The sequence below is a fragment of the Duganella sp. CF517 genome, from assembly GCF_900110275.1.
Lineage (GTDB): Bacteria > Pseudomonadota > Gammaproteobacteria > Burkholderiales > Burkholderiaceae_D > Rugamonas.
This window is the reverse complement of sequence record NZ_FODC01000001.1, coordinates 115,343-173,013: the sequence shown is the minus strand read 5'-3', so window position 1 is coordinate 173,013 and position 57,671 is coordinate 115,343. Positions and strand designations below refer to the sequence as shown.

The window sequence follows — 57,671 nt, the reverse complement described above, 5'->3', positions numbered from 1 at the left end:
ATCGCGGTAGCAGCGCAGGTATTCGGCGAAGGCCTCCGGCCCGGTGGCGCCAGGCGTCTTGTTCTGGCCGTCGATGTGCGTGCGCAGGAAGAACTCGGGATCGGCATCGATCAGCCGCTCAGGCAGCGGATACGGCTGGATCAGGAAGAACCACCAGAAATAGCGGGTGGCGAAGGCCTTGTCGGTGCGCGCGTACATGGTGGCGGTGGGGGCGATGTCGAACAGCGCCAGATGGGTCACGGCCTCTGGGTAGTCGAGCGCCAGCCGGTGGCCGACCCGGCCGCCCCGGTCGTGGCCGACGAGCGCGAACCGTTCCAGGCCGAGCGCGGTCATCAGCGCGACCAGGTCGGCGGCCATCGCCCGCTTGGAATAGTTGACATGGCGCTCGCCGCCATCGGGCTTGCCGCTGTCGCCGTAGCCGCGCAGGTCCGGCGCGACGACCGTGTGGCGCCGCGCCAGCGCCGGCGCCACCTTGCGCCAGGTGACATGGGTTTGCGGATGGCCGTGCACCAGCAATAGCGCCGGGCCGGTGCCGGCGACGGCGAAGCGGATCGTCACGCCGGACGGGGCGGCGAAGTCGTAGAGTGCGTGGTCTTCGAGGAAGGGTGACGGGCCACGCGGCGTGAACGCCGCCGACGTTGGAGAAGCCATGGATGTGCCTTGAAATGTCTGGTTTGGCGAGCGGCGGTTATCTTCGATCCACCCGGTCGGCGGTAACGCGGTCAGTCGGGATGCGCTGCAATTCTAACCAAATTCCATCGACACCGCGCGCCGCGCCTGCAGGCGCGGAGGGTATTCAGCCTTTCGATCAGGGCAACCGCGAAATTCTCTTAAATAGTTCTAGACGACCGGTCTAATCGATGATAAAGTTCTTCACATGGACGGATCGGATGGCAAGCAAACAAAGCCCCGGCCCTGTTTCTTCGAATTGCCAATAGACGACCGGTCTATTAATAAACTTTACATTGACGCAAATTTTTACTTACCTGGAGAATGACATGAAAAAAGTACTGATGGTTCTGACTTCCCACGACACCCTGGGCAACACCGGCCGCAAGACCGGATTCTGGCTCGAAGAGCTGGCCGCGCCATACTACACGTTCAGGGATGCCGGCGTCGAAGTCGTGCTGGCCTCGCCCTTGGGCGGCCAGCCGCCGCTGGACCCGAAGAGCAACGAGCCATCGTTCCAGACCGAGCAGACGCACCGCTTCGAAGCCGACGCCGCCGCGACGGCCCAACTTGCCGCCACCGTGCGCCTCGACAGCGTCAACCAGGCCGATTTCGACACCGTCTTTTATCCAGGCGGCCACGGCCCGCTGTGGGACCTGGCGGAAGACCGCAACTCGATCGCGCTGATCGAATCGTTCCTGGCAGCCAACAAGCCCGTCGCGCTGGTCTGCCATGCGCCCGGCGTGCTGCGCCATGTCAAAACGCCGGCCGGCCGCCCGCTGGTCGAAGGCAAGCAAGTGACCGGCTTCACCAATACCGAGGAAGAGGGCGTTGGCCTGACCAACGTGGTGCCGTTCCTGGTCGAGGATGAGCTGGTCGCCAAGGGTGGCGTGTATTCGAAGGGCCCGGACTGGGGTTCGTACGTGGTCCGCGACGGTCTGCTGATCACCGGCCAGAATCCGGCCTCGTCGGCGGAGGCGGCGGCCCTGTTGCTCACGCAGATCGCCTAAGCGGCATTGCGGGCGCGCCGGCCAGCCGGCCGCGCGCCGGCAATGTGCGGCCACCACATCCATTCGAACGCCATGATCGCCCGCCAGGGTATGCGGCCTGGCGTGATGCACTCAATAAAGCGTGGTGCGCTGGCGGGCCGGCAGCTCGGCGTCGTACTTGCCGCCGTCGATGGCGTTGTCGCTGAGGGCGGCAAGGATGACGCCGGGACTCGGCAGCGCGGTGTCGCGCACGGCCGCCGCCGCATCCCACAGGCGCGAGCGCAACACCGCGCGGGCGCATTGAAAGAACACCGACTCCACCTTGATAACGAGCACGCACTTGGGCGGATTGCCGTCGACCGCGAACCGCTCCAGCAAGGCGGGCGCGACGACGATGCTCGCCCGGCCCTGAACGCGCAACGTTTCGCCGTGCCCGGGAATGAGGAACAGCAGCGCGACGCGCGGATCGACGACCAGGTTGCGCAGGCTGTCGATGCGGTTGTTGCCGCGCCGTTCGGGCAGCAGCAGCGTCGTATCGTCCTCCACGATGACGAAACCGGGGGCGTCGCCGCGCGGCGACGCATCAAGCCCGTCCGGGCCGCTGGTCGCCAGCACCGCGAACGGCGAGGCGGCGATCAATGCGCCGTAGTGGGGATGGATGGAACCGCTTTCCTTGGCGATCGATGGCGCCGCCGGCGGCGCGAACAAGGCCTCGAGGCCGGCGATGGTGGTGATGGCGTGATCTGGCGGGTGGTCTGGCATGGGTTGTCCGGTCAGTGGGGAGGCAGCAGTCCCCATGGTCTCACAACAGCGCAGCCGGCCGCAATTTTCGTCGATGCCGCGATCGGCGCGCGGTTCAAAGGAATAACGCCACGACGCTGCCGGGGGCCTCGGGCCCGAAAAAGCGTTGATGGTTGCGCGCCGTTTGCGCGGCCACCGCTGCGCTGCGCGGGAACAGCGCCAGTTCGTAGCGTGCGAGCGCGGCCTCCATATCGTCGGGATGGGCGCAGATCGCTTTGCCCAACTCGGCGCCGTCGTAGATCGCCAGGTTGGCGCCTTCGCCGGCGAAGGGCGACATCAGGTGGGCGGCATCGCCCAACAGCGTGACGCCGGCGACATGCGACCATCGGTGGGCGACGGGCAGGGCGTGGATCGGCCTGACAACCGGCGCGGTGTCGCCGTCGGTGATCAGCGCCCGCAGCGGCGCGGCCCAGTCCTTGAACTCTTCGGCGATGCGTGCCAGCCCTGCGCAGGGGTCACTAAAATCGATTGCGTCGATCCACGCCTCCGGCCTGTTCAGCGCGATATAGGCATGCAAGGTGCCGTTGGCGTAACGGTGCGCCAGAATGCCCTGGCCGGGCGCCACCGCCATCAGCGTTCCCCGGCCGATCGCCTCGGCGCTGGCCGCGTGCCGCGTATCGCCGTCCACCAGCCTGGTCTCGATGAATGTGGTGCCGGTGTACGCGGGCAGGGCCGCCGACAGCAGCGGGCGCACCCGCGACCACGCGCCGTCGGCCCCCACGACCAGGTCGCAGGTCGCCGCCGATCCATCGGCGAACAGCAGCGTCGTTGCCGCGCCACCCGGACGCGCGGTGCCGGCGAGTTTGCGGCCCCACCGAATGGTATCGGGCGGCAGCGACCCGATCAGCAGGCGGCGCAGCTCGCCCCGGTCCACCTCGGGCCTGGCCAGGCCGCCCGGCCCGGGTCTGTCGAGCAGGATGTTGCCGTGTTGGTCGACCACCCGCTTGGCGTCTTCGCCCGGCAGCACGATGCCAAGAAATTCCTTGTAAAGGCCGGCGTCCCTGAGCCCTTGCTGGCCGTTGTACTCGTGGATGTCGAGCAGGCCGCCCTGGGCGCGGGCGCCGGGGGAGGCCTCGGCTTCGTAGATGGTCGCGGCGATGCCGTTGCGGTGCAAAACCCGGGCGAGCGTCAAGCCACCCAGGCCGGCGCCGACGATGGCGATGCGGGCGTGCGAACGGGACTTCGATGTGGCGGGAGATGTGTTCATGGCGCGTTCCAATAAATACGGACAGTCCCGGGAGGGCCTGTTCGCAATACATTCCGACGGATGTCGGGGAAACGCTGGCCGGTCCGGCAGGATTGCCGGTCGGCGTGTGCGCGGCCGCCTGTCCAGCGGCGCTTGGCCACTCGATTCGGACGGCCGTTTTTCGCGGTCTTCGAATCGCGATTATGGCACAGCTCGAGGCGATGGCATAGCCGGGCGTGGCCGTGCCAAGAGTGCGGGCGGCTTGCCAATCCGGTCATAATGTTGTCACATTTAGTTGCTACTATGCATCTTTACTTGATTCGGATGAACTGTGGAATTCGACGCCTCCCGCCAGCATCTGCCGCGCTTCCGTCAATCGACGGCGGGTGACCTGTGCCGCGAGACGGCGGCGGTGGCCGCCGATGCCTGCAACGCAGAAGTGCAGCAACTGTTCACCGACCGCCGCGACCTGATGAGCCTGCCGGTGCTGGACGGCGCCCGCCCGATCGGACTGATCAGCCGCAACATCTTCATGTCGCAGATGTCCAAGCCGTTTTACCAGGAGTTGTACGGCAAGAAAAGCTGCATCGCCTTCATGGACAAGGAACCGCTGATCGTCGAGGCGTCGCTGAGCATCGAGGAGCTGACCTTCCGCGCCGTGGCCTCGGGCGAGAAGGCGCTGGCCGACGGCTTCATCATCACGCGCGAAGGCGAGCTGGCCGGCGTCGGCTTCGGCCTGCAGCTGATGAACGTGGTCGCCACCATGCAGGCCGAGCGCAACCGCCAGATCATGCACAGCATCGAATACGCCAGCGTCATCCAGCGCGCCGTGCTGCGGCCGTCGCGCGACGCGCTGGCCGGCATGGCCGACGCCCACCTCGAATGGCAGCCGCGCGACATCGTCGGCGGCGACTTTTACCTGGTCGAGCGCCACGCCGACGGTTGGTTCGCCGGCATCGGCGACTGCACCGGCCACGGCGTGCCGGGCGCCTTCATGACATTGATCGCCTCGCAGGTGCTCAACCAGGCGTTGCCGCGCGTGGGCGCGCGCGACCCCGGCCGCCTGCTGCGGGAAGTCAGCGTCGGCGTCAAGGCCTTGCTGGGCCAGACCCACACCGGCCAGCGGCGCGCGGTGGCCGAATCGGACGACGGCCTCGACGCCGCCTTCCTGTGGTTCGAGCCGGACAGCCGCCGGCTGCACTTCGCCGGCGCCCGCATCGCGCTGCACGTGCTGGCGCCGGGCGAGCCGCTGCGGGTGGTCGAGGGCGAACGGGCCGGCCTCGGCTACGTCGACACCGACCCGTGCCAGCAATGGCCGACCCACGTGCTGACGCTCGCCCCGGACAGCCTGCTGTTCGTCGCCAGCGACGGCCTGACCGACCAGATCGGCGGCGCCAAGGCGATCGCCTTCGGCAAGCGGCGCGTGCGCGACTTGCTCGCGGAGCACGCGGGCGAACCCGCGCCGCGCCTGGCCGCGCTGTTGCTGGAGGCGTTCGTGGCGTGGCAGGGCGGGCAGCCGCGCCGCGACGACCTGACTTTCTTTTGTTGCCGTCCATGAGGAGCACTGCCGTGTTGTACGAGGAGTTCGATGAGTTGTGGCAGGTGGCGCAAAAGCGCCACGTGATCTTTTTCTATGCCGGGTATTTTTCGCAGCCGGTGGTGGCGGCCGTGTCGGAGACGATCCGCGCGCGCCTCGACAGCGCCGGCGCGGCCGGGCCCACCAGCCGCCGCATCTTTTCCGCCTTTGTCGAGATGGCGCAGAACATCATGCACTATTCGTCCGAGGCGCTGACCCCGGCCGACCAGCGCGACCGCCAGATGCGGCGCGGCTCGTTTTGCATCGGCACCAGCGGCGACCAGTTTTTCCTGTTGTGCGCCAATCCGGTCATGCGCGAGCAGGCGCTGGCGATCCGGGCGCGGCTCGAACCGCTGCGCACCATGACGGTCGAGCAGCTCAAGGCTGCCTACAAGCAGGCGCTGCGCGCCGAGGCGCCGGCCGACAGCAAAGGCGCGGGACTGGGCTTTCTGACGATGGCGCGCGAGGCGAGCGAACCGCTCGAATTCGAGTTCGTGCAGGCCGCGAACGATCCCGACACGACCATTTTTTGTATCAAAGCCATCATTTGAGCGCCATGGACCCCTTATTTATCGCCGCCACGCCCACCTCGCCCGAAGTCGACTTCCGCTTCGCTGGGCACACCCTGTCGCTGAAAGGCGAGTCCTATCCGGAAAACGCGGCCGCCTTCTACGCCCCGGTGATCGAACGCCTGCGCCACTACCTGGCCGAGTGCGACGGCTGCTCCATCACCGTGCACGTCTCGCTGGCCTACTTCAACAGCTCGTCGACCAAGATGTTGTTCGCGCTGTTCGAGGCGCTCAACGACGCCGCGCTGGCCGGCAACGAGGTGCTGCTGAACTGGTACCGCGACCCGGAGGACGACACCATCCTCGAATTCGGCGAGGAACTGCGCGACGATTTCGCCGCGCTGCGCTTCCGCGATTGTCCGATATGATCAGCGCGCCCACGGCGGCGGCCGACCCCGCGCCCGACCTGTTCGGCGCTGAGCAGCGCGCGCTCGACGCGGCGCGGCGCGCCTGCCACAGCCCCGGCGGTCATCTGCCGGCGCTGGGCGAGCTGGCGGCGCATTACGAGCGGCTGCTGCGCGAGAGCCGCCGCCTGGTGCAGCGCAGCGACCGCGCCGAGCGGCACCTGACCCAGCTCAACGCCCGCCTGCAGGAGATGGCCAGCCAGCTCGAATACCGCGCCAGCCACGATCCGCTGACCGGCGCGCTCAATCGCGGCGCCGTGATCGAGCAGGCGCGCCGCTGCCTGGCGCAGCACGACATCGTGCTGATCGTGCTCGACATCGATTTTTTCAAGCAGGTCAACGACACCTACGGCCATCCGGCCGGCGATACGGTGATTCAAACGGTGGTGCGTTGCCTGAAGGGGCTGGCCGACGGCCAGGCGGTCATCGGCCGCGTCGGCGGCGAGGAGTTCTCGGTCGTGTGGCCGGGACTGACGCCGGTGCAGGGCCTGGCGCTGGGCGAGCGGCTGCGCCAGGCCATCGAGGCCACCGCCTGGCCGGCGCCGATCGAGCTGGCCGTGACGGCCAGCGTCGGCGTCAGCTGGAACGCGCGCGGCGGCACCTTCGAGCAGGCCTACAGCCGCGCCGACCAGGCGCTGTACCGCGCCAAGCGCCAGGGCCGCAATTGCGTGCGCATGGCCGATTGAAAAGGTGGAGGCCCGATGGCGTTACAGCCAGCCGACGCGCTTCAAGCGGCGGTAGAGCAGGAGGACGATAAGCGTGATCGCACCCATCGCCATCGGGTAGCCGGCTTTCCACTTCAGTTCCGGCATGAACTCGAAGTTCATGCCGTACAGGCTGAACACCATCGTCGGGACCGCCAAAATAGCGCCCCAGCCCGCCAGTCTTTTGACCACGTCGTTCTGGCGTATCGTGATTTGCGCCAGCGACACCTGCATGGCGGCGTTGATCATCTCCCGCATCCGGTCCGCCGCGTGCGTGACCCGGGCCACGTGGTCGAGGATGTCGCGGTAATACACGCGGTTTTCCTTCGGGATGATGTCGCTGTGAAACCTGAGCAATTGGGTGCAGATTTCAACCAGCGGCATGGCGGCCGATTGCAGCGTCAGCAGTTCATTTTTGAGGTTGTAGAAATCCTCCAGATTGTCCGACGTCGAGTCGGGCATGAACAGCTGCTCCTCGAGCCGCCGGAACCGCTCCTGCAATTTATCGATGCACGGCTGGTATTGGTCGACGATGAAATCGATGATCGAGTACAGCACGTAGCCGGGACCGAGCGCGAGCCGGTCGGGCATCGATTCGGTCCGTTCCCGCACCTTGGTGTAGCCGGACGACTCGCCGTGGCGCACCGTCACCACGAAGCGGGGAGCGATGAAGATATGGGTTTCCCCGTAGTGGATTTCGTCGCCGACCAACGTCGCCGTGCGCAACACGACAAACAGCGTTTCGCCGTATTCCTCCAGCTTCGGGCGCTGGTGCGCCGTTTGCGCGTCCTCGACGGCCAGTTCGTGCAGGCCGAACTCCGCCTGGACTTTCGCCATCAGTTCCATGTCCGGCTCGAACAATCCCACCCAGACGAACGTTTCCGCCTCCATCAGCACATCGCTGACCGCCTCCAGCGACGTGTCGCCCAGTTTGTGGCCGTCGCGGTAGGACGAGCAATTTATTACTGCGATTCCATCATTCATGTATTCGATCTGTTCGGTTGGACGGCCGGCCCGGCAACTTGCGCGGGCCGCGGCGCGATTTCCGAAGTGTACTATGTGGCAGCGGTATGAGGCTTTCGACTCGCGCTTGTCACGCGATGTTCAGGCGGTAACCTTGGCTTGCGATGGAGAACCGCTTCGCCTGCCTCCCTCGAGGCGGTCAGATACCCTACAATCGCGTCTTTCCCCTCTTTCCACGAAGTCCGCTTGAACCAAGGTGCCGAACCCGGAAGACAGAACAAGGCGCTCTCCGGCTTAGCGCTGCACCTCATACTGCAAGCGAAAAATCGGGCGCTGGTCGTCCAGGGAAAGGCGGGTGCTTGCATACCGGCCGTCGTCATAGCGCTGGCCGGCGTTGCGCGTCGATTGCAGCAGGTTGGCCACCGTCAGGCGCCAGCGGCCGCCGATGGCCGGCCAGGTCGCGTAGGTTTCCAGCTCCCGGACCACGCCGGTCTCCTGGAGCAGCGATTGCGCCGTGCGCGCCCGCCAGCCGCCGACAAAGCGGAAATTCGCGCCGGCGCCGCGCCCCTGCGGCATACGCAGGTCCATGCCCAGGTTGGCGGTCAGCGGCGCCTGGTTGCCAAGGCGGTTGTCGGGACCGGCCACCCCGTCGACGCGCGACCAGTTGCGGCTCAAGTTGGTCCGCAACTCGATCGTGGCGCCGCCGGCCGACGCCAGCTTGAACGGCACCCGCGCATCGAGCTCCACGCCGTGCACATTGGCGACGCCGCCGTTGGCCGGGCTGCTGACCCAAACGCGGTTCTCTTGCCAAAGCCTGAGCTGGACCACGTCCCGTATGCGCCGCACATAGGCCGACACACTGACCATCGCATCCCGCGCGAAATACGATTCCAGCGCGGCGTCCAGGCCCCAGGCCAGTTCCGGGCGCAGCGATGGATTGCCCTGGTAGTCCGGCTGCGTCGGTCCGTTGTCGTTGTTGATCGTGTAGCGGCGCGGCACCAGGTCGCGCGGCTGCGGCGCCTTGTAGGTGCGCGCCAGCGCAAGGCGCAGCTGGTCGCGCGCGCTGTCGGGTAGCTTCCACAGCAACTGGGCCACCGGACTCCAGACGCGCGACGCGGTGGCGGCGTCGCCCGGCCCCCATGTGCGCGTCTCCAGTCCTTCCCAGCGCAAGCCGAGATACGCTTGCAGGCGCGGCGTGACGCTCCACTCGTCCTGGGCGAACAGCGCCACTTGTTCGACGCTGGCGTTGTAGTCCTGGTCCAGGCTGTACGAGGGGGCGGCGTCCGGCTGCTGCGGCGTGGTGTCGCGCTGGTGGCGGCTCTCCGTGCGCCGCACCTGGGACGCGTCCCAGCCGATCCCGATGTCATGGCCGGCGGCCAGCGGTGTCAGGTACTTTCCGCTGCTGGCGGCGCGGCGCTGGTAGGCGCGCGACAGGACCGCGCGGTTCAGCCAGGGCGTGCCGGCCGCGTCGATGCCGTGGAAGAGGTAGTCGCCGTCGCGGTTGCTCGCCTCGACGCCAGCCTTGAGGGTGAGGCTGCCGGCGTCGAAGCGCCGGGTCCAGGCCAGGTCCGACTTCACCAGCCAGTTTTTGAACAGACTTCGCCAGTCCGAGTCGGGCGACGCCGTGGGCGCGCCTTGCAGCGTGGTCTCGGACTGGGTTCCGCGCGCATCGACGTGCGACACATCGACCAGCCCCTGCCAGGTCAACATGTTGCCGCCGTCGAGCTTGACGTCGGCGCGCGGCGCGGCGCTCAGTCGGCGCGTGCGGGTATATGCCTCATCCGCCAGGCGGCGCACGGCGGTGCCGTCGCCGTCGCTGGCCCGCTCGCCGGTGGCGATCCGGTCGCGCCGCCGCGTCTCGCTGGCGGTCGCGGTCAGCCCGTAGCCGACCGCGCCGCTGCGTGCTATCCATTGGGCGGTCGCGCTGGGGCTGGTGGCGCCGGCCTGCCGCTCGGCGCCGATTTTCGCGGTGCGCCGCGGCGCCCCCGCCGCCTTGCGCAACACGATGTTGAGCGACCCGGCCACCGATTGCGCGCTGGCGTCCACTTGCGCGCTGCGCTGGATCTCGACGCGCTCGATCAGTTCCGGCGACAAGGTGGCGATGTCGAAGTTGGCGGGCGCGGGCTGGCCGTCGATGAGGATCTGGGTGTAGCCGCCGCCGAGGCCGCGCATGCGTATCTCGCCGCCGACGACGCTGAGGCCGGGCTGCCGCTTCAGCGCGTCCGACAACGTCGTCTCGCCGTAGCGTTGCAGGTCGTCGCGGCCAATCACGATGCGCCCGACGGCGTCGTCGCGGCGCAGCTGGCTGCCGCCCGGAGCGCGCACCTCGACTTGCTGCACCGGGGGCGTGTCGTCGCTGGCCGCCGCGGCGAAACTCAAGACCAGCAGCGGGAGTGGTCGGAATAGGGAAAGACGCATGGTGGTATCGGTTGAAAGTTGGAGAGCGGCCAGCGTAGCCCAAGGCCGTGCGCCGCCCCAGCGGGGTGTGACGAACGCCCGTACCTGTGGGACGAACGGGCCCGGAGCGGGCCGGGGCGGCTGTTATACTTTGCCGATCAGATCAACAATATTTGCTGCCCATGTCCGCTCACTCGCGCGCCTTCCTGATTAACTTCGGTCTCTGGACACTGCTGTGTGCGGTGGCGGGAATCAGCACCTACGGCGATGCGGCGCATCATCTCGACGTCCGTAGTTACTGGATGATGACACTGGGTTGGTGGTGCGGCTACGCGGTGATGATGGTGCAGAGCTATGTGCTCTACCTGGTCTACCAGCGCCATCCCGACTGGCTGGCCACGCGCCGGCGCATCGTGCGCGGGTACCTGTCGTACCTGGCGCTGTGCTGGCCGGTCGCGATGCTGGGCCTGGCCTATCGGCGCTGCTTCAAGGTCGACCTGGTCCCGAACCTGGCCAACGCCTGGCATTACTGGCTGTCGATGGGTAAATTCGAATGGTTCGTCGTGTTCGTGCTGTTGACCCTGGCGTTCGGCATCGTCGTCGCGGGCCTGCTGTGGCAGCAGCGGCAACAGCAGACACGCGAACTGGCCGACATGCGGTTGGCGCTGGAGCGGCAACGGCTGGCCGCGCTGCGCGGGCAGCTGGAGCCGCACTTCGTCTTCAACACGCTCAGTGCGATCGGCGCCATGGTGCGCACCGACGACAAGTCCCTCGCGCTGGAAGGACTGTCGCGCTTCGGCGACTTGCTGCAATACGCCCTGTCAAGCAGTGAGCGCGACTGGGTCAGCCTGAAACAGGAACTCCAATTCGTGCGTGACTACCTGGAGCTGCAACATCTGCGTTTCGGTCCGCGCTTGCAAGTGCGCATCGAGGGCGAGCATCTGCTGGACGAGGACGTGGAGTGTCCGCCGATGCTGCTGCAACCATTGGTCGAAAACGCGCTGCGGCATGACCTGGAATGTCACGCGGACAGCAGCGACATCCGCGTGACGTTCGCGCGCGAGGACGGGTTCCTGCTGGTCCGGGTGAGTAACCCGGTGTTCCCGCAGGCGGCGCCGGCGGCCGGGCTGGGGATCGGCCTGCGCGGGATCCGGGCCCGCCTGGCGCTCGCCTACGGCAGCCTGGCGTCGCTGGATGTGGCGCGGACCGACGGCCGGTTTGTGGCCGCACTGCGGCTTCCCTGGCAAGTGATGGACTGAGATGGCTTTTACGGTATTGATCGTCGACGACGAGGCGCATGCGCGCATCAATTTGAGGCTGGCGCTGGCGCCGCTCGGCGATTGGGCGGTGGCGGCCGAATGTCCCAGCGCGGCCAGCGCGCGCGGCTTCCTGCAAACCAACCCGGTGGACTTGGTGCTGCTCGACGTTCAGATGCCGCAGGAGTCCGGGCTGGAGATGGCCCGTTTCCTGAGCCGGCTCGAGCAACCGCCGCTCATTGTGTTCGCCACCGCGCACCGGGGCCATGCGCTCGAAGCGTTCGACGCCCACGCGCTGGACTACATCGTCAAGCCGGTCGACGAGCGGCGCCTGCACCAGGCGATGGCGCGCGCCCAGGTGTTGCTGGAGCAGCGCGCGTTGTACACCCGCGCGCTGCGCCAGTTCACCGATCCGGCGCCCGGGTTCTGGCGCGAACTGATCGTCCGGTCGGTCGGCCGGATGGACAAGGTCGCGTTGAACGATGTGCTGTGGATCGAGACCGCCGGCAATTACGTCGAGTTGCACCTGGCGCAGCGCACGCTGTTGCACCGGACCACGCTGACGGAACTGGTGCAATACCTGGACCCGGACGAATTCCTGCGCGTCCACCGCCGCATACTGGTCCGGCGCGACGCGGTGCTGGGACTGCGCCAGATGCCGGAGGACGGCTACGTCGTCGCGCTGCGCGGCGGCCGGTCGCTGCCGGTCAGCGAGCGCTACTGGGCGGCCGTCAAAGCCGCGCTGGAGGGATGCGCGCCAGCAGTGCGGTGATGTTGTCGCGGCTGCCGTGCCGCTTGGCCAGCGCGATCAACGATTCGCATGCCCGTGCCAGCGGCACGTCGCGCTGTGCGAGCGTCTCCGCCAGCTCCGCGTGCGGTACCCAGCCGTGCAAGCCGTCGCTGCACAGTAACAACAGGTCGCCGTCCCGGCAGTCGAACAGCGCGAGGTCCGGCGTGACGGCCGGGGCCGGCCCCACCGCCTGCAACAGCAGGTTCGGCGGCGGCAGCGCGCCCGGCGCACCGGATTCCAGCGCGAGCTGATAGGCCGTCTGGTCGCGCGTCAACAACTCGAGCGTGTGGTCGCGATAGCGATAGAGCCGGCTGTCGCCGACGTGGAAGGCGACCAGGGACAGCGTTTCCGGCAGCAGCAGGAAGCCGGTCAGCGTGCTGCCCATGCCGGCGCCATCCGCGTGGCCCCGGGCCTGGTTCGCCGCGTACAGCGTCGCATTGGCGCGCTCGACCGCCTGCATCACCACGGCCGTGTGGCGCCAGCGCTGGTTGACGGTGGTGGCGTCGGGGTCCGGTCCCGGGCCGTCCTGCGTGGCGTCGCGCGGCGACAGGGCGCCCGACAGGCAGGCTTGCAGCGCGGCCAGCGCGCCGGCGCTGGCGATTTCGCCGGACAGGTGGCCGCCCATGCCATCGGCGACCGCCGCCAGCCCAAGCGCCGCATCGATCAGGAAGCTGTCTTCGTTGTGGCGGCGGACGTCGCCGATGTCGCTCAGTGCGTGGAATTCCGTCGCTGCGGGCGGGGAGCGGCCAGCGGTGGCCTCCGCTGCGTCCTGGTGGGTAATCAATCTTGCTCCTTGCGTCGGTTGGCGCCGTCGAACGGACGGCATAACGCTAGTTACGCCGCAAGCGGCCATCTGGATGCAGGCCCGCAGAAAAAGAAAGGCAGGCCGATGGCTGGCGCGCGGGCGGCGTCGCCGCGGCCAGCCGGTGGGAAGGCGCGCGGCCTACCAGAACTTGACGCAGTGCCCCAGCAGCACGAACGGCGTGCCGGGCTGCTTGGCGGCCGGGTCGGTCTCGAAGGTCACGCCCAGCCTGGATACCTTGGCGAAAATGTCTTCGGCGGGCGCGTCGAGGTCGACGATGACAGCGCCGCTGGCCGGCACATTGGCGATGGCGACCGGCGCGCCATCGTTGGGCAGGGCCCACAGGCGGGCGACGCTGCCGGCCGGTATGGCGAGCGGCTTCAGCAGTTTTATCTTGATGGTCTTGCCGCGCCGGTGCGAGCCGGCGCTCAGCACGGCTTCGCCCTGGTCGTTGGCGAGGATGCCGAAATAGCTGGCCGGCAGCGCCGCGTCCATATGGTGCATGCCGAGCACATGGGCGTTCTGCGACACCAGGCCGGCGGTCAGCACCACGCCCAGGGCGAAGGCCACCGCCGCGCGGCCCCAGCCATCAAGTGCGGCGCCCAGCCGCGACCATATGCCGCGCGGGGACGTGGCGGCCGGCGCTGCGGCCTTGGCCGCGCCCGGCTCGGTCTTGGCGGCGATCAGGTCCCAGACCTGGGAAGGCGGCTGGATCGGCGGCACCGTTGCGTACAATGGCGCCAGCTGATTGTTCCACTCGGCGACCGCGCGCTGCGCCTGGGGCGATTCCGCCAGCAGCCGTGCGAAGCGCGGACGCGCGCGCGCCGCCATGGTGCCCAGCACATAGGCGCCAGCCAGTTTCTTTAACAGTTCCGGTTGTTCGTAATTCATCACTTGCCTTGTGGCGCCAACGACGCCTGTTCCAAACATTTCTTCAACCGATCCAGCCCGCGCCGTATCCATGCCTTCGCGGTGCCCAACGGAACCTGCAACTGCTCGGCCAACTCCGAATGCGACAGACCATTGTAATAGGCCAGCGCCAGCGATTGCCGCTGCGGCGCATCCAGCTGCGATAGACAGCGGGTCACTTCGATCTTCTCCGTGGCGGCGGCAAACAGGTCGTGCGGGTCCGCATGCTCCATCACCTCTTCCTGATACTGGTCGGGACTATTGTCTTCGAAGGAAGAGGTATTGTCGGATTCTAACTTGCCCTTGCGCAAGCGGTCCAGCGACTTGTTGCGCACGATGGTGATCAGCCACGTCATCGGCGTCGACAGCGTGGCCGCGTAGCTTCCCGCCTGCTGCCAGACATTGATGAACGCGTCCTGCAAGATTTCGTCGGCCAGTTCACGCTGGCGCACGAAGCGCATGGCGACGCCGTACAAGTGGGCACTGGTCAAATCGTACAGCTGCTTGAAGGCGGCGTGGTCCTGCAGCGATACGCGCTGGAGCAGGTCGACCAGCCGTTGATTTTCCGGTGTATGGGTAAGCATAGTTGTGTGTTCAGGCAGGTGGGTGGTGTCATGAAGTGCTGGCCGCGGCACCGGATCGCGGTGGCCGGGCGAGCCCGATTATATGCCGGTCGCTCGAAACAAACTGTTACTTATGGTAACTGCGGCCGTCACTCCGCGCGTCCGCGCACGCGAAAAAAATACTTAAATATTTTTTCAATCCGCCGCGTCCAGTTCGCGCCGCCGCGCGTAAGTCCTCATGCAAAGGAACTGGAACCACCATGATTGATGACACTGATATGACAGCGATCGACCTCGCGGCGCTGTGCGCGCCATTGGACGCCGCCGCGCCGTGCGGCGACAACCTTGAATACGATCCGCTGTTCCTGGCGCTGGACGACGCCGCGCGCGGCAAGCCGGAAGTCCAATACGGCAGCACGATCACGCCGGCCACGCCGCCCGACTGGCAGGCGATGCGCTCTCTGGCGTTGCAGTTGATGGAGCGCAGCCGCGACCTGCGGCTGGCGGTGGCGTTGACACGCGCCCAGCTCGGGCTCGGCGGCATGCCCGGACTGGCCGCCGGCCTGGCGCTGCTGACGGCGTTGCTGGAGCAGTACTGGCAAGAGGTGCATCCACAACTTGATCCGGACGACGACAACGATCCGATGTTGCGCGTCAACGTGCTGGCGGCCTTGTGCCAGCAGGATGAATTGCTGCGCGAACTGCGCGAGGCGCCGCTGGTGCGGGTGCGCGGCCTCGGCAGCTTCAGTTTGCGCGATATCGAACTGGCCGCCAGCGACGCGGCGCCGTTGCCGGGACAGCAGAAGGTCTCGATGGCCGTCATCGACGCGGCGTTCGCCGAAGCGGAGCAGGCCGCGCTGGCTGCCACCTTCGATTCGCTGCAGGCGGCGGCGGCGAGCACGCGGGCGATCGAGCAATGCTTGACGGCGAAGGTGGGGGCCGCCCGCGCGCTCGACCTGGCGCCGCTGTCGACGCTGCTGCGCCGCGCGGGCGCCGCGTTGCAACCGCATCTGCGCGACGCCGGCGCGGACCCGCAACGGCCGGACGACGACGCGCCCTCGACGCCCGGCGCGCCGGCGGCCGGGCAGGGCGGCGCGGCGCCGCGCGCCGACCAGATCACCAGCCGCGCGGACGTCGCCCGCACGCTGGAAAAACTGTGCGCCTACTACGCGGCGCACGAACCGTCCAGTCCGGTGCCGCTGCTATTGCGGCGTGCGTGCAAGCTGGTCGACATGGGTTTCGCCGACCTGATGCGCGAGTTGGCGCCGGAAGGGCTGGCGCAGCTGGCGCAAGTCAGCGGTATTGGCCATGGCAACGAGGAATAAACCAATTGTTTCAAACCGCTCCAGCGGACCCGGCGGCAGTCGCCGTGCCGCCGGAACTATCTACACACATCAACGGAGGTTAGTCGTGGCACAAGAAAGCAGTCAAAAATTTATCGCCCGCAATCGCGCACCGCGCGTGCAGATCGAGTACGACGTCGAAGTCTACGGCGCCGAGAAAACCGTGCAGCTGCCGTTCGTCATGGGCGTTTTCTCGGACCTGTCCGGCAAGCCGGCCGAGCCGTTGCCGCCGGTGGCCGAACGCAAGTTCCTCGAGATCGACGTCGACAATTTCGACGAGCGGCTGAAGTCGATGAAGCCGCGCGTGGCGCTCGACGTGCCCAACACGCTGACCGACCAGGGCAAGCTGGCCGTCGACATCACCTTCGAGAGCATGGAAGATTTCACGCCCGGCGCCATCGCGCGCAAGGTCGAACCGCTGCGCAAGCTGCTCGAGGCGCGCAGCCAGCTGTCGAACTTGCTGACCTATATGGACGGCAAAACCGGCGCCGAGGAATTGATCGCCCGCTTGCTGCAGGACCCGGCGTTGATGCAGGCGCTCGGTTCGGCGCCGAAGCCGGCCGACACCGGCGCCGCCAGCGCCGCCGCCGACTAAGCCGACCAGGGCACAACGACTACCACCATCACCCACAAGGATACAAACATGTCCACAGCCACCATCGAATCGGCCGCGCTATCGGCCGAGGCCGCAACAGTCGACCACGGCGATTTCGCCGCGTTGCTGCGCCAGCAATTCAAACCCAAGACCGACAAGGCGCGCGACGCCGTCGAAGACGCCGTGCGCACCCTCGCCGAGCAGGCGCTGCAAGGGGCAGCCCTGATCTCCGGCGACGTGCTGGGCACGGTCGAAGGCCTGATCGCCGAGCTCGACAGAAAACTGTCGGCGCAGATCAACCACATCCTGCACCACGAGCAGTTCCAGGCGGTCGAAAGCGCCTGGCGCGGCCTGCACTACCTGGTCACCAACACCGAATCGGACGAGTCGCTGAAGATCCGCGTGATGAACATCTCGAAGAGCGAAGTGCACCGCACCTTGCGCAAGTTCAAGGGCGTCGCGTGGGACCAGAGCCCGATCTTCAAGAAACTGTACGAAGAGGAATACGGCCAATTCGGCGGCGAGCCTTACGGCGCCTTCGTGGCCGACTACTACTTCAACAACAGCGCGCCCGATGTCGAGCTGTTGACCCAGATGGCCCAAGTCAGTGCCGCCGCCCACGCGCCGCTGATCGCGGCCGCCGATCCCAGCGTGATGCTGATGGAGTCATGGCAGGAGCTCGCCAATCCGCGCGACCTGACCAAGATTTTCCAAACGCCCGAGCACGCGGCGTGGCGCTCGTTCCGCAATTCCGAGGACGCGCGCTATGTGGGCCTGGCGATGCCGCGCTTCCTGGGCCGCGCGCCGTACGGCGCCAAGAGCAACCCGGTCGAGGAGTTCGACTTCGAAGAGACCACCGATACGCCCGGGAGCAAGGACTTCACGTGGTCCAACGCCGCCTACGCGATGGCGGTCAACATCAACCGCTCGTTCAAGAACTACGGCTGGTGCTCGCAGATCCGCGGCATCGAGTCCGGCGGCGCGGTCGAGGGCTTGCCGGTGCATACCTTCCCGACCGACGACGGCGGCGTCGATATGACGTGCCCGACCGAGATCGCCATCAGCGACCGCCGCGAGGCCGAGCTGGCCAAGAACGGCTTCATGCCGCTGGTGCACAAGAAAAACAGCGACTTCGCCGCCTTCATCGGCGCGCAGTCGATGCACAAGCCGGCCGAGTACGACGATCCGGACGCCACCGCCAACGCCAACCTGGGCGCGCGCCTGCCGTACCTGTTCGCCACCTGCCGCTTCGCGCACTACCTGAAGTGCATCGTGCGCGACAAGATCGGCTCGTTCAAGGAGCGCAGCGACATGCAGGTGTGGCTCAACAACTGGATTGGCCGCTACGTCGAGCACAACCCGGCCACCGCCACCGAGGCGGACAAGGCGCGCAAGCCGCTGGCCGGCGCCGAGGTCATCGTCGAAGAGGTCGAGGGCAATCCGGGCTACTACAGTTCCAAGTTCTTCCTGCGTCCGCACTACCAGCTCGAAGGGCTGACGGTGTCGTTGCGACTGGTATCGAAACTGCCGTCGGCCAAGGCATAAGCCACGGCGCCACAGCGGGCGGCGCCGCCGCCCGTCTTCTCTATTTTTTATATTGTAAAGGTCCATCATGATCCTGCTGAAATTCACCACCCAAATCAAAGGCACGTCCACCGTCACCGGCCACAAGGACTGGATCACCATCGACTCGCTGCAAATGGGCGTCGGCCGCGCGATCTCGGTCAGCGGCGGCGGCAGCGACCGCGACACCAGCAATCCGTCGTTCTCCGAGCTGTCGCTGTCGAAGGCCACCGACATCGCCTCCGCCGACCTGTTCATGCAGGCGGTGTGCGGCAAGAGCCTGGGCAAGGCCGAGATCCATTTCATCCAGACCGGCGGCGCCGACAAAAAAGAGCAGGTGTTCCTGACCATCGAGCTGGAAGAGCCGATCATCAGCTCCTACTCGGCCAGCAGCGGCGGCGAGCGTCCGAGCGAAACGTTCTCGATCAACTTCACCAGGATCAGCTACAAGTACGACTCGTTCACCGGCGACAAAGTGGTGACCGGCACGGCCAAGAAGTGGGATCTGGAAACCAACGCCACCTATTAAGCGACCATGAGCCACCGCCACCACGCCCCCGGGAAGGAGCGCCATCATGGCTGAGCTGCTCAGCAAGGAGCGCTTGCAGCCATCGTTGCTGGACCGCCTGAGCGACGACGACAGCGCGGCGACGCTGGAGTCGCGCGACCAGCGCGTGCTGTCGATGCGCGGCCTGCGCAAGGCCGTGCTGCGCGACCTCGGCTGGTTGCTCAACACCACCGGCCTTGGCGCGGTGCGCTCGCTGGACGCGCACCCGCTGGCGGCGGGCTCGGCGCTCAATTTCGGGCTGCCCGACCTGGCCGGCAAGACCGCGTCCGGACTCGACCGGCTGGAGCTGGCGCGCCGCATCCGCCAGGCGATCTGGGATTTCGAACCGCGCATCCTGCGCGACAGCGTGCAGGTGGTGGCGTTGGCGCCGGGCCGGCAAGGCATGGCGCCGAACCAGGTGGCGTTCGAGATCCGTGGCGAGCTGTGGGGCCAGCCGCTGCCCGAGCGGCTGTATCTGAAAACCGAACTGGATCTGGAGATCGGTGAAATCCGCCTGATCGACCTGGATGCCGGAGCATCGCAATGAACCCGAAACTGTTGCGCTATTACGAGAGCGAATTGCAGCACCTGCGGGAAATGGGCGGCGAGTTCGCGCGCGACTTTCCCAAGATCGCCGGCCGCCTGGGCCTGGAAACCCAGGCCTGCGCCGATCCGTATGTCGAGCGGCTGCTCGAAGGCTTCAGCTTCCTGGCGGCGCGGGTGCGACTCAAGGTCGATGCCGAGTTTCCGCGTTTTACCAATCACTTGCTGGAGCTGGTCTATCCGCAGTATCTGGCGCCGACGCCGGCCATGGCGATCGTGCAGCTGCAGCCCGACATGGGCGAGGGCAGCCTGGCGCAAGGTTTCAAGGTGGCGCGCGGCAGCGCCTTGCACAGCATGCTGGGCAAGGGCGACCAGACCGCGTGCGAGTTCCGCACCGCCCATGACGTGACGTTGTGGCCGGTCGAACTGGCCGAGGCGCGCTACTTCGCCTGCGGCAACCAGCTCAACGGCATCGAGCTGGGCCGGCTGGGCGGCGTCAAGGCGGCGCTGCGGCTGCGCCTGCGCGTGGGCGCCGGTCTGTCGTTTGGCGAGCTTGCGCTGGACAATCTCCCTATCCATCTGCGCGGCAGCGACGTCGTGCCGGCCCGTTTGCTGGAACAGTTGCTGGCGCAGGCGGCCGGTTTGCTGGTCATGCCGGCGCCCGCCGGGCAGTCGGCGCCCGCGTGGCACGAGTTCATCTCCCTCAAGCGGCTGCGCGCGCTCGGCACCAGCGACGGCGAGGCGCTGCTGCCGGCCGGGCCGCGCTCGTTCCAGGGCTACCGCCTGTTGCAGGAATATTTCGCGCTGCCGCAACGCTTCATGTTTGTCGATATCGGCGGCATCGGACCGGCGGTGCGCCGTTGCGCCGGCGCCGAACTCGATATCGTGGTGCTGTTCAAGCACCTCGAGTCGTCGCTGGAAGCGCAGATCGGCGCCGCCAACATCGGCCTGTATTGCACGCCGGCGATCAACCTGTTTCCCAAGCGCGGCGACCGGGTGCATCTGTCGGACCAGCAGTCCGACTACCACGTGGTGCCGGACCGCACGCGGCCGATGGATTACGAGATCTACCAGATCCTCGGGGTGACCGGCTACGGCAGCGGGGCGGAGGCGGTGCAAACCTTCGAGTCGTTCTACCGCGCCAACGACCTGCGCGCCGGAGACCCCGGCGCCTATTACCAGGTGCGGCGCGACACCCGCCTGCTGTCGGAGCGTCAGCGGCGGCAGGGGCCGCGTTCGAGCTACGTCGGCAGCGAGATCTTCCTGTCGCTGGTGGACGCGGCCGAGGCGCCGCACCGCAGCGGCTTGCGCCAATTGGGTGTCGACACGCTGTGCACCAACCGCGACCTGGTGCTGAGCATGCCGCTTGGCAGCGGCAAGACCGATTTCACGATCGGCGCCGGCGCGCCGGTCGGCGCGGTGCGCTGCGTGGCCGGGCCGACCATGCCGGCGCCGTCGCACGCCGAGGGCGAGACGGCGTGGCGACTGGTCAGCCACCTGTCGCTGAACTACCTGTCGCTGATGGACCAGGACCCCAAGTCCGGCGCTGCGGCCTTGCGCGACCTGCTGCGGCTGTATTGCGGCAGCGCCGATTCGGCCGCCCACAAGCAGGTCGACGGCGTGCGCTCGGTGCGGGCGGAAAGCATCGTGCGGCGCCTGCCTTTGCCCGGTCCGATCACCTATGGACGCGGCCTGCAGGTCGTCGTCACCTTGGACGAAGAGGCGTTCGCCGGCAGCGGCGTGTTCGTGCTGGGCATGGTCCTGGAACAATTTTTCGCCAAGTACGTCGGCTTGAACAGCTTTACGGAGACGGTGGTCAGGACCGGCCGCGGCGCCGTGATGGCGTGGCCGGCGAGGGTGGGACGATGCGAGATCCTGTAGAACTGCTCGATCGGCTCGAGGGCGCGCCGGCGGCCTTCGATTTCTACGCCGCGTTGCGCCAGCTTGAGTGCGCGTATCCGGAATTGCCGCGCATCGGCCAGGCCAGGCGGCCGCGCGACGAGGCGGTGCGCTTCGGCCAGCAGCCGTCGCTCGGATTCGAGCCGGCGATGCTGGCCGGCTTGCGGCGCGGGGAAGGCGCCGCCGGCGGGGATGGGCCGCCCGCGCCGCGGCTGCTGGTCAACTTCTTCGGCTTGCTGGGCGCCAACGGCCCGATGCCGGTGCACCTGACCGAGTACATCCGCGATCGCCTGCGCAACGTCAACGATCCGACCCTGGCGCGCTTTCTGGACATGTTCCATCACCGCATGACCAGCCTGTGCTACCGGGCCTGGTCGAGCGCCCAGCCGGCGGTCAGCCTGGACCGGCCCGGCGAGGACCGCTTCGCCGGCTATGTCGGCGCGCTGGTCGGCATCGGCATGGCGTCGCTGCGCGCGCGCGACACGGTGCCCGATTTCGCCAAGCTGCATTACGCCGGCCGGCTGGCGCCGCAGGGCGGCAGCGCCGCCGGCCTGGAAGCCATCCTGGGCGATTTCTTCCGGGCCCCGGTGCAGGTCCAGCAATTCGTCGGCCACTGGATGCGGCTGCCCGACGATGGCGTGTTTCGCTTGCGCAGCGGCGCGCTGGCCGGCGCGCTGGGCGAAACCACGGTGCTGGGCAAACAGGTGTGGAACGCGCAGCACAAATTCAGGCTGGAGATCGGCCCGCTGGACATGGCGCAGGCGCGCGAGTTGCTGCCCGACGGCGCCGGCATGCGCCGGCTGGCCGACTGGGTGCGCCTATACGTTGGCCTGACGCAGGAATGGGACGTGCGCCTGATCGTCGAAAAACAATCGCTGCCCCGTCTGCAACTGGGCGGCACGGCGCGACTGGGATGGACCAGTTGGCTCAGCAGCAAACCACCGGAGCACGACGACCGCCAGCTACGCCTGACGCCGCCGCGCCACCGCCCCAACTTATCAGAAGGAGCAGTCCATGGCTGAAATCAGTCGCGTCGCCTTGTTTGGAAAATTGAACAGCCTGTGCTACCGGGCCATCGAAAGCAGCACCGTGTTTTGCAAACTGCGCGGCAACCCGTACGTCGAGCTGGTGCACTGGTTGCACCAGATCCTGCAGGGGCAGGACAGCGACCTGCAGCGCATATTGCGCCACTACGACATCGACGCCGCCGTGCTGGCGCGCGACCTGACGGCGGCGCTGGACCGCCTGCCGCGCGGCGCCACGGCCGTCACCGACCTGTCGCCGCAGCTGGAGGAAGGCGTCGAACGCGCGTGGGTCTACGCCACGTTGATGTTCGGCGAATCGCAGGTGCGCTCGGGCCATCTGGTGATCGGCCTGCTCAAGACCACCGGCTTGCGCAACGCGCTGTACGGCCTGTCGAAGGAATTCTCCCGGATCAAGCTGGACGACCTCGGCGAGCGTTTCGCGCAGTTTTTGAAGGAGTCGCCGGAGGCCGGCATGCGCGCCAGCGACGGCTTCCAGGGCGGACAGCCCGGCGAACCCGGCGAATCCTCGGGCGCCATCGCCCCGGCCGCGCTGGGCAAGCAGGAAGCGCTGAAGCAGTTCACCAGCGACCTGACAGCGCAGGCGCGCGAAGGCAAGATGGACCCGATCGTCGGCCGCGACGAGGAGATCCGCCAGGTGATCGATATCCTGATGCGGCGCCGCCAGAACAATCCGCTGCTGGTCGGCGAGGCCGGCGTCGGCAAGACCGCCGTGGTCGAGGGACTGGCCCAGCGCATCGCGCGCGGCGATGTGCCGCCGTCGTTGCAAGCGGTGCGGCTGCTGGTGCTCGACGTCGGCCTGCTGCAGGCCGGCGCCAGCATGAAGGGCGAGTTCGAACAGCGCCTGCGTTCGGTCATTGATGAAGTCCAGGCCAGCGAATCGCCGATCATCCTGTTCGTCGACGAGACGCATACGCTGGTCGGCGCCGGCGGCGCGGCCGGCACCGGCGACGCCGCCAACCTGCTCAAGCCGGCGCTGGCGCGCGGCACCTTGCGCACGGTGGGCGCGACCACGTTCGCCGAATACAAAAAGCACATCGAGAAAGACCCGGCGCTGACGCGCCGCTTCCAGACGGTGCAAGTCGACCAGCCGGACGAGGCGCGCGCGCTGCTGATGATGCGCGGCATCGCCTCGACCATGGAAAGCCATCACCAGGTGCAAATCCTCGACGAGGCGCTGGAAGCGGCGGTGCGGCTGTCTCACCGGTATATTGCGGCGCGCCAGCTGCCGGACAAGTCGGTCAGCCTGCTCGACACCGCCTGCGCGCGGGTGGCGATCAGCCTGCACGCCACGCCTGCCGAGGTGGACGACAGCCGTCGCCGCATCGAGGCGCTGGAGACGGAACTGGCCATCATCGGCCGCGAGAGCAGGCTCGGCGTCGACACGGCCGAGCGCAGAAGCGCGACCGAGCGGCGCCTGGTCGACGAACGCCTGCGCCTCGGCGAAAAGGAACAACGCTGGGCGGCCGAGAAGGAACTGGTCGACCGCATCCTGGCGCTGCGCGCCCGCCTGCGCGAGGCCGACAGCGCCGACGATACCGCGCTGGCCCAGCTGCGGACACTGCAGGCGGAGCTGGCCGAACGGCAGGGCGAAACCCCGCTGATGCTGCCGACCGTCGACCGGCAGGCGGTGGCGGCCGTGGTGCAGGACTGGACCGGCATTCCGGTCGGCCGCATGGTCAAGAATGAAATCGACAACGTGCTCAAGCTGGCCGACACGCTGTCGAAGCGCATCATCGGCCAGCGCCACGCGCTGGAGATGATCGCGCGCCGCATCCAGACCGCGCGCGCCGGTCTCGACAATCCCGGCAAGCCGGTGGGCGTGTTCCTGCTGGCCGGCACGTCCGGCGTCGGCAAGACCGAGACCGCGCTGGCCTTGGCCGAGTCCTTGTACGGCGGCGAGCAAAACATCATCACCATCAACATGAGCGAATACCAGGAGGCGCACACGGTCTCCACGCTCAAGGGCGCGCCGCCCGGCTATGTCGGCTACGGCGAGGGCGGCGTGTTGACCGAGGCGGTGCGCCGCAGGCCGTATTCGGTGGTGCTGCTCGACGAGGTCGAAAAGGCCCATCCGGACGTGCACGAATTGTTTTTCCAAGTCTTCGACAAGGGCTGGATGGAGGACGGCGAGGGCCGCGTGATCGACTTCAAGAACACGCTGATCCTGCTGACCACCAACGCCGGCACCGACTTGATCACGCGCCTGTGCGCCGACCGCGGCGCCATGCCGGCGCCGGACGACATCGCCGCCGCGTTGCGCGCGCCGCTGCTGCAGGTGTTCCCGCCGGCGCTGCTGGGCCGGGTGGTGACGATTCCTTACTACCCGCTCAGCGACGAGATGCTGCACGCCATCATCCGCCTGCAGCTGGGCCGCATCGAACGGCGCATCGCCGACGGCCACAAGATCCCGTTCACCTACAGCGAAGCGGTGGTGGCGCTGATCGCCAGCCGCTGCACCGAGCTCGAGAGCGGCGGCCGCATGATCGACGCCATCCTGACCAACACGCTGCTGCCGGCCATCAGCGCCGAGTTCCTCATACGTATGCTGGAAGGGCGGGCGGCGCGGGCGGTGGACGTGGACGTGCACGAAGGCGAATTGAGCTACAAGTTTGACTAAGCGTATCAACATCACATTTTAGAATTGGAGAATTGCTATGGGCGTAGAGATGACCGGCGTTGGCGGCAAGCCGTCATGGGTGTATGACCCGAACCAGGGTTCGGTGGGCGAATCGCAAATGACGGGCGGCGCGGCGGTCGGCACGTGGCTGGCCACCGCAGGTGGGCTGTCCGGCACCACCGGTTTGCTGACGGTCGAGAAGGACGCCAACGGCAAGGTGGTGCGCAGCGTCGACGGTCGCGTCGCCACGACCACCTTGCTGACCGCCGGCGCCGGCGTCGCCGCCGGCATGGCCAATTTTTCCCAGCTGGCGGGGCCGGCCGGCGCGGTCGCCGGCACCGTGCTGGGGGTGGTCGCCACGGCGGTCACCGGCGGCTTGAAAGCCTATGACGCGAGCAAAACGATCGCCAAGCTGGAGAGCATCCAGACCAAGCTAAATGGCCAGCCCGTACCGTTAAGCCCGGATCTGCTGTTGGTGCAGGACGCCATCACCTACTGCCTCGCCAAGCAGAATGTGAAGTTCAAGAAAGGCGTCGCCAACGCCGCGCTGGTGGGCCAGCCGGTGGTGCCGCTGGTACGCGCCGGCAAGGCGGTGTCGAAGTTCGTGCAAGGCACCAAGGGCGTGCATCGCCGCAACTGCGCAGGCAACCTGGTCGAGCTGTCGGAAAAGGGCACCGGCGTGGCATCCGCGCTGGCCAAGGAGATCATCGTCGCCATCATCAGCATGAACTACGAGAGCATCATGACCAACGCCCTCGCCGACGCGATGAAATCGGACTGATCCCCATGGTTAAGGATAGTAGGTAGACATGGCAACCACCCAGAATCAGCGTGAAATATCGATCGACTGCGTGCTTGGCGCGAATGTCCTGCTGCTGCGCCGCATGCGCGCCGGCGAGGGCCTGTCGCAGCTGAGCGAATACGAGCTGGAACTGTACAGCGAACGCGCCGACCTCCAGCTCGATCAGTTGCTGGCGACCCTGGTCACGGTCAAGGTCGACCTGCCCAAGGGCGGCCAGCGCTACTTCAATGGCTTCATTACGCGGTTCGCGCTGACCGGGCGCCAGGGACGCTTCCTGACCTACCAGGCGACGGTGCGGCCATGGCTGTGGTTCCTCACACGCTCGTCGGACTGCCGGATTTTTCAGGAAAAGAGCGTGCCCGACATCATCAAGGCCGTGTTCGCGCCTTATGCGATCGCCGACTTCGACACGGCCGGCCTCAGCGCCGCCTACAAGCCGGTGCCGTATTGCGTGCAGTATCGCGAGACCGACTTCAACTTCGTCAGCCGGCTGATGGAGCGCGAAGGCATTTATTACTATTTCAAGAGCGTGGCGGGACGCCACACGATGGTGCTGGCCGATTCGTACGCGGCGCACCGGCCGGCGCCGGGCTACGCCTCGCTGCTGTTCATGCCGGCGGCCGACCACGCGATGCGCGAAAGCGAAGTGGTCTACGAATGGCACATGGGCGGCGGGATCGAGAGCGGCGTGCAGAGCCTGCAGGACTTCGACTTCGAGAAGCCGTCGGCCAACCTGCTGGTCAAGTCGTCGATGGCGCGCGGCTATGCGCAATCGCGCCATGAGTCGTTCGACTATCCCGGCAACTATACCGAGCGCGCGGCCGGCGAGGCCTACGCCCGCCACCGGCTCGACGCCCGCCACGCCAGCTATCAGCGGGTGCAGGCGGCCACGCGGGCGCGCGGACTTTTCCCCGGCAGCCTGTTCAAGCTGACCGAACACCCGCGCGGCGACCAGAACCGCGAGTACCTGGTCATCGGCGCGCAGTATGCGTTGGCGTCCGACACCTACGAGCCGACCGGTCCGGCCGAGGCGGAGCCGGTGCTCAGCTGCGCCTTTACCGCCATCGCCAGGCAGACCGAGTTCCGGCCGCCTTCCGTCGCGCGCAAGCCGGTGGTGCAGGGGCCGCAAACGGCGATCGTGGTCGGCAAGGCCGGCGAGGAGATCTGGACCGACAAGTACGGCCGGATCAAGGTGCAGTTCCACTGGGACCGGATCGGCAAGGAAGACGAGATGAGCTCGTGCTGGGTGCGCGTGGCGCAGGGTTGGGCCGGCAAGCGTTGGGGCGCGATGTTCCTGCCGCGCATAGGGCAGGAGGTGGTCGTCAGTTTCCTCGAGGGCGACCCGGACCGGCCGCTGGTGACCGGCGCGGTCTACAACGCCGACCACATGCCGCCGTATCCGCTGCCGGCGCAGGCGACCCGCTCGGCCATCAAAAGCAACTCCTCGGTCGGCGGCGGCGCCTACAACGAGCTGCGCTTCGAGGACAAGAAGGGCGCGGAGCAGTTCTATCTGCATGCCGGCCGTGATCTGGAGCAGCGCGTGCGGCGCGATGCGCTGGCGTGGATCGGCGGCGACCGCCACGCGATGGTGGTCAAGGACAGTTTCGAAGAGGTCGGCGGCGACCGCCACTTGAAGGTCGGCGGCGACCGCATCGAAGTCGCCGAGGGTTCGGCGTCGCACTCGGCGACGATGAACATGGCGCTCAAGGGCGGGCTTAAAGCCGCGCTGCATGCCGGACAGACGGTGCATATCAAGGCCGGCATGAACGTGGTGATCGAGGCGGGGGCCAACATCACCCTGAAGGCGGGGGCGGCGTTCCTGAGCATCGGACCGGCGGTGATCGTCGGCTCCACCATTCCCATCCCGATGCCGTCCGCATCGACCGTGGTCAACGCCGCCGTGCTGGCGGCCACCGTGCCGCCGGCGGCGCCGCCAACCGCGCCGCAAGAAGCCGACGACGGCAAGAAATAAGGAAGCGATATGGATATGAATGAAGCGGCGATGCCGCAACTGCTGCTGCGTGTCGAGCGTTACCGCGATCAGCCACCGGCCGAGCCGCTGCACGCCAGTTTCGGCCTGGAAGGCGGGATGATCGGGCGGGCGCCGGGCAATGTGCTGGTGCTGGACGATCCGGGCAAGTATATTTCGCGCAGCCACGCCAGCGTGACCTGGCGCGATGACCGCTATTACCTGACCGATGCGGGCAGCAATCCCAGCATCGTCAACGGCCGGCCGCTGGGCGCCGGTGTCGATATCGCGCTGGCCGACGGCGACCGCATCGTGCTGGGCGATTATGTCGTGCTGGCGTCGTTGATGGCGCCGGACGTACCGGCGCAGCCGTCCGCCGACGCCACGCTGATGGCGCCGCCTCCCTTCGTGCCGCCGCCGGTCCAGGCGCCGACGCCGTTGCCGACGTTCGAACCCATGCTGCCGTCGCCATCGCCGGCGCCGATTGCCTCGGAGGGATTCGATGCGCTGGCGGGGGCGCGCATTCTCGACGGCGGCGCGGCGCCCGCCGGCAATGATGTACTGGCCGATCCGCTCGGGCTGAACCTGTTCGCCGGCATGGCGCCGGCTGCGGTCGCGCGCGCCGCGCAGCACGACCATGTGTCGCCGGAACTGCAGGCGTACCCGGCGCCGTCCGCAGCGCCGATGTCGATCCCGGCCGACTATGATTTGTTGGCCGATTTGCAGGCACCCGCGCCGGGCGCCGCACCGCCGGCCGCGGCGGCATGGTCCGCTTCGCCCGCGGTCGCGTCACCGGCGAGCGCGCAAGCCGCGCCGCCGCAGCCATCGCCGCCCGCCATGCATGCCGCGCCGCCGCAACAAGCACCCGTGCAAGCGCTGCCGCAAGCAGCGCCTGCACCTGTTCCGCGTTCGGCCGATGGCAACGCGGTCCTGCAAGCATTGCTGGAAGGTCTAGGACTGCCCCATCTGCGTTCCAGCCACACGCCCGAACAACTGGCGCACCTGGTCGGCGAGATGCTGCGCGCCGCCACCGCCGGCACTATGGATGTGCTGATGGCCCGCACGCTGACCAAGCGCGAGAGCCACATCGACATGACCATGATCGCCCCGCGCGCCAACAATCCGCTGAAGTTCTTCCCGGACGCCGACAGCGCGCTGACGCAAATGCTGGGCGCGCAGATCTCCGGCTACCTGCCGCCATTGCCCGCCATCGGCGGCGCTTTCGACGACCTGAAGGCGCACGAGCTGGCGGTCATCGCCGGCATGCGCGCCGCCCTGGCGGCCGTGGTGCAGCGCTTCGATCCTGCCCGCATCGAACAGCGGCTGGCCGAACCCGGCCGCCTCGACAAGCTGCTGCCGGCCAGCCGCAAGGCCCGCATGTGGGACCGCCTGGTCGAACTCTACGGCGAGCTGGCGCGCGACGCCGACGACGATTTGCAGCGCCTGTTCGGCGAAAAATTCTCCGGCGCCTACGCGCAGCAGGTCGAGCGCCTGCGCGGCGAACGCCCACCCACCCATATTTGATACAGAAAGTCGCTCCATGTCGTGGAATAGCAAAGTAGTCTGGTCCGAGGGCATGCTGTTGCAGCCCCAGCACCTGCAGCAGCATGACCGTTATCTGCACACCCATCTCGAGGCGCGCGTCGGCGCGCTGCGGCCGTACGCCTGGGGCGTAGCGGCGCTGGAAATCGACCAGCAGCAACTGGCGCTGGGCAAGCTGGCGCTGTCGTCGTTCAGCGCCGTGCTGCCGGACGGCACGCCGGTCGGCGCGCCCACCGAGGACGAGCTGCCGCCGCCGATCGACATTCCGGCCGACGCGCGCGACATCACGGTGGTGCTGGCCCTGCCGACCCGGCGCCACGGCGTGGCCGAAGTAGACGACCGTCCCGGCCACGACAACTTCGCGCGCCATCGCGGCGCCGAACACGAGGCCTGGGACAGCAATGGCCTCGACAACAGCGCGCTGATGACGGTCGGTAAATTGCGGCTACGCCTGGCGCTGGAAAACGACGTCGCCGACGCCTACGCCACGCTCGGGGTGGCGCGCATCGTCGAACGGCGCGCCGACAACCGCGTGGTGCTCGATCCCGCTTATTGCCCGCCTGCGCTGGAGGTGCGCGCCGCGCCGGCGCTGGGCGGCTTCCTCGACGAACTGCTGGGTCTGCTGAACCAGCGCGGCGAGGCGCTGGCGGTGCGCCTGTCCCAGCCGGGCAGCGCCGGTGCGGCGGAAATCGCCGATTTCCTGCTGCTGCAAGTGCTCAACCGCAGCCAGCCGCTCGTCACGCACCTGGCCGGCATGACCGGCCTGCATCCGGAAACGCTGTACCGCGAGCTGGTCCAGCTGGCGGGCGAACTGGCAACTTTCACCCGTCCCGACAAGCGGGGCGCCCGTTATCCGACCTACCGCCACGGCGCGCTGGCGGAGACCTTCGCGCCGCTGATGCTGGACCTGCGCCGCGCGCTGTCGGCCGTCATGGACCCGCACGCGGTCGCCATTCCGCTCGAAGAGCGCCAGTTCGGCATCCGCGTGGCGGTGCTGCCGGACCAAACGCTGCTGCGTTCGGCCAGCTTCGTGCTGGCGGTGTCGGCCGATCTGCCGCCGGAGGCGGTGCGCAACGGCTTCCCGCCGCAGGTCAAGATGGGTTCGGTGGAAAAAATCCGCGACCTGGTCAACCTGCAACTGCCGGGCATCGCGCTGCGGCCGCTGCCGGTGGCGCCGCGCCAGTTGCCGTTCCTGTCCGGCTACACCTATTTCGAACTCGACCGTACCAGCGAGTACTGGTCGCAATTGAACAACTCGGCCGGCTTCGCCATGCACGTGGTGGACAACTTCCCGGGACTGCGGATGCAGTTCTGGGCGATCCGAAAAAGTCATTAAAGAGGTTCCGGTGAATCAAGATACGCCATTCGACGCCACGCAAGATCCCGATAGCACGGTGCTGATCCCGACGCCGGGCGGGCGCCGTCCCCAGCCCCGGCCCCAGGCCGCCGCCGGTGTCGGGCGGGGCGCCGCGCCGCCGGCCGCGCACCCTGCCGCCGCAAGCACCGGCATGGCCGGTACCCCGGCGCTGCACGGGCGCGGCCTCAACCCGCTGGTGCAGGCCGCCAACGCCTTGCTGGACCTGGTGGTGCCGCTGCGCTTGCTGCCGGCGCCGCCGGACATGGAGCTGCTGCGCCAGCGTCTCACGGACGAGGTGCGCCGGTTCGAGGCCGCCGCCCGCGCCGGCCATGCCGACGTCGAAACGGTGGCCGCCGCGCGCTACGCGCTGTGCACCTTGCTCGACGAGACGATTTCCAGCACCCCTTGGGGCGGCGGCGTGTGGAACAGCCGCAGCCTGCTGGCCGCGTTCCACAACGAATCGTGGGGCGGTGAAAAGTTCTTCGTCGTGCTGCAGCGGCTCAGCCAGGATCCGCGCGCCAACCTGGACGTGCTGGAATTGATGCTGGTTTGCCTGTCGCTGGGACTGGAGGGGCGTTACCGTGTCATCGACCGTGGCCAGGACCAGTTGGCGACGCTGCGCGACCGCCTGCTGTTGATGGTCCAGCGCCAGCATGGCCCGCTGGAGGCGGACCTGTCGCCGCGCTGGCGCGGCGCGCCCGCGCCGCAACGCTCGATGCTGCGGCGCGTGCCGTTATGGGTGCTGGCGGCGGCCGCTGCCGCCGTACTGTTGATGCTCCAACTGACCTACAGCTGGTGGTTGAACCGCGCCTCCGATCCGGTGTTCGCCCAGCTCGGAGCGTTGCGCGTGGCGCCGCCGCCGCGCACCCCGATCGCGCTGCCGCCGGGACCGGCGCCGTCGCGGGTGGCGCGCTTCCTGGCGCCGGAGATCGCCGCCGGACTGGTCGGCGTCACCGAGACCGCCGACCGCTCCACCGTGACCTTGCGCGGCGACGGCGTGTTCGCCTCCGGCAGCGCCGAGGTGGCGCGCAGCCAGTTGCCCGTGTTGCTGCGCATCGGCACGGCGCTCGAAGCGGTGCCCGGCAAGGTGCTGGTGATCGGCCACACCGACGATACCAAGCCGGCGGTGTCGGCGCGGCTGCCGTCCAATTACGACCTGTCGAAGGCGCGCGCGCGCACCGTCGCCGGCTTGCTGGCCGAGCGTTCCGGGCCGCCGACGCGCTACAGCAGCGAGGGGCGCGGCGACACCGAACCGGTGGCGCCCAATAACAACGCGGGCAATCGCGCCCGCAACCGCCGCGTCGAGATCGTCGTGTTGACGCCGCCACAGCCGCGGTAAGCGGCGACCAGGAGAAGCGCAAGGTATGAAACGTATATTGAACTGGCTGATGAAGCCATGGGTGTTGTCGGTGGTCGGCCTGCTGTTGCTGGCCTTGCTGATCTGGTACGAGGGGCCGCTGCTGGCGTTCGACGGCAGCGAGCCGCTGGCGTCGGCCGCGGCGCGCTGGACGTTGATCGCGCTGGTGTGGGCGGCGGCTGGCGCCGGGCTGGGCTGGCGCCTGTGGATGGCGCGCCGCCGCAACGGCCATTTGATGGCCGGCGTCGCCGCGCCCGGCGGGGCCGCCCCGGGTTCGGCCGATACGAGCCAGTCCGCCGCATCGGCGGCCGAGATCGCGCTGCTGGGCGAGCGCATGCGCTCGGCGATGGCGGTGCTGCGCAAGGCCAATCCCGGCTGGAAGGTGAGCGGCCAGTACCTGTACCAGCTGCCGTGGTATGTCTTCGTCGGCGCGCCGGGCAGCGGCAAGACCACCGCGCTGACGCACTCCGGCCTGCAATTCCCGCTGGCCGACGCGCTGGGCGCCGGCGCCATCGGCGGCATCGGCGGCACCCGCCATTGCGACTGGTGGTTCACCGACGAGGCGGTGCTGCTCGACACGGCGGGCCGCTACACCACGCAGGACAGCTACGCCGAAGTCGACAAGGCCGCCTGGACCGGCTTCCTCGGCTTGCTGAAAAAATACCGTCGCCGGCGTCCGGTCAACGGCATCATCGTCGCCATCAGCGTGGCCGACTTGCTGCAACAGGGCGAGGCCGCGCGCCAGGCCCAGGCGCTGGCGATCCGCGCCCGCATCCACGAGCTGCACGAGCAGCTGGGGCAGGCGTTCCCGGTGTACGTGATGGTGACCAAGAGCGACCTGCTGGCCGGGTTCGCGGAATTCTTCGAGCCCATGGGCCGCGACGAGCGCGCGCAGGTGTGGGGCGTGACCTTCCCGTTGCCGGCCGACGGCACGCCGGCGGCGGCGCTGGCCGGCTTTCCGGCCGAGTTCGAGGCGCTCGAGCGCCAGCTGCAAGCGCGCGTGTTGCAGCGCATGCACAAGGAGCGCGATTTGCAGCGGCGCGCCTTGCTGTACGGCTTCCCGCAGCAGTTCGCCGCCATCGGCGACGTGCTGGGCCGTTTCCTGAACGCCGTGTTCGAACCGAACCGCTATGAACAGCCGGCGCTGCTGCGCGGCGTGTACCTCACCAGCGGCACGCAGGAGGGCAGTCCGATCGACCGCGTGATGGCGTCGCTGGCGGCCTCGTTCGGCCTGGGCCGCAAGGTGCTGCCGGCCGGCGCCGGCGCCGGGCGCAGTTATTTCCTCACGCGCCTGCTGCGCGAAGTGATCTTCAAGGAGGCCGGCCTGGCCGGCGTCAATCAAGCCGCCGAGCGGCGCCGCCAGTGGGTCGAATGGGGCGCGTTGGCCGCCGCCGGCCTGCTGGCGGTGTCGCTGGCCGTGGGCCTGACGGTGAGCTACGGCCGCAACCAGGCGCTGGTGGCGCGCTCGGCGGCGGCCGCCACCGAGCTGTCCAGGCTGGCCGCCGCCACCCCGGCGGCCGGCAATGCGCTGGTGGCCTTGCCGGTGTTGAACGCCGCGCGCGACTTGCCGGCCGGTTATGCCGAGCGCGAGGCCAGCGTTCCGCTGTTCAGCCGCATGAGCTTGTACCAAGGCGAGAAGCTGGGCGACGGCGCCGTCAACGCCTACCGCCGGGCGCTGCGCAGCGCGTTGTTGCCGCGCATCGTCGCCAATATGGAAGGGGCGCTGCGCCGGGGCGACGCCAACCAGCAAGACTTCCTTTACGAAACCTTGCGGGTGTATCTGATGCTGGGCCAGCACCAGTACTTCGACGCCGCCTCGGTGCAGGCGTGGGTCGAGTTCGAATGGCGCGGCACCTTGCCGGACGCCAGCGAAACGCAGCGCGAGCAACTGCTGGCGCACGTCGCCGCGCTGCTGGAAAACGAGGCCGACGCCGAGGCGATCCAGCTCGACGCCGCACTGGTGGCGCAGGTGCGGCTGACCCTGGCCGGGATGGCGCTGCCGGAGCGGATCTATAACCGCATCAAGCGCCTGGTGGCGGCCGAGCGGTTGCCCGAATTTAGCATCAACGGCGCGCTGGGCCGCGATGGCTCCAGCGTCTTCGCGCGCGCCAGCGGGGCGCCGCTATCGCGCGGCGTCAGCGGCGTCTACAGCGTGGCCGGCTACCGCGCGCTGCTGGAGCAAAGCTGGCAGGCCGTCGCCGACGTCGCGCGAGACAACTGGGTGCTGGACCGCCAGGAGTCGGCCGCGACGATCGGCGGCATCGAGCAGATCCGGGCGGCGGTGCTGCAGTTGTATTTTCTCGACTACATCGGCCAGTGGGACCGTTTCCTGGCCGATGTGCGGCTGGTGCCGCTGGCCAGCCTGGACCAGGCCGCGCGGGTGACCAACGCGCTCGGCGGCGTCGACTCGCCATTGCGCACGCTGGTGCAGGCGGCCGCGCGCGAGACCACGCTGGGCGCGGTCAAGCCGTCCGCCGCGCAGGCGACGGTGGACAAGCTGGTGCGCGACAAGCTGAACTCGGCCCGCCGGCAGTTGGCGTCCGCGCTGGGCACGACCGGGGAGCCTGCGCCGGTGGCCGCGTCGCAGCAGCCGGTCGACCAGCACTTCGCCGCGATGCATCGACTGGCGGCAGGCCCGGCGCCGACGCCTCTGGACCAGACGCTGGCCTTGCTCAAGGACGCGGCGCTGTACTTCGACGCGGCCGAAAGCGCGCGCAGAAGCGGCGCGCCGGCGCCGGCCGGCGATGCGCTGGTACGCTTGAAGCGGGGCGGGCAGGGCTTGCCGGCGCCGTTGTCGACCCTGCTCCAGAGCGTGGACAGCGGCGGCAACGGCCTGGCCCAGGGCAGCGAGCGGGCGCGCCTGAACGCGCTGTGGGCCGGCAGCGGCGCGCAGTTTTGCCGCGACGCCATCGCCGGCCGCTATCCACTGACGCGCGGCAGCGGGCGCGACGCCACTGCCGACGACTTCGGCAAATTCTTCGGTCCTGGCGGCTTGATGGACGATTTCTTCAGCAAGCACCTGACCACCCTTGTCGATATGAGCGGCGGCCAATGGCGCTGGCGTGCCACGGCCGGCGCGGCGGGCATGTCGCAGGAAGCGCTGGACCAGTTCCAGCGGGGGGCGCGGCTGCGCGACATGTTCTTTGGCGCCAACGGCCGTCAACCGTCGCTGCGCTTCGACCTGCGCGCGGTGGGCGTCGATCCGGGCGTGTCGCAGCTGACGCTGGACATCGACGGACAGCAGCTGGCCTTCCAGGCCGGGCAGGCGCCGCGCTCGGCGCCGATGTTGCTGCCCAGCGGCAAAGGCAACGGGCAGGTGCGCTTCGACGTCACGCCGGCGTTGCGCAGCGAACTGCGCACCGAGGGACCGTGGGCGTGGCTGCGCATGGTCGACCGTGGCGCGCTGGAGCCATTGCAAGGAGAGCGCTTCCGCCTGACGTTTGACCTGGAGGGCCGCAAGGCCGTCTACGAATTGACCGCAAGCAGCGTCATTAATCCGTTCCGCCGCGACGCGCTGGAGCAGTTCCGCTGCCCGGCCAGCCTTTGATGACGACGCCTTATTCCGCAGCCGGGTTCTTCGGCAAGTTCCCCACTCATGGCGACTTCGTGGCGCGGCGCCTGCCGGCGGCGTTCCTTCAGTCTTGGGATGCCTGGCTGCAAGCGGGCATGGCCGACAGCCGCGACCGGCTCGGCGATGCCTGGCTGCCCGTCTATCTGAACAGCCCGATCTGGCGTTTCGCGCTGGACGGCGGTGTTTGCGGGCCGCAGGCATGGGGCGGGGTGCTGATGCCCAGTGTCGACCGGGTAGGGCGCTATTTCCCGTTGACGATAGCGGCCGGCCTGGACGGCATGGCGGCCGATGGAAGCGGATGCGGCCGGCCTTCGGCGGCTTGGTACGCCTCGCTGGAGGCGATGGCGTTGGCCGCGTTGGGCGAGGAATTTTCGCCGCACGCCTTCGACGCTTCGCTGCTGGCGCTTGCACCCGCGCGTGCGGAAGACGACGTGCTTGGCGGGCTCTCCGGGCGCGCCTTATTTTGGCTGGGCGATGACAGACCGCCGGCTCATCCTTCGCTGGTGGTGTCCGCGCGCTCGCTGGTTCCATTCGTGTTCACGGAGCTGTTGCTTGCCGACGTGCGGAACTAGGGTCGAGGATGCGGTTTAGTTGTCAGGAGGGCGTTGAGGCTCGACGCGTGCGGCGTTATCCAAAAAGCGGTGGCGTGCGGGGGCGGCGTCGATATGCGTGGCCAGCATCGCGATCAGGTCGTCGCGGCTCACCGCCTGACGCAGCGCGCGCTTGACCACGATGGCGGCGATCGGTCCGATCGCCGCCGCCAGGATCGGCGTGACCGCGGTCGCGAATTCGGGTGTGAGGGGTGGCGCCGACAGCGGAGCCAGGGGCGCGGTCGGCGGCAGCGTCGAGTTCGTCCCGCTGGTGTCCAGCTGGCTGGTGGCCGTTGCGGGCAGCGACTCGGCGCCAAGCGCAGCCATTTGCTGCTGAAACAACACCTTGGCCGACGGCGACGGGATATGCTCCAGCAATTGGCGGCCCAGCGTGTCGAAGTCCGGCGAGGTCGCCGCGATTTTGCGCAGCAGCAGCCTGGCCATCGGTCCGATCTGCCGCGTGAGCAGCATTTCCAGCGATGGCAAGATCGCTTGCAGCCAGGCCGGGTGGTTGGCGCTCCCGGTTCCCGTGCCGCTGCCGCTTCCGGTCCCGGTCATCGTCCCCGTTCCCGTCCCGGTCCCCGTCCCCGTCCCGGTAATGGGCCGCGCCGAACGGTCCGCCCAACCGGGCTGCGAGGTCAGCGCCTGCAACGCGGCCGGTGTGGCCATGATGGTGGCGTCGTTGTCGGGCTCTTGCCCGGGAGGAGGACTGCCGGGGCCGTCGCGCGACACCGCGTTCAACGCCTGCTGGAAGGCGCGCGCCGTGGCGTGCCGCCGGCCCGGCTCCTTGGCCAGCCCCCGCATGACGACCTCGTCCAACCCGGGCGGCAATGCCGCGTTCAGGCGCGACGGCTGCAGCGGCGTGTGGTTGAGTACCTGCTGCATCACCGTCGCGGCCGAACCCGAAAAGGGCCGCTGGCCGGTCAGCAGCTGATACAGCACGATGGCGGCCGAAAACAGGTCGCTGCGGCCGTCGATCGCCTCGCCACGGAATTGTTCCGGCGACATATAGCTCGGCGTGCCCAGCATGGCGCCGGTCTGCGTCATGGTCGAGGACTCGATGCGGGCGATGCCGAAATCGCTGATCTTGATGCGGCCGTCGCGCGTGACCAGCAGGTTGGCCGGCTTGATGTCGCGGTGCACCACCCCGTGCGCATGCGAATAGTCGAGCGCGGCCAGCAGGTCGCTGAACCAGTCCAGCGCCTGCGGCAGCGGCGCGGGCCGCTCGCCGAGCAGCGACGACAGCGGCGTGCCATCGACGTACTCCATCGCGATATAGGCGATCTCGTCGTCTTCGCCGTACTCGTGCACGGCGACGATATTCGGATGCATCAACCGGCCGGCCGCCTGCGCCTCCTTGCGAAAACGCTCGATGATCTCGGTCGCCTGTTCCTCGTTGCCCAGATCGCGGCGCACGGTCTTGAGTGCCACCGTGCGCTCGATCAGCGGGTCCAGCGCGCGGTACACCACGCCCATCGCGCCCTTGCCCAGCAGGCCGTCGAGGCGGTACTTGCCGATCCGCTGCGGCAGCACCGCCGCCTCAGTCATCGAGCATCTTCATCGCGCTGGCCAGGCTGGTGCGCATGCGGTCGAACGATTGCGCCAGCTGCGCCAGCTCGTCGCCATCGCGGATGTCGAAGGCGGCGGCGTCGAAACGGCCCAGGCTCACTTCATCGGCGATGCGCGACAGACGGCTGACCCGGCGCGTGACGAACAGGTGCACGGTGAGGTTCAGCGCCACGAACAGGAAGGCGAAAATCCCCAGCAACGACCACATATACGTGTGCAGCAGCGTGGTCGCGCGCTCCAGCGGCACCGTCATCGGCACCGAGACGATCTGCGCGCCCACCGTTTCGTTGAGCTTCCAGCCGAAGCCGTTGGTGGGGCCGTAGATATCGGTCATGGTCTTGGGCGCGGCCTCCGGCGTGCTGTGGCAAGCCAGGCAGGCGGCGTTGCTGATGGTGATGGGCTTGGCGATATACAGCGCCCGGCCGCCCGGCGTGGCGCGCTCGCCCACCAGTTCCGACACGCCGGGCTCGGCGCGCAGCTGGTTTACCAGCGGCTGTTCCCAGTCGCTGGCGCGATTGCGCGGGTTGGTGGGATTGAGCGTCGCCTGCTTGTAGCTGTAGTCCGGGTAGGCCTTCAGCAGCTCGTTAAGATGCTCGATGGCAGCGAAGGTGGGCACGGCTTCCGGCAGGAATTCGAACTTGAGCCGGTTCTCCAGCAGCGGTACCACGTGGGCGCTGGTGTACTTGCCGGCCGCCGCCGAGGCTTGCATCAGCAGCCGGGCGTTTTGCAGCGTTTCTTCACGGGCATTGTCGATCAGCAGCGCGTTGGTGACGACACTGGACGCGGCGAAGCCGACCACGGCAACAGCCAGGAACACCAGGTTGAATTTGACGGCAAGGGAAAATTTCTTCATGGATTAAAACAAGGAGTTGGAGATGGTGTTGAGGCTGCGTTTGGCCTTGCCGGCTTGTTGCACGGCGGCGCGCCAGTCCGGATTGGCGACCAGCATGGTCTCGGCATCCCTGGCGAATACCGGGTCGCTCAGGCGCGTGGAAAACTGCGCCACCAGCTGTTTGCTGACGATCGGCGGCAGATTGCTCCAGTCCGCCAGGTCGCGGGCGCCCGCTTCACGCAGCGGTTTGACCTCGGCCGGCTTGGCACGGCCGGCGATGGCGACCAGCGGGTCGAAGAAGGCGCGCGGCATCTCGGCGATAAACCGCTGCGGCGGACGCTCCGCCACGCGCAGGGCCAGGCCGGCGCGGCGCTGCGCGTACTGCTCGCGGTTGATGGACATGGCGGCGCCGGCCTTTTCCTTGTCGGTTGCCGCCAAGGTGCCGTGCTCGACGAACAACTCGATCTGGTCCGGCGTCAGGTGCAGCAGGCCGCTCGCGCCTTCGCTGCCGGCGCGTACTTCCAGCGTTCCCGCGCGGGCCATCAGCGGGCGGGTGGCGCGCTTGCCGGCGGCGATCTTCAGCCAGCCGCGCAGCAGGTTGACGGTCGGCGCGCCGCCGCTGTCGCCCAATTGCACGGTGCTCGATGGTCCCAGCGCGATCAAGGCGTCGCCCGGCCATTCCAGTTGCAGGCCGCGGACGCCGGATTCGATAATGTCGCCCGTTTGCAGGCCGACCCCGGCCGGGGCGTCGTAAACGGTGGTCTTGCGGATCAATTTTGCCGGCTGCTCGGAAAAAGACAGCAGCGCGCGTTGCGCCAGCGCCGGTGCCATGGGGGCCAGTAGCGCCGCCAGCAACAGTAGCCGCAGCGCCACGAGGGTGGTTCGGGAATGCGTATTCATCGCGGAAATAGTCTTTGACGGTCCAGTGTGTATCGCTACTTACGCACTGGCCGGCGCTTCGGACGCACTTCCGGCGAACTATTTTTGACCTGTTTTCGACCTGTTTTCGAACTGCTTTGTTACTCAGCGGCGCGTGGCGCCCGGGCGGGCGCCGCGATTGACTTCGGCCGTGACCAGGCGTGCCAGCCGGCCCAGGATTTCCGTCTGGGTGGCGTCGAGCTGGCGGGGTTGCATATCGATGATGCACAGCGAGCCCAGCGCGTAGCCTTGCTCGTCGGTGATGGGCGCGCCGGCGTAAAAGCGGAAGTGCGGGGCGCCCGCGACCGCCGGATTGTCGGCGAAGCGGGGATCGGACCCCAGGTCGGGAAATTGCTGGATGCCCGCTTGCAGCACCGTATGGTTGCAAAAGGCCCAACTACGCGGCGTGTCCCGCATGTCCAGTCCCACCTTGGCCTTGAACCACTGGCGGTCCTCGCTCAGGATGGTGATCAGGGCGATCGGCGCTCCCAGGCTGAGGGCGGCGATCCGGGTCAGGTTGTCCATGGCTTCCTCGCTGGCGCTGTCGAGGATGCCGGAACGGTGGACCGCCCGCAGCCGGCCCGCCTCCGTGGGACCGACCGGGTAGGGCGCGTTCAGCAAGTCCGCCGGCAGGGGCAACAGCTGCAGGTGCTTCAGGTGCGTGTGGTGGACCAGTGCCTCGACCATCTTCCCGGAATCCTGTTCCAGCTGGATAACCTTGAATTGCAGCGCGGGGTCGACCGGCGGCGCGCCGCCGGCGGCCGGCAGCCGGGTCGCGATGACGATTTGCAGCCGGCTCAGCAGTGCGATATTGCGCAAGGTCTTGAGGAAGTGCGGCGGCAGCGTGTGCAGGTCTTCCGCCTCGACGACGAACACATCGGGCACGGTCGCGCCCAGCGCGACGGCGGCGGCGACCGGGTCTTCAATGAAATCGAGCTCGCTGATATCGAGCGCGGCGAATGCCTGCGACCAGTTGGCGTGGCGCCGGGCCGGCGCCAGCACCAGCACCCGGCGCGGCGCGACGATGATTTCGTCGTGGCGGTTGAGCACCGCCAGCACGTCCGCCTCGAACATGCGGCGGTGGCCGCCCGGCGTCTTCCAGTTCGGAATGACGCCGCTTTCGGTCCATAGCTGGGCGGTGCGGGGCGAAACGCCGAGGATTTTCGCCGCCTGCGCCGTTGTGATAATCGAACTTTTCATTGGTGCGAGTATAACGTAAGCCCGCGTTTCACAGCGACCGGCGGCGGAATGTCGGTGTCCGCCGAGCACCAACTCCCGCCAGCGCCAGCGTGACCGACCGCGAATTCTCAAGCTTGGCGATGTGTTCGAATGCATCGGGTAAATGCCCTATTCGGCACTAAAACGGCCAGAAGTTGAAAAAAAGCCCAGTATAAATCGGCAAAATCAGTATAATCGGCAAAATGCGCATCAAGAAGGCATGCGTCGATGGCAAGGTTGCCATGCACGGCGCCATTTACCAACTCTCTGACGGACCTTTAAAATGAACAACATTCAACTCAACGAAAGCGATTTCGCGGCTGCCGTCCGCGCCAACCAGGCCAGCTTGCGCGCCGCGCTCACATCGACGTACGACTTTATCGTTTGCGGTTCCGGCTCGGCCGGCTCGGTGGTTGCCGCGAGACTCGCGGAAAACCGCGAAGTCCGGGTGCTGCTGCTGGAAGCCGGCGGCAGCGACGAAGTGGCCAGCGTAATCGAGCCGGCTCAATGGCCGCTGAACCTGGGCTCGGAACGCGACTGGGGCTTCGTCGCCGAACCCAACCGGCACCTGAACGGCCGCGCCATCCCGATGAACATGGGTAAGGTGCTGGGCGGTGGATCGAGCATCAACGTCATGCTGTGGGCGCGCGGACACCGCAGCGACTGGGATTACTTCGCCGCCCAGTCGGGGGACGACGCTTGGGGCTACGCGTCGGTGTTGAAGATCTATCAGCGTATCGAAGACTGGAACGGTCCGGCCGATCCCGAGCGCCGGGGCAAGGGCGGCCCGGTGTATGTGGAACCGGCGCAATCGCCGCAGCGGACCGCCACCTTGATGCTGGAGGCAGCGCGCTCGCTGGGCGTGCCCATCTTCGACAGCCCGAACGGCGCCATGATGGAGGCCGACGGCGGCGCCGCCATCAACGACTTGCGCATCCGCGATGGCAATCGCCTGTCGGTGTTCCGCTCCTACACCTATCCGCGCATGGCGCAGCCGAACCTGACCGTGCTCACCGATGCGCTGGTGACCAAGCTCGCCTTCGACAATAACAAGGTGACCGGCGTCGAAGTCACCGTCGGCGGCGAAAAACGCGTGTTTCGCGCGTCGCGCGAGGTGGTTCTGTCGCTGGGCGCGGTCAACACGCCGAAGCTGTTGATGCAATCCGGTATCGGCCCCGAACAGGAACTGCGGCGCCACGGCATCGCGCCGCGCCAGCCGCTGGCCGGCGTCGGCCAGAACCACCAGGACCATGTGTCGTTCGGCTGCATCTGGGAATACAAGGAGCCGCAGGAAGTCGGCGCCGGTGGCTCCGAGGCGACCTTGTACTGGAAGAGCGACGCGTCGCTGGACGCCCCCGACATGCTGCATTGCCAGGTCGAATTCCCGGTGCCGAGCGCCGATACCGCCCCGCTGGGCGTGCCGGAGCATGGCTGGACCATGTTTGCCGGCCTGGCGCATCCGAAGAGCCGCGGCGAAGTGGTGCTGTCCGGCGCGGAGGCGAGCGACCCGGTGGTGATCCGCGCCAACACGCTGGGCGATCCGGACGACATCAAGGCCGCGCTGAATTCGGTTGAAATGTGCCGCGACCTCGGCAACGCCAGCGCCTTCAGCTCCCTGGTCAAGCGCGAGTCCATGCCCGGCAAGCTGGGACGGCAGGACATGGAAGCCTATCTGCGCAATGCGGCGGTGACCTACTGGCACCAGTCGTGCACCGCCAAGATGGGCCGCGACGAGATGTCGGTCGTCAATAGCAAGCTGCAGGTGTACGGGATCGACAACCTGCGCATCGCCGACGCCTCCATCATGCCGCGTATCACCACCGGCAACACGATGGCGCCCTGCGTGGTGATCGGCGAACGCGCGGCCGAGATCCTCAAGGCCAGTCACGGGATTTGAGCCCGATTTGGAGTCCGATTTTGCATCGAATACCCGCGCCGGCAGTCGGCGCGGGCCACAGGCAAGCCAATACAGATGTTAATGCTTATCAAATCCCCCGAGAACCAGCGACTGGCCACGCTGTTGCAACGCGTCGCCGAGCGCGACCACGCTTCGTTCCGCCAGCTGTACGACCTCACCGCCGCCCACCTGTATGGCGTCGCGATGCGCTTCGTGCGCCAGCGCGAGCTGGCCGATGACGTCCTGCAGGATGCGTTCATCAACGTATGGCAGCACGCGGGCAGTTATGCCGCCCCGCTGTCGACGCCGATGACGTGGCTGATCAGCATCGTGCGCAACAAGTCGCTTGACCATTTGCGCAAAGGTAAGCTGGAGGGCGATACCCTGGTCGCCAGGGACGACAACCCGCATCCCGAAGCGGAACAAGCGGCCGAGCACGCCGATCCGCTGGAGCTGCTGACGGTTGCGATGGAAAAGCGGGAACTGGGGCGGTGCCTGGCGCAACTGGAGCCCGCGCAGCGGCAATCGCTGGCGCTGGCCTACTACGAAGGCCTGTCCCATTCCGAAATCGCCAGCCATCTGCAAGTGCCGTTGGGAACGGCAAAAGCATGGGTGAGGCGGGCGCTCGGGCGATTGAGGTTGTGCTACGAGGCCTCGCAAGTATAGCGAACCCTGGACTTGGCCCGATGCTACAATCGGCGCATGCCCATTGCCGTGAAGCCCAACATGAATCGTTTGCAGCGTTGTCTGGCCGCGTTCTGCCTCGCGGGCGCGGCGGCATCCGCTGGCGCCGCCAATCCCATCGTGCCCGGCTGGTACGCCGATCCGGAGATTCGTCTCTTCAACGGGACGTACTGGATTTACCCGACGTACTCCGCCGACCAAGGCGCGCCGGACAGGTCGAAGGCCTTCACGCCCGCGCAACAGCGCATGCGCGCGCGATCGGAGCTGATCTGGGAACCGTTCCTCAAGAGCACCTTCTTCAACGCCTTCTCGTCGCCGGACCTGGTGCATTGGACCAAGCACCCGCACGTGCTCGATGTCGAGCACGTGTCCTGGGCGGCCTACGCCCTGTGGGCGCCCTCGGCGATCGAGCATGACGGGAAATACTATCTGTTTTTCGGCGCCAACGACATCAAAAGCGACGCGCAGCTCGGCGGCATCGGCGTGGCCGTCAGCGACCGGCCGGACGGGCCGTTCAAGGACGCGCTGGGACGGCCCCTGATCGGGAAAATCCACAATGGCGCCCAGCCGATCGACCAGATGGTGTTCAAGGACGACGACGGCCAGTTCTATATGTACTACGGCGGCTGGAAGCACGCCAACGTGGTCAGGCTGGCGCCGGACCTGCTCGGCGTGCTGCCATTTCCCGACGGTACGACCTTCAAGGAGATCACGCCGGACCCGGAATACGTCGAAGGCTCGTTCATGGTCAAGCGCAAGGGCGTGTACTACTTCATGTGGTCGGAGGGGGAATGGACCGGCCCGGGATACAGCGTTGCCTATGCGATGAGCGCGTCGCCGCTGGGACCGTTCAAGCGCATCGGCAAAATCCTGCAACAGGACCAGCGGGTCGCCCGCGGGGCCGGCCACCACTCCGTCGTCAATGCGCCGGGGACCGACGAGTGGTACATCGCCTATCATCGCCGTCCGTTGACGGAGGTCGACGGCAACCATCGCGAACTGGCGATCGAGCGCATGGTCTTCAACGACGACGGCACGATCCGGCCGGTGGTCATGACGGCCGGGGGCGTGGCGGCCAGCGCGCCGCCGCGTTGAATGGTGACGCAAGCCATGGGCAAATTCGCAGCTTCGATTCAATCCTGTCCGCCGGGACAAAAACTATGACATCATGCTGGCCCCAGTGCCCGAGACCCCAATTTCATGTCCTCCGCTCCGACCGACGCCGTGCCCCCCACACCATCGCATCCCGTGCCTGACGTCAGGTTCCAGGCGCTGTTCGAACAGGCGCCCGTCAGCATCCAGATCCTGGCGCCGGACGGACGCACGATCCGGGTGAACAAGGCGTGGGAGAACCTGTGGCAAATTTACGAGGGTTCGCCATTGAAGGCGTTCGTCTTCAGCGCCGAGTACAACGTGCTGCGCGATCCGCAATTGGTGGAGACGGGCATCTCGTTGTTGCTCCAGCGCGCATTGGGCGGGGAGTCGGTGGAAATCCCGTCGGCCCTGTATGACGTCACGGCGCTCGGCGGCAGCGGGCCGGCGCGCTGGGTCACCGCGCGGGCGCACCCGATCAAGGATGGCGAGGGCAACGTGCTGGAGGTGATGCTGATCCACGAGGACATCACCGAACGCGTGCACAACGAAACGGCGCTGCGCCTGCGCGAGGAGCGCTTCCGCTCGCTGGTGATGGCGACCTCGCAGATCGTCTGGTCCAACACCCCGGACGGCCGGGTGCTGGAGGACTCGCCGTCCTGGCGCGCGTTCACCGGCCAGACCTACGACCAATGGAAGGAGTTCGGCTGGCTCGACGCCTTGCATCCGGACGACCGCGCGCCGACGGAGACGCTGTGGCTGGCGTGCGTGGCGGCGCGTTCGGTGTTCGAGACCAAATACCGCATCCGCTGCATCGACGGCGCCTACCGCTGGACCGCCGTCAAGGGCGTGCCGATCATCGCCGCCGACGGCGCGATCCGCGAATGGATCGGGGCCAACACGGACATCCACGACATGGTCATGGCCGAAATCGAACTGGCCCAGCGCCTGGCCTATGAAAAGCACACCAGCGCGCTGCTGGCCAAGGTCGCGCAAGCGGCGCGCACGCTGCAGACGGTGTTGTCGAGCGACGAGATCGCCAGGGCGCTGGTGGCGGAGGCGCGCGACATCCTGCAGGCGCACCAGGCCGTCGTCTCGCTGACCGAAAACGGTAGCTGGTCGCAGGCGATCAACGCGGTGTCGCTGTCCGAAAAATATGCCCGCTACGGCGACTACGCGGTCAAGACCGACGGTTCCGGGATTTATGCCCAGGTGTGCCGCGACAACCGGGTCATGCGCCTGACGCAGCAGGAGCTGGAGGCGCATCCGGCCTGGCGGGGCTTCGGCAGCCAGGCCCACGCCCATCCGCCGATGCGCGGCTGGCTGGCCGTGCCGCTGATCGACCGCAAGGGCGCGAACATCGGGCTGATCCAGGTCTCGGACAAGTTCGACGGCGAATTCACGCAAGAGGACGAGGACATCCTCGTGCAGCTGGCCTCGATCGCCGCCGCCGGGTTCGAGAACGCGCGCCTGTACGGGTCGCTGCGGGAGCAGGACCGGCGCAAGGATGAATTCCTGGCGATGCTGGCGCACGAGTTGCGCAATCCGCTCGCGCCTATCCTGTCGGCCGCCCAGCTGCTGCAGTTCAAGGCGGGCGACGAGCAGCAGGTGCGCCGGTCGAGCGACATCATCAGCCGCCAGGCGCGCCACATGACGTCGCTGGTGGACGACCTGCTCGACGTGTCGCGCGTCACCCACGGCTTGATCGAGCTCGATCGGGCGCTGCTCGACCCGATGGCGATCGTGGCCGGCGCCGTCGAACAGTCGCAGCCGCTGATCGCCGCGAAACAGCATGCGCTGGTGGTCGAAGGCGACGCCGGCGGCGCGGCCATCGTCGGCGATCAGGTCCGCCTGACGCAGGTGCTGGTCAACCTGTTGAACAACGCGGCGAAATATACGCCGGCCGGCGGCCGCATCGGCCTGACCGTGTCGTCGCGCGATGCGGAAGTGTCGATCAGCGTGAGCGACAACGGCATCGGCATCGACGCCCGCCTGCTGCCGCGGGTGTTCGACCTGTTCACGCAGGCCGAGCGCGCGCCGGACCGGGCGCAAAGCGGCTTGGGCATCGGCCTGGCGCTGGCGCGCGAGATCGTCGTGCTGCACGGCGGCCAGGTGACGGCGCACAGCGGCGGCGCGGGGACCGGTAGCCGCTTCACCGTCGTGTTGCGCGCCTCATCCGGTGGGCGCGGCGATCCCCGGGCGCAGGTCGCTAAACGCCCGGATTGACGCCCGGCACGGTTGTTCTGTTATATGATCGGCATGTTTAATTCTTGCGCGCCAATCATGAAACAGTTCCGCCTTCTGCTTGCCATGTTGCTGCTGGGTATCTTGTTGCCGGCCCGCGCCGCCCGGCCCGTCACCAGCGGGGAGGATCTGATGCGGCAGGACGGCCGAATCTACGTGGCGGCGGACGCGGCATTTCCCGCCGTCTACGCCGACATCGCCCGCTGGCGCGCGGGCCGCGCGGCGGTGCCGAGGGCCAGCCTGTTCGGCGGCGCCTACTGGCTGGTCGCCGAGGTGCGCAACGACAGCGCGGTCGAGGATTGGGTGCTGGCGCCGGGCAGCGTCCTGTTCGACCAGGCCGCGATCCGGATCTATGCCAGCGACGGCACGGTGCAACACCTGCAAGCCGGCCACCGCGCCGATTACCAGTACGCGTTACACTATGGCCAGCGCATCCGGCTGGCGCCGGGCGCCAGCGCCGTCATCATCGAGCGAATCGACAGTCCGTTTTACCAGGCGCCGCCGTCGCTGCGGCTGTTCACCGAAGCCGAATACCGGAGGCTGACGACCCGGGAGAACGCGCTGATATTGGGCTCGCTGGGCGCGCTCGGTGCGCTGGCGGTGTTCAACCTGTTCGTGCATCTGATGAAACCGGACCGCGCGACCTTCTATTATTCGGTCTATCTGTTCATCTACCTGATCGCCTGGGCGCAGGAATTCCATCTGCCGGCGCATCTGCTGGGCTGGCACGACCTGCACTGGATCTATGTGCCGTTTTTCTTGATGGCGCTGCCGAACACGGCGTTCTATGTCGAGTTTCTGCAGCTGCGCCAGCACCATCCGCGGCTGGCTAAGCTCAGCCGCGTCAACTATGTGCTGCCGCTGCTGATGTTGCCCAGTACCGTGCTGGCGCTGCCGTATGCGCCGATACTGGCCACCTTGACCATCAGCGTCTGGCTGTCGCTGGCGCTGACCTGCGGCATCGTCAGCCTGCGGGCCGGCAATCCGCTGGCGCGGTATTACGTGCTGGCCTTTTGCGCGCTGATGGTGCCCGCCACGCTGATACTGCCCAGTAATTTCGGGCTGGTGGCGCCGCCGGTCTACAACCCGGAATTGCTGACCCTATTGGGCGGCACGCTGGAAGCGCTGCTGCTGGCGTTCGCACTGGCGCACAAGCTGCGTTTGCTGGCGCGGGAGAAGGAATTCGCCGTCCATCGGCTCAACCAGTCCATCGTCCTGGCCCACACCGACCACCTGACGGGCATCGCCAACCGCCATGCGTTCGACCAGCAGCTGGCGCTGCGCTACGCGGCCGAACGCGGCGGGGAGGGCGGCGAGGACGGCCTGGCGCTGTTGCTGATCGACCTGGACGGACTGAAAGCGGTCAACGACCGCGACGGCCACGCGCGCGGCGACGCGTTGCTGCGCGACTTCGCCCAAGGACTCAAGCAGATGCTGCGCGAGGATGTCGGCGTGTTCCGCCTGGGCGGCGACGAGTTCACCATCCTGGCGGCGCAACGCCATGTGGCCGATTTGCTGGCGGCGTTGCAGCGGTTGGAGGGGACGTTGCGCCAGCGCAGTTATCCGCACGCCGGCGCCAGCGTGGGCTGGGCGACGGCGGCCGAATCGCCATCGTCGGACGATATGGTGGCGCTGGCCGACGAGCGCATGTACGAGCATAAGAACGCGCGCCGCCGTTCGCGCGCCAGCGACGCGCTGGCGTCGCGGTAGGGCCACACCCGAACCCTGCACGCTGTTGCGTAAAATGTAAGATAATGCGCCTCGGATAGCTAACCATGAAGGCTCTATGAATAAACGCACCGACGGTGGCGACCATGGTTTTGCGCGTGCGCTTGGGGCGGTCTCGGGCCTTGCGCTGGCGGGGGTGTTGACGAAGTTGAGCGTCACCGCATTGGAGCCCACGAACAGCGGCTATGCCGGCATCGGAATCATGTTTGCCGCGCTGGGTTTTGGCGTGCCGTTGTTTCTGCTGACCCTATGCATCACCATTTATCTCGCCTGCAAGGGCGCGCTCCATGGCAGGTGGGTGGCGCTCATGTGGTTGCCGTTCCTGGTGAGCCTTGCGATCCTGCCCGTTGCGGAATTCTTCGGCGCGAGGGAAAGGGAAGCGTATGCCGGCAAGCATCCGGACGTGCGGGAAGTGCACGTCAACCTGACCGGGCGCGACCTGAGGCTGGATCCCGCGATCGGGCCACAGCCGGAGATGGAAGGCGCGTACCCCGACCGATTTCTGGAGCTGCGGCGCGAGCCGGTGGCCCATCGCGACGATCATATGGCTGCCTATCGCGGCGTGCTGCCCGCCGCCGAGCTCAACAGCATGACGGTGATATACGGCCCGAAGGATCAAGGCGAAGCGGTGTCGGTGCCGGTCGCGATCGCGCCCACGCCTGCCGATTTGGCGCCGTTCCTGCCCGAACCGGGCAGCGCTATGGCCAAGTTGCTTGTGCACTACTACTATCATTACCCCGACCGGGTGGACGTGGCGAGCACCATCGATTGGGACCTCGGGAACAATCCGCAGTACGACAATGGCAAACCGGCTAGCGGCGTAGTCATCCACAATCTGAGCAACGAAACCATTGTCCGGCTGGAAGTCAACGGACAGCTGGTACCCTTTTACCATGGCCTGCAGCCGCTGCGCGCCGACTATTGCACCGTTAACAGCTACTCGGCGGTGTTGCAACCGGGCGCCAAGCTGAGGGTGCGTTGGCAGGGCGCGCAGTCGGCTCCGAAGTGGAACGACGCGAGCCCCGCGGTGCCGACGTTCCGCAAGCCGGTCGCGGGCGGCGGCAGCGTCACATCGAGCGCGGTGCATTTGTTTTTCTATCCCGATGGACGGCTGAGGGTGCAGCGCTCCCGCAGCTTCACGACGGCGTCGGGTGGCGGCGTCGGCGTCAGCGTGGCGCTGCCGGCGTTCGATTCGATGCCAGTGTGTGGCGACGCGGCAGAGCAATACCCGCCCACCCTTGCACGCAACGCAGACTGAGCCGGACGGACCATCGGCCACCCGATGCCGGCGGCCGGGCTCTGTTATAATGTTGCCTGGGTGTCCATACATGTCGTGTGGCAGGGATTGCGTCAGGTCGGGCCGCCACGCGGTTTTCGGACGCCCCATGAATCCCATTCCAACCACACTTTCCCATACCTTCAATCGATTCGTCGAATCGGAAAAAGCCGGCGGCATCCTGCTGATCGCTTGCACCCTGGTTTCGCTGTGCCTGGCCAATTCGCCGTGGGCGGAGCCCTACCTGCACTTTTGGCACGCCAGGGTCGCCGGATTGCCTGTCGAGCTGTGGATCAACGACGCCTTGATGGCGGTGTTCTTCCTGTTGATCGGCCTCGAGCTGGAGCGGGAAATCCACAACGGCGAGCTGTCGAGCATGCGCGGCGCGCTGCTGCCGATGGTGGCGGCGGCCGGCGGCATCGCCGCGCCGGCGCTGATCCATTTCATGTTCAACGGCGGTACGCCCAGCCAGGCCGGCATGGGCATTCCGATGGCGACCGACATCGCCTTCGCGCTGGCCGTGCTGACGCTGCTTGGCCGCGCCGTCCCCACTTCGCTCAAAGTGTTCCTGACCGCGCTGGCGGTCATGGACGATCTCGGCGCCATCATCGTCATCGCCGTTTTCTACACCTCCTCGCTGGCGCCGCTGTACCTGCTGGGTGCGCTGCTCGTGTTCGCCGGCCTGCTGTGCATGAACCGCGTGTTCCGCGTGCTCGCGCTGGCGCCGTATCTGGCCGGGGGCGCGCTCATGTGGTTCCTGATGTTCAAATCCGGCGTGCACGCCACCATCGCCGGCGTGCTGCTGGCGTTCGCCATTCCGTATTCCGCCAGGGGCGAAGACGCCGCTTCGCCATCGCACCGGCTCGAACATGCGCTGCACGCGCCGGTGGCGTTCCTCATCCTGCCGATCTTCGCGCTGGCCAACACGGGGATCGTGATCGGCTCCGGATCGATGACGGCGCTGCTGTCTTCCAACAGCATCGGTATCCTTGCCGGCCTGGTGCTTGGCAAGCCGCTGGGCATCACGCTGGCGTGCATGGCGGCGGTGGCGTTGGGCGTTTGCGCCTTGCCCGCGGACCTCAGATGGCGTCACGTGATCGGCGCCGGTTTGCTCGGCGGAATCGGATTCACCATGTCGATATTTATCACCAACCTTGCGTTCAGCAACGACGCGGCGCTGATCAACGCGTCGAAAATGGCGATTCTGCTGGCCTCGCTCGTGGCCGGCGTGGCGGGTTTTGCCTGGTTGAAGATGTTCGGCAAGCCGGTTGCCGAGCATCCATGAGATCGGCCCGGGCTTACTTCTTCATCGGATCTTTTGCCATGTCATCCTTTTTCATCCCGTCCTTTTTCATGTCGTCGTTGGCCATTCCGTCCTTTTTCATGGCGTCCTTTGCCATTTTGTCCTGATGCATGGGTTTTTTCATGGTGTCCTTCTTCATACCGTCCTTCGCCATGGCATCCTTCGACATCTCGTCTTTTTTCATGGTGTCCTGCGCGTAAGCGGCGCCCGAGATCGTCAGGCAGGCGGCGAGCAGGGTGGCGGTCAGTTTGTTCATGGTGGTTCCTCAAGTGGAGTTGGCAACGTGGAGATCACGTCGCCCAACATTGAGTTCGCAACAGCCCGCCGGTTGGTTACACGCGTGCCCGCATAATCTCGAAAAAACTTTCCGAAGGCGATGTAACCAAAGGACGTGATGCGGCGAATACAAGAGGTGGACCACCTGCGCATGACCGAATTACGCCTGCATGCCCTGTTTTTACAGGGCAGGGACGGCGACGCGTTGGCCTATCGCAAATTTCTGACAGCGACAGCGACGCATTTGCGCGCCTTCCTGCGCCGGCGCCTGAGCCGTTGGCCGGACGAGGTGGAGGATCTGGTGCAGGAGGCGCTGCTGGCCATCCACAACCAGCGCCTCAGCTACGACGCCGCCGTGCCGCTGACGGCGTGGGTGTACACGATCGCCAAGTACAAGCTGATCGACTGGCTGCGGCGCCACGCCCGGCGTGACGGCTTGCACGATTCGTTCGACGAGGTCGACGAAGGCGAGGGCGCGTTGTTCTCCAGCGCCGAGGCGGAGGCCGGGGAAGCGCGCCGCGACCTGGCCAAGCTACTCGGCCTGCTGCCGGACAAGCAACGCGACGCCATCGTCCGTACCAAGCTGGACGGATTATCGACGCGCGAGGCGGCGGCGATGCTGCAGATGTCGGAGGCGGCCGTCAAGGTGTCGGTGCATCGCGGAATGAAGACACTTGCCACTATTCTGAGGGGTTCGCCATGAAGACAGACGAGTTGATCACCATGTTGTCGAGCGGCCCGGACGTGGCGCTGGGCGCCCGGCCGGTGCGCGCCACGGCGCTGCCGCTGCTCGGCGCCCTGCTGGCCAGCGCCGCGCTGATGCTGGCGATATTGGGCGTGCGCCGGGACCTTGGCCTGGAGATGACGGTGCCGGCGTTCTGGTTGAAGCTGGCGTTCTCGCTGGCGCTGGCGGGCGCGGGCGGGTTGGCGGTCAAGCGCCTGGCGGCGCCCGGCGCCAGCACGCGCGCGCTGCCGTTGTTCGTGGCCGCCCCGGTGCTGGCGCTGTGGACGGTGGCGGCGGCCGCGCTATGGCTGGCGGCGCCCGAAGCGCGCGCGGATTTGTTCTGGGGCAGCACGTGGCGCTATTGCCCCCTGCTCATCGCCGTGTTGTCCCTACCGCCGCTGGCCGCCACGTTGCATATCCTGCGCGCACGTGCGCCGACCCGATTGCGCCTGGCCGGCGCGGCGGCCGGTTTCGCCGCCGGCGCGGCGGCGGCGGCGGTCTACTGCCTGCATTGCCCGGAAATGAGTCCGGCGTTCGTCGGTTTCTGGTATCTGCTGGGGATACTGATTCCGACCGCCGTGGGGGGCGCACTCGGTCCGCGCGCGCTAGCCTGGTAGCGTTGCGCCGGGGGGAGGCCGGGTTTCGTTGACGGTCATGCTTGCTCTGCGCCGTCGTCGTAGTATTTCTTGAAGCCCTGCCAGCACTGGTAATAGTCCGGCTGCAACTGCGGCGACGCCAGCGCGTGGGTGGTGGGGCGGATCACGTCGCGCGTCTCGAACATGAAGGCCATGGTGTTGGCGATCTTGTGCGGCACCGTGGTGTCGCCGGCGCTGGCCTTTTCGAACGTGGGCGCGTCCGGGCCGTGGCCGCTCATGCAGTTGTGCAGGCTGGCGCCACCGGGCCGGAAGCCTTCCGACTTGGCGTCGTACTGGCCCTCGATCAGGCCCATGAACTCGCTGGCGACGTTGCGGTGGAACCAGGGCGGACGGAACGTGTCCTCGGCCGCCAGCCAGCGCGGCGGGAAGATCACGAAGTCCAGCGTGTCGACGCCGGGGGTGTCGGACGGCGCCTGCAGCACCAGGAAGATCGACGGGTCCGGATGGTCGTAGCTGATCGAACCGATCGCGTTGAAGTGGCGCAGGTCGTATTTGTAGGGCGCGTAGTTGCCGTGCCAGGCCACCACGTCCAGCGGCGAATGGCCGATGCGCGCGCTCCACAGATTGCCGGCGAACTTGGCCACCAGCTCGAAGTCGCCCTCGCGGTCTTCGAAGGCGGCGCGCGGGGTCAGGAAATCGCGCGGATTGGCCAGGCCGTTGGCGCCGATCGGTCCCATGTCCGGCAACCGCAGCAGGGCGCCGAAGTTCTCGCAGATATAGCCGCGCGCCTCGCCGTCGGGCAGCGTTACCTGGAAGCGCACGCCGCGCGGCACCACGGCGATCTGCTGCGGTTCGATCTCGACCAGCCCCAGTTCGGTGGCGATGCGCAGCCGGCCTTGTTGCGGAACGATCAGCAACTCGCCGTCGGCGTTGTAGAAATAGCGGTTTTCCATGTCGCGGTTGGCGGCGTACAGATGGATGGCGCAACCCGATTGCGACTCGACGTTGCCGCTGCCGGCCATGGTGACCCAGCCATCGAGGAAGTCGGTGCCGGTGGGCGGCATCGGCAACGGGTCCCAGCGCAGCTGGTTGGGCGGCGCGGCGACCTGGTCGAAGCGGCTGACCACGCGGCCGTTGTCGATTTGCCGGAACGGCTGGTGCATCGCCGATGGCCGGATGCGATACAGCCAGCTGCGCCGGTTGTGCGCGCGCGGCGCGGTGAACGCGGTGCCGGACAGCTGTTCCGCGTACAACCCGTACGGCGCGCGCTGCGGTGAGTTCTGGTGCGGCGGCAAAGCCCCGGGCCGCGCCTCGGTGGCGAATTCGTTGCCGAAGCCGGATTGATAGCCGGCAGCAGGGTGGGGGATGTTCACGCGGACTCCTTGATAGGTGGTATCGAGACAATGTAGTGCAGCCGCGCGGATTTTGCGATATAAATAGATGAATGGAGACTATTTACATCGTGAATAAAGGATGGCATGGACCTGCGCGACCTCGACCTGAATCTATTGTTGGTGTTTCATGAAGTGTTCCGCGAGCGGCAGATTTCCTCGGCCGCCAAGCGCCTGCGGCTGACGCAGTCGGCCGTCAGCAACGCGCTGGCGCGGCTGCGCCGCAGCGTTGGCGACGACCTGTTCGTGCGCACCAGCGACGGCATGCAGCCGACCCCGTACGCGCAGCGCATGGCCGGGCCGGTGGCCGAGGCGCTCTTGCATGTCGAGCGCGCGCTGCGGCCGCAGGCGGCGTTCGATCCGGCCGTCAGCCGGCGCCGCTTCACGCTGGCCATGACCGATGTCGGCGAAACCTATTTCATGCCCCGGCTGATCGACGCCTGCGCCGCTGTGGCGCCGGGCGTGGCGCTCGACACGGTGCGCGCCGGGACGACCGATTTGCGCGCCGCGCTGGAAGCCGGGCGCGTCGACCTGGCGGTCGGCGCCTTCGACGACGCGCCGGAGGTGCTGGTCCAGCGCCGCCTGTTCCGCCAGCACTTCGTCAGCCTGTACCGGCGCGGCCATGCGCTGGGCGACGGCGAACACACGCTGGCGCGGCTGGCGGCCGCGCGGCATTTGCGGGTCAGTTCGATGGAAAGTCCGTACGACGGCATCAACCAGGCGTTGACGCAGGCCGGCATCGCCATCGACGCTGGCTTCAGCGTGCCGCATTTCGCCGCCGTGCCGTACATCCTGGCCGGCACCGATCTGGTGGCCACGGTGCCGCTCAAGCTCGCCGAGCGCGCCGCCGGCCCGTTCGGCCTGGCCTACAGCGACTCGCCGTTGCCGTTGCCGGTGCTGCAAACGAATATGTTCTGGCATCGCCGTTACCACCAGGACGAGGGCGGGCGCTGGCTGCGGGCGTTGGTGGCCGGGCTGTTCGCCGAGCCGGGTTGATGCGCGTTGCCGTGGTCGATGCCCGTTTGGCTATCGCGGCGGCGTAAAAGGTCATTGGACACGGCGATACCAGCGCTATATCGTGCAAAGCCGACCATGGAATTCGACGGGGCGTTCAGCCGGCAAGGCGGGCGTCCGGGATTGCTGGCGGGTAAAACGATAAAAATATCAACGGAGACGAACGTGACCAAATCCTTCTCGCTGTGGGGCGCCGCCGCTATGGTGGCCTCATCCATGCTGTCCATCCACGCCGCCGCGCAGGCGCCTGTGGCGCCGGTGACCTTTTTAAACGCCTCCGTCCACGATCCGTCCATCATCAAATCCGACGGCACCTATTACGTCTTCGGCTCCCATCTGGCCTCGGCCAAGAGCAAGGATTTGATGCGCTGGAGCCCGATGACGGACTCCGTCAGCGCCACCAACAAGCTGTTCCTGAACGGTTCGAGCAACGTCTACACCGAACTGGCGGAGACCTTCAGCTGGGCGCAAACGAGCACGCTGTGGGCGCCGGACGTGATCCGCCTGGCCGACGGCAAGTTCTACATGTATTACAACGCCTGCAAGGGCGATTCGCCGCGCTCGGCCATGGGGATCGCGGTCGCCGACAAGATCGAAGGGCCGTACGTCAACAAGGGCATCTTCCTCAAATCCGGCATGTGGGGCCAGGCCAGCTACGACGGCACCGTCTACGACGCGCTGAAACATCCGAACACCGTCGATCCGAACGTGTTCTTCGATAATGGCGGCAGGCTGTGGATGATCTACGGCTCGTATTCGGGCGGCATCTTCATCATGCGCATGAACCCGGTCAACGGCATGCCGTTGCCGGGGCAGGGCTACGGCAAGCGCTTGATGGGCGGCAATCACAGCCGCATCGAGGGCGCCTACGTGATGTACAGCCCCGCCACGCAGTACTACTATATGTTCACGTCGTTCGGCGGCCTCGATGCGGCCGGCGGCTACAACATGCGGGTGGCCCGCGCCAGCGCGCCGGACGGCCCTTACTACGACGCCCAGGGCGTGGACATGGCCAACGTCAAGGCCGATCCGTCCAAGCCGCTGTTCGACGACGCGTCGATCGCGCCGTACGGCGTGAAAATCATGGGCAACTTCCTGTTCGAGCGCAAGCTGGGCGAGCCGGGTGCCGGCATCGGCACCGGCTATGTCTCGGCCGGCCACAATTCGGCCTATTACGATGCGGCCACCGGCAAGCACTTCCTGATTTTCCACACCCGCTTCCCGGAGCGGGGCGAGCAGCATCAAGTGCGCGTGCATCAGATGTTCATGAACGCCGATGGCTGGCCGGTGGTGGCGCCGTACCGCAATTCCAACGAGACCCTGGAAGCGGTCCAGCGCGGCTTCGTGTTCGGCGACTATATGTTCGTCAACCACGGCAAGGATATCTCGGCGACCATCAAGAAATCGAGTTTCATCACGCTCAACGCCAACGGCACGATCGGCGGCGCCGTCACCGGCTCGTGGGCGCTGCTTGGCGCCAACCAGGCCGAGATCAACCTGCCCGGTTCGCCGCCGTTCAAAGGCGTGTTCCTCAAGCAGTGGGATGAAACCTCGCAAAGCCATGTGATGACGTTCTCGGCGACCTCGCGCGACGGCGTCTCCATCATGGGCAGCCGCCTGGTTCCGCGCAGCGACATGCAGGCGGTGAACGCCATCGCCGACCAGCTTACGCTCGGCAACACCAACGCGGTCACCGGCGACATGGCCTTGCCAACCAGCGGCGCGCGCGACGCCGTCATCACGTGGACGTCGTCGAACCCGCGCGTGCTGAGCAACACGGGCCAGGTCACCAGCCCGGCCAGCGATGTGACCGTCACGTTGACGGCCACCATCACCAAGGGGCAGGCGAGGGTGGCCAAGTCGTTTACCGTCACCGTGCGCAAGCTGGGCGGCATGATCGCCCATTACACCTTTGACGGCAACCTGGGCGACGCGACCGGCGCGTTCGGCGCCGGCGCGGTCATCGGCGCGAAGATCGATGTCGGCGGCGGCAGCCTGGGCTACGAGCCGGGCATGAAGGGCAGCGCGGCCGTGTTCAACGGCGCCAGCGGCGTGCGCCTGCCGAACGGCCTGATCGCCAGCAATACCTACACGGTGGCGCTGTGGCTCAAGCCGGCCCAGTTGAGCGCGTTCACCACCACCTTCTTCGGCGCCCGCAACGGCGACTCGTGGATCAGCCTGCTGCCGAAGGGCCACGACGGCGTCGGCGGCGCGACCATGCTGTGGTCGGGCACCGCGTGGTACGACGCCGGACTGGGCATGAGCATCCCCGTCGGGCAGTGGTCGCACGTGGCGTTCAGCGTCAAGAACGGCGCCGTCAACATCTACGTCAACGGCGCCAAGCGCTACAGCGGCCTCAACTTCCCCAACGTGTTCACCACCACCGCCGGCGTGTTCGCGCTGGGCGTGAACTGGTGGGACGCGCCATATAAAGGGTCGATGGACGATCTGCGGATCTACGGTTCGGCGTTGACGGACGGGGAGATTTCCAGCCTCGCACGCTAAGTCCGGACTTTTTTATGCCGATGCCGGCCCTCCCGGGCGCCAAATGGCCGGCTCAGCAATTATCATAGGCATGGCCGGCACCCGCCGGCCGCCTACTTTTTTAACGGACACCTCACCTACACATGACTATTTCCACCAGACCCGCCAAGATTTTCCTGCTCAGCACCCTGGTCGGCCTCAGCGCCTGCGGCCAGACGCCATCCCGCGACAATTCCGACCCGGCCGCGCCTGCCGGCGTGTCGCTGTCGCGCATGCCCTTCGGCACGCTGTCGAATGGCGCCAAGGTCGAGGCCATCGTCTTGAAAAACGCCGGCGGGCTGTCGGCCACGCTGATCTCCTATGGCGCCACGGTGCAGAGTCTGCGCTTCCCGGACAAGCAGGGCAACGCCGCCGACCTGGCGGTCGGCTACGACACCTTGGCCGGCTACGAGACGACCCCGGGCTTCACCAACGTGACGGTGGGCCGCTACGCCAACCGCATCGCC

At 67.2% G+C, this 57,671-nt stretch carries 48 protein-coding genes (2 of these 48 running past the window's edge); 34 read left to right on the top strand and 14 right to left on the bottom strand.

Annotated elements, in window-relative coordinates:
• A protein-coding gene (locus tag BMX85_RS00690) for an alpha/beta fold hydrolase (protein ID WP_090313676.1) crosses the window boundary here: on the bottom strand, positions 1-651 show its 5' portion. It extends 279 nt beyond the left edge of the window; only the first 651 of its 930 coding nucleotides appear in the window; the start codon lies at positions 649-651; the stop codon falls past the left edge of the window.
• A gap of 347 nt (positions 652-998) precedes the next feature.
• On the opposite strand from BMX85_RS00690, the gene BMX85_RS00685 reads away from it, so the two are divergent.
• Entirely contained in the window at positions 999-1,679 is a 681-nt protein-coding gene (locus tag BMX85_RS00685) for a type 1 glutamine amidotransferase domain-containing protein (protein WP_090313674.1), read from the top strand.
• A gap of 111 nt (positions 1,680-1,790) precedes the next feature.
• Here the strand turns inward: BMX85_RS00685 and BMX85_RS00680 are convergent, their stop codons facing one another.
• Together BMX85_RS00680 and BMX85_RS00675 are read right to left on the bottom strand one after the other, a co-directional pair.
• Positions 1,791-2,420 carry a pyridoxamine 5'-phosphate oxidase family protein gene (locus BMX85_RS00680; RefSeq protein WP_090313672.1) on the bottom strand — a complete coding sequence of 210 codons (630 nt, stop codon included), beginning with the start codon at positions 2,418-2,420 and terminating at the stop codon, positions 1,791-1,793.
• 94 nt (positions 2,421-2,514) lie between these two features.
• Complete coding sequence (locus BMX85_RS00675) at positions 2,515-3,666, bottom strand: FAD-dependent oxidoreductase (RefSeq protein WP_090313669.1); 1,152 nt, start codon at positions 3,664-3,666, stop codon at positions 2,515-2,517.
• A 310-nt stretch (positions 3,667-3,976) separates the two neighbouring features.
• On the opposite strand from BMX85_RS00675, the gene BMX85_RS00670 reads away from it, so the two are divergent.
• The 4 genes from BMX85_RS00670 to BMX85_RS00655 are packed head-to-tail and all read left to right on the top strand — an operon-like array spanning position 3,977 to position 6,880.
• Positions 3,977-5,203 (top strand): SpoIIE family protein phosphatase, encoded by a 1,227-nt coding sequence (locus BMX85_RS00670; protein ID WP_090313667.1) that lies wholly within the window; start codon positions 3,977-3,979, stop codon positions 5,201-5,203.
• Between the two features lie 11 nt (positions 5,204-5,214).
• Positions 5,215-5,772 carry a SiaB family protein kinase gene (locus BMX85_RS00665; protein ID WP_090313665.1) on the top strand — a complete coding sequence of 186 codons (558 nt, stop codon included), beginning with the start codon at positions 5,215-5,217 and terminating at the stop codon, positions 5,770-5,772.
• Between the two features lie 5 nt (positions 5,773-5,777).
• Positions 5,778-6,158 carry a DUF1987 domain-containing protein gene (locus BMX85_RS00660; protein WP_090313662.1) on the top strand — a complete coding sequence of 127 codons (381 nt, stop codon included), beginning with the start codon at positions 5,778-5,780 and terminating at the stop codon, positions 6,156-6,158.
• The gene (locus BMX85_RS00655; protein WP_090313660.1) at positions 6,155-6,880 is read left to right on the top strand and encodes a GGDEF domain-containing protein; all 726 of its coding nucleotides are present in this window, start codon (positions 6,155-6,157) and stop codon (positions 6,878-6,880) included. Before BMX85_RS00660 ends, BMX85_RS00655 begins: the two co-directional genes overlap by 4 nt.
• Positions 6,881-6,901: 21 nt before the next feature.
• Here the strand turns inward: BMX85_RS00655 and corA are convergent, their stop codons facing one another.
• Both corA and BMX85_RS00645 read right to left on the bottom strand, forming a co-directional pair.
• Complete coding sequence (gene corA, locus BMX85_RS00650; protein WP_090313658.1) at positions 6,902-7,882, bottom strand: magnesium/cobalt transporter CorA; 981 nt, start codon at positions 7,880-7,882, stop codon at positions 6,902-6,904.
• Positions 7,883-8,155: 273 nt separating this feature from the next.
• A complete protein-coding gene (locus tag BMX85_RS00645; RefSeq protein ID WP_090313656.1) occupies positions 8,156-10,279 on the bottom strand; it encodes a TonB-dependent receptor plug domain-containing protein in 2,124 nt (707 codons plus the stop codon).
• Positions 10,280-10,440: 161 nt separating this feature from the next.
• On the opposite strand from BMX85_RS00645, the gene BMX85_RS00640 reads away from it, so the two are divergent.
• Together BMX85_RS00640 and BMX85_RS00635 are read left to right on the top strand one after the other, a co-directional pair.
• Positions 10,441-11,517: a sensor histidine kinase gene (locus BMX85_RS00640; protein ID WP_090313654.1), complete on the top strand. Its 1,077-nt coding sequence runs from the start codon at positions 10,441-10,443 to the stop codon at positions 11,515-11,517.
• A gap of 1 nt (position 11,518) precedes the next feature.
• Entirely contained in the window at positions 11,519-12,286 is a 768-nt protein-coding gene (locus BMX85_RS00635) for a LytR/AlgR family response regulator transcription factor (RefSeq protein WP_090313652.1), read from the top strand.
• Here the strand turns inward: BMX85_RS00635 and BMX85_RS00630 are convergent.
• The 3 genes from BMX85_RS00630 to BMX85_RS00620 all read right to left on the bottom strand — a co-directional run bounded on the left by BMX85_RS00630 (position 12,246) and on the right by BMX85_RS00620 (position 14,599).
• A complete protein-coding gene (locus BMX85_RS00630; RefSeq protein ID WP_177196611.1) occupies positions 12,246-13,088 on the bottom strand; it encodes a PP2C family protein-serine/threonine phosphatase in 843 nt (280 codons plus the stop codon). The two genes, BMX85_RS00635 and BMX85_RS00630, sit on opposite strands and share 41 nt — an antisense overlap.
• 159 nt (positions 13,089-13,247) lie before the next feature.
• The gene (locus BMX85_RS00625; RefSeq protein ID WP_177196610.1) at positions 13,248-13,997 is read right to left on the bottom strand and encodes an anti-sigma factor; all 750 of its coding nucleotides are present in this window, start codon (positions 13,995-13,997) and stop codon (positions 13,248-13,250) included.
• The gene (locus BMX85_RS00620; RefSeq protein WP_090315094.1) at positions 13,997-14,599 is read right to left on the bottom strand and encodes a sigma-70 family RNA polymerase sigma factor; all 603 of its coding nucleotides are present in this window, start codon (positions 14,597-14,599) and stop codon (positions 13,997-13,999) included. Before BMX85_RS00620 ends, BMX85_RS00625 begins: the two co-directional genes overlap by 1 nt.
• Positions 14,600-14,838: 239 nt before the next feature.
• Between BMX85_RS00620 and tssA the strand changes: the two genes are divergently transcribed.
• The 15 genes from tssA (at position 14,839) to tagF (ending at position 35,901) form a co-directional block, all read left to right on the top strand.
• The gene (tssA, locus tag BMX85_RS00615; RefSeq protein WP_229210219.1) at positions 14,839-15,903 is read left to right on the top strand and encodes a type VI secretion system protein TssA; all 1,065 of its coding nucleotides are present in this window, start codon (positions 14,839-14,841) and stop codon (positions 15,901-15,903) included.
• Between the two features lie 85 nt (positions 15,904-15,988).
• Positions 15,989-16,516 carry a type VI secretion system contractile sheath small subunit gene (gene tssB / locus BMX85_RS00610; RefSeq protein WP_090313644.1) on the top strand — a complete coding sequence of 176 codons (528 nt, stop codon included), beginning with the start codon at positions 15,989-15,991 and terminating at the stop codon, positions 16,514-16,516.
• A 48-nt stretch (positions 16,517-16,564) separates the two neighbouring features.
• Positions 16,565-18,061, top strand: a complete 1,497-nt coding sequence (gene tssC, locus BMX85_RS00605; RefSeq protein WP_218147291.1) for a type VI secretion system contractile sheath large subunit — start codon at positions 16,565-16,567, stop codon at positions 18,059-18,061.
• Positions 18,062-18,128: 67 nt separating this feature from the next.
• Positions 18,129-18,608, top strand: coding sequence for an Hcp family type VI secretion system effector (locus BMX85_RS00600; RefSeq protein ID WP_090313642.1), 480 nt, complete (start codon positions 18,129-18,131; stop codon positions 18,606-18,608).
• Between the two features lie 46 nt (positions 18,609-18,654).
• Entirely contained in the window at positions 18,655-19,173 is a 519-nt protein-coding gene (gene tssE / locus BMX85_RS00595; RefSeq protein ID WP_090313640.1) for a type VI secretion system baseplate subunit TssE, read from the top strand.
• A complete protein-coding gene (tssF, locus tag BMX85_RS00590; protein WP_090313638.1) occupies positions 19,170-21,050 on the top strand; it encodes a type VI secretion system baseplate subunit TssF in 1,881 nt (626 codons plus the stop codon). The genes tssE and tssF overlap by 4 nt, the downstream gene beginning before the upstream one ends.
• A complete protein-coding gene (gene tssG / locus BMX85_RS00585) occupies positions 21,035-22,090 on the top strand; it encodes a type VI secretion system baseplate subunit TssG (protein ID WP_218147290.1) in 1,056 nt (351 codons plus the stop codon). The genes tssF and tssG overlap by 16 nt, the downstream gene beginning before the upstream one ends.
• A complete protein-coding gene (tssH, locus tag BMX85_RS00580; protein WP_090313633.1) occupies positions 22,083-24,731 on the top strand; it encodes a type VI secretion system ATPase TssH in 2,649 nt (882 codons plus the stop codon). The genes tssG and tssH overlap by 8 nt, the downstream gene beginning before the upstream one ends.
• A 37-nt stretch (positions 24,732-24,768) precedes the next feature.
• The gene (locus tag BMX85_RS00575; RefSeq protein WP_143067864.1) at positions 24,769-25,512 is read left to right on the top strand and encodes a hypothetical protein; all 744 of its coding nucleotides are present in this window, start codon (positions 24,769-24,771) and stop codon (positions 25,510-25,512) included.
• Between the two features lie 28 nt (positions 25,513-25,540).
• Positions 25,541-27,505 carry a type VI secretion system Vgr family protein gene (locus BMX85_RS00570; RefSeq protein WP_090313629.1) on the top strand — a complete coding sequence of 655 codons (1,965 nt, stop codon included), beginning with the start codon at positions 25,541-25,543 and terminating at the stop codon, positions 27,503-27,505.
• Between the two features lie 9 nt (positions 27,506-27,514).
• On the top strand, positions 27,515-29,026 hold the full coding sequence (tagH, locus tag BMX85_RS00565; protein WP_229210218.1) for a type VI secretion system-associated FHA domain protein TagH: 1,512 nt from the start codon (positions 27,515-27,517) through the stop codon (positions 29,024-29,026).
• A gap of 16 nt (positions 29,027-29,042) precedes the next feature.
• Positions 29,043-30,380 (top strand): type VI secretion system baseplate subunit TssK, encoded by a 1,338-nt coding sequence (gene tssK / locus BMX85_RS00560; protein WP_090313625.1) that lies wholly within the window; start codon positions 29,043-29,045, stop codon positions 30,378-30,380.
• Between the two features lie 10 nt (positions 30,381-30,390).
• On the top strand, positions 30,391-31,740 hold the full coding sequence (icmH, locus tag BMX85_RS00555; RefSeq protein ID WP_090313623.1) for a type IVB secretion system protein IcmH/DotU: 1,350 nt from the start codon (positions 30,391-30,393) through the stop codon (positions 31,738-31,740).
• 25 nt (positions 31,741-31,765) lie between these two features.
• On the top strand, positions 31,766-35,305 hold the full coding sequence (gene tssM / locus BMX85_RS00550) for a type VI secretion system membrane subunit TssM (protein ID WP_090313621.1): 3,540 nt from the start codon (positions 31,766-31,768) through the stop codon (positions 35,303-35,305).
• Positions 35,305-35,901 (top strand): type VI secretion system-associated protein TagF, encoded by a 597-nt coding sequence (gene tagF, locus BMX85_RS00545; RefSeq protein ID WP_090313620.1) that lies wholly within the window; start codon positions 35,305-35,307, stop codon positions 35,899-35,901. The genes tssM and tagF overlap by 1 nt, the downstream gene beginning before the upstream one ends.
• Before the next feature lie 15 nt (positions 35,902-35,916).
• On the opposite strand, the gene BMX85_RS30355 is transcribed toward tagF, so the two are convergent.
• The 4 genes from BMX85_RS30355 to BMX85_RS00525 all read right to left on the bottom strand — a co-directional run bounded on the left by BMX85_RS30355 (position 35,917) and on the right by BMX85_RS00525 (position 40,438).
• Positions 35,917-37,467 carry a serine/threonine-protein kinase gene (locus BMX85_RS30355; RefSeq protein ID WP_218147289.1) on the bottom strand — a complete coding sequence of 517 codons (1,551 nt, stop codon included), beginning with the start codon at positions 37,465-37,467 and terminating at the stop codon, positions 35,917-35,919.
• A complete protein-coding gene (locus tag BMX85_RS00535; RefSeq protein WP_090313618.1) occupies positions 37,460-38,341 on the bottom strand; it encodes a c-type heme family protein in 882 nt (293 codons plus the stop codon). Before BMX85_RS00535 ends, BMX85_RS30355 begins: the two co-directional genes overlap by 8 nt.
• Before the next feature lie 3 nt (positions 38,342-38,344).
• Entirely contained in the window at positions 38,345-39,220 is an 876-nt protein-coding gene (locus tag BMX85_RS00530; RefSeq protein ID WP_143067863.1) for a hypothetical protein, read from the bottom strand.
• A gap of 123 nt (positions 39,221-39,343) precedes the next feature.
• On the bottom strand, positions 39,344-40,438 hold the full coding sequence (locus BMX85_RS00525) for a GAF domain-containing protein (protein ID WP_177196609.1): 1,095 nt from the start codon (positions 40,436-40,438) through the stop codon (positions 39,344-39,346).
• A 301-nt stretch (positions 40,439-40,739) separates the two neighbouring features.
• Here BMX85_RS00525 and BMX85_RS00520 point away from each other — a divergent pair, with 301 nt between their 5' ends.
• The 7 genes from BMX85_RS00520 (at position 40,740) to nhaA (ending at position 50,662) form a co-directional block, all read left to right on the top strand.
• Positions 40,740-42,353, top strand: a complete 1,614-nt coding sequence (locus tag BMX85_RS00520) for a GMC family oxidoreductase (RefSeq protein ID WP_090313612.1) — start codon at positions 40,740-40,742, stop codon at positions 42,351-42,353.
• Between the two features lie 81 nt (positions 42,354-42,434).
• On the top strand, positions 42,435-43,019 hold the full coding sequence (locus BMX85_RS00515) for an RNA polymerase sigma factor (protein ID WP_090313610.1): 585 nt from the start codon (positions 42,435-42,437) through the stop codon (positions 43,017-43,019).
• A gap of 60 nt (positions 43,020-43,079) precedes the next feature.
• Positions 43,080-44,132 (top strand): glycoside hydrolase family 43 protein, encoded by a 1,053-nt coding sequence (locus BMX85_RS00510; RefSeq protein ID WP_090313608.1) that lies wholly within the window; start codon positions 43,080-43,082, stop codon positions 44,130-44,132.
• A gap of 105 nt (positions 44,133-44,237) precedes the next feature.
• The gene (locus BMX85_RS00505; protein WP_090313606.1) at positions 44,238-46,355 is read left to right on the top strand and encodes a PAS domain-containing sensor histidine kinase; all 2,118 of its coding nucleotides are present in this window, start codon (positions 44,238-44,240) and stop codon (positions 46,353-46,355) included.
• Positions 46,356-46,412: 57 nt separating this feature from the next.
• Positions 46,413-48,083 (top strand): GGDEF domain-containing protein, encoded by a 1,671-nt coding sequence (locus BMX85_RS00500; RefSeq protein WP_177196607.1) that lies wholly within the window; start codon positions 46,413-46,415, stop codon positions 48,081-48,083.
• 76 nt (positions 48,084-48,159) lie between these two features.
• Positions 48,160-49,359 carry a hypothetical protein gene (locus tag BMX85_RS00495; protein ID WP_090313602.1) on the top strand — a complete coding sequence of 400 codons (1,200 nt, stop codon included), beginning with the start codon at positions 48,160-48,162 and terminating at the stop codon, positions 49,357-49,359.
• 127 nt (positions 49,360-49,486) lie between these two features.
• Positions 49,487-50,662, top strand: coding sequence for a Na+/H+ antiporter NhaA (gene nhaA / locus BMX85_RS00490; protein ID WP_090313600.1), 1,176 nt, complete (start codon positions 49,487-49,489; stop codon positions 50,660-50,662).
• A gap of 13 nt (positions 50,663-50,675) precedes the next feature.
• On the opposite strand, the gene BMX85_RS00485 is transcribed toward nhaA, so the two are convergent.
• A complete protein-coding gene (locus BMX85_RS00485; RefSeq protein WP_090313598.1) occupies positions 50,676-50,936 on the bottom strand; it encodes a pentapeptide MXKDX repeat protein in 261 nt (86 codons plus the stop codon).
• A gap of 138 nt (positions 50,937-51,074) precedes the next feature.
• Between BMX85_RS00485 and BMX85_RS00480 the strand changes: the two genes are divergently transcribed.
• Both BMX85_RS00480 and BMX85_RS00475 read left to right on the top strand, forming a co-directional pair.
• Complete coding sequence (locus BMX85_RS00480; protein WP_090313596.1) at positions 51,075-51,659, top strand: sigma-70 family RNA polymerase sigma factor; 585 nt, start codon at positions 51,075-51,077, stop codon at positions 51,657-51,659.
• On the top strand, positions 51,656-52,297 hold the full coding sequence (locus tag BMX85_RS00475; RefSeq protein ID WP_090313594.1) for an NrsF family protein: 642 nt from the start codon (positions 51,656-51,658) through the stop codon (positions 52,295-52,297). Before BMX85_RS00480 ends, BMX85_RS00475 begins: the two co-directional genes overlap by 4 nt.
• A 35-nt stretch (positions 52,298-52,332) precedes the next feature.
• Here the strand turns inward: BMX85_RS00475 and hmgA are convergent, their stop codons facing one another.
• Entirely contained in the window at positions 52,333-53,649 is a 1,317-nt protein-coding gene (gene hmgA, locus BMX85_RS00470; protein ID WP_090313592.1) for a homogentisate 1,2-dioxygenase, read from the bottom strand.
• 105 nt (positions 53,650-53,754) lie between these two features.
• On the opposite strand from hmgA, the gene BMX85_RS00465 reads away from it, so the two are divergent.
• The 3 genes from BMX85_RS00465 to BMX85_RS00455 form a co-directional block, all read left to right on the top strand.
• Entirely contained in the window at positions 53,755-54,663 is a 909-nt protein-coding gene (locus BMX85_RS00465; RefSeq protein ID WP_090313590.1) for a LysR family transcriptional regulator, read from the top strand.
• Between the two features lie 183 nt (positions 54,664-54,846).
• Positions 54,847-57,186, top strand: a complete 2,340-nt coding sequence (locus BMX85_RS31405; protein WP_090313588.1) for a family 43 glycosylhydrolase — start codon at positions 54,847-54,849, stop codon at positions 57,184-57,186.
• Between the two features lie 122 nt (positions 57,187-57,308).
• Positions 57,309-57,671 carry the start of an aldose epimerase family protein gene (locus tag BMX85_RS00455; protein ID WP_090313586.1) on the top strand. 828 nt of this gene lie beyond the right edge of the window, so only the first 363 of its 1,191 coding nucleotides appear in the window; it begins with the start codon at positions 57,309-57,311; its stop codon lies beyond the right edge, outside the window.

Excerpts from the sequence above, each read along its gene's own strand:
- BMX85_RS00500 (WP_177196607.1), top strand. The coding sequence starts at position 46,413 with ATGAAACAGTTCCGCCTTCTGCTTGCCATGTTGCTGCTGGGTATCTTG.
- BMX85_RS00505 (WP_090313606.1), top strand. The coding sequence starts at position 44,238 with ATGTCCTCCGCTCCGACCGACGCCGTGCCCCCCACACCATCGCATCCC.
- BMX85_RS00530 (WP_143067863.1), bottom strand. The coding sequence starts at position 39,220 with ATGAATACGCATTCCCGAACCACCCTCGTGGCGCTGCGGCTACTGTTG.
- tssK (WP_090313625.1), top strand. The coding sequence starts at position 29,043 with ATGTCGTGGAATAGCAAAGTAGTCTGGTCCGAGGGCATGCTGTTGCAG.
- tssC (WP_218147291.1), top strand. The coding sequence starts at position 16,565 with ATGTCCACAGCCACCATCGAATCGGCCGCGCTATCGGCCGAGGCCGCA.
- BMX85_RS00645 (WP_090313656.1), bottom strand. The coding sequence starts at position 10,279 with ATGCGTCTTTCCCTATTCCGACCACTCCCGCTGCTGGTCTTGAGTTTC.
- BMX85_RS00625 (WP_177196610.1), bottom strand. The coding sequence starts at position 13,997 with ATGAATTACGAACAACCGGAACTGTTAAAGAAACTGGCTGGCGCCTAT.
- BMX85_RS00685 (WP_090313674.1), top strand. The coding sequence starts at position 999 with ATGAAAAAAGTACTGATGGTTCTGACTTCCCACGACACCCTGGGCAAC.
- BMX85_RS00525 (WP_177196609.1), bottom strand. The coding sequence starts at position 40,438 with ATGAAAAGTTCGATTATCACAACGGCGCAGGCGGCGAAAATCCTCGGC.
- BMX85_RS00675 (WP_090313669.1), bottom strand. The coding sequence starts at position 3,666 with ATGAACACATCTCCCGCCACATCGAAGTCCCGTTCGCACGCCCGCATC.
- BMX85_RS00465 (WP_090313590.1), top strand. The coding sequence starts at position 53,755 with ATGGACCTGCGCGACCTCGACCTGAATCTATTGTTGGTGTTTCATGAA.
- tagH (WP_229210218.1), top strand. The coding sequence starts at position 27,515 with ATGGATATGAATGAAGCGGCGATGCCGCAACTGCTGCTGCGTGTCGAG.
- BMX85_RS00570 (WP_090313629.1), top strand. The coding sequence starts at position 25,541 with ATGGCAACCACCCAGAATCAGCGTGAAATATCGATCGACTGCGTGCTT.
- BMX85_RS00510 (WP_090313608.1), top strand. The coding sequence starts at position 43,080 with ATGAATCGTTTGCAGCGTTGTCTGGCCGCGTTCTGCCTCGCGGGCGCG.
- tssF (WP_090313638.1), top strand. The coding sequence starts at position 19,170 with ATGAACCCGAAACTGTTGCGCTATTACGAGAGCGAATTGCAGCACCTG.
- tagF (WP_090313620.1), top strand. The coding sequence starts at position 35,305 with ATGACGACGCCTTATTCCGCAGCCGGGTTCTTCGGCAAGTTCCCCACT.
- tssE (WP_090313640.1), top strand. The coding sequence starts at position 18,655 with ATGGCTGAGCTGCTCAGCAAGGAGCGCTTGCAGCCATCGTTGCTGGAC.
- BMX85_RS00620 (WP_090315094.1), bottom strand. The coding sequence starts at position 14,599 with ATGCTTACCCATACACCGGAAAATCAACGGCTGGTCGACCTGCTCCAG.
- BMX85_RS30355 (WP_218147289.1), bottom strand. The coding sequence starts at position 37,467 with ATGACTGAGGCGGCGGTGCTGCCGCAGCGGATCGGCAAGTACCGCCTC.
- BMX85_RS00640 (WP_090313654.1), top strand. The coding sequence starts at position 10,441 with ATGTCCGCTCACTCGCGCGCCTTCCTGATTAACTTCGGTCTCTGGACA.
- BMX85_RS00520 (WP_090313612.1), top strand. The coding sequence starts at position 40,740 with ATGAACAACATTCAACTCAACGAAAGCGATTTCGCGGCTGCCGTCCGC.
- tssH (WP_090313633.1), top strand. The coding sequence starts at position 22,083 with ATGGCTGAAATCAGTCGCGTCGCCTTGTTTGGAAAATTGAACAGCCTG.
- tssA (WP_229210219.1), top strand. The coding sequence starts at position 14,839 with ATGATTGATGACACTGATATGACAGCGATCGACCTCGCGGCGCTGTGC.
- BMX85_RS00485 (WP_090313598.1), bottom strand. The coding sequence starts at position 50,936 with ATGAACAAACTGACCGCCACCCTGCTCGCCGCCTGCCTGACGATCTCG.
- tssM (WP_090313621.1), top strand. The coding sequence starts at position 31,766 with ATGAAACGTATATTGAACTGGCTGATGAAGCCATGGGTGTTGTCGGTG.
- corA (WP_090313658.1), bottom strand. The coding sequence starts at position 7,882 with ATGAATGATGGAATCGCAGTAATAAATTGCTCGTCCTACCGCGACGGC.
- BMX85_RS00660 (WP_090313662.1), top strand. The coding sequence starts at position 5,778 with ATGGACCCCTTATTTATCGCCGCCACGCCCACCTCGCCCGAAGTCGAC.
- BMX85_RS00475 (WP_090313594.1), top strand. The coding sequence starts at position 51,656 with ATGAAGACAGACGAGTTGATCACCATGTTGTCGAGCGGCCCGGACGTG.
- tssG (WP_218147290.1), top strand. The coding sequence starts at position 21,035 with ATGCGAGATCCTGTAGAACTGCTCGATCGGCTCGAGGGCGCGCCGGCG.
- BMX85_RS00655 (WP_090313660.1), top strand. The coding sequence starts at position 6,155 with ATGATCAGCGCGCCCACGGCGGCGGCCGACCCCGCGCCCGACCTGTTC.
- BMX85_RS00480 (WP_090313596.1), top strand. The coding sequence starts at position 51,075 with ATGCGGCGAATACAAGAGGTGGACCACCTGCGCATGACCGAATTACGC.
- BMX85_RS00680 (WP_090313672.1), bottom strand. The coding sequence starts at position 2,420 with ATGCCAGACCACCCGCCAGATCACGCCATCACCACCATCGCCGGCCTC.
- BMX85_RS00515 (WP_090313610.1), top strand. The coding sequence starts at position 42,435 with ATGCTTATCAAATCCCCCGAGAACCAGCGACTGGCCACGCTGTTGCAA.
- BMX85_RS00495 (WP_090313602.1), top strand. The coding sequence starts at position 48,160 with ATGAATAAACGCACCGACGGTGGCGACCATGGTTTTGCGCGTGCGCTT.
- BMX85_RS00535 (WP_090313618.1), bottom strand. The coding sequence starts at position 38,341 with ATGAAGAAATTTTCCCTTGCCGTCAAATTCAACCTGGTGTTCCTGGCT.
- BMX85_RS00600 (WP_090313642.1), top strand. The coding sequence starts at position 18,129 with ATGATCCTGCTGAAATTCACCACCCAAATCAAAGGCACGTCCACCGTC.
- BMX85_RS00575 (WP_143067864.1), top strand. The coding sequence starts at position 24,769 with ATGGGCGTAGAGATGACCGGCGTTGGCGGCAAGCCGTCATGGGTGTAT.
- nhaA (WP_090313600.1), top strand. The coding sequence starts at position 49,487 with ATGAATCCCATTCCAACCACACTTTCCCATACCTTCAATCGATTCGTC.
- BMX85_RS00635 (WP_090313652.1), top strand. The coding sequence starts at position 11,519 with ATGGCTTTTACGGTATTGATCGTCGACGACGAGGCGCATGCGCGCATC.